This is a genomic window from Haloarcula japonica DSM 6131 (assembly GCF_000336635.1).
GTDB classification, from domain to species: Archaea; Halobacteriota; Halobacteria; order Halobacteriales; family Haloarculaceae; genus Haloarcula; species Haloarcula japonica.
The window spans coordinates 57,672-113,398 of record NZ_AOLY01000035.1; the positions used below are offsets into that span (position 1 = coordinate 57,672).

58 protein-coding genes (2 of these 58 cut by a window edge) are annotated in these 55,727 nt (G+C 63.2%); 34 read left to right on the forward strand and 24 right to left on the reverse strand.

Translation table 11 applies throughout. The features are described from left to right. Together C444_RS10015 and C444_RS10020 are read left to right on the forward strand one after the other, a co-directional pair. Window positions 1-781: the 3' portion of an ATP-dependent helicase gene (locus tag C444_RS10015; RefSeq protein WP_004592655.1), read on the forward strand. The gene continues 1,970 nt to the left of window position 1, outside the view; the window shows 781 of its 2,751 coding nt (coding positions 1,971-2,751); its start codon lies off the left edge, out of view; it ends in the stop codon at window positions 779-781. A gap of 97 nt (window positions 782-878) precedes the next feature. Next, window positions 879-1,520, forward strand: a complete 642-nt coding sequence (locus C444_RS10020) for a beta-class carbonic anhydrase (RefSeq protein WP_004592656.1) — start codon at window positions 879-881, stop codon at window positions 1,518-1,520. 73 nt (window positions 1,521-1,593) lie between these two features. Here C444_RS10020 and C444_RS10025 read toward each other — a convergent pair whose 3' ends face one another. Beyond that, complete coding sequence (locus C444_RS10025; protein WP_004592657.1) at window positions 1,594-2,661, reverse strand: hypothetical protein; 1,068 nt, start codon at window positions 2,659-2,661, stop codon at window positions 1,594-1,596. A 141-nt stretch (window positions 2,662-2,802) separates the two neighbouring features. On the opposite strand from C444_RS10025, the gene C444_RS10030 reads away from it, so the two are divergent. Together C444_RS10030 and C444_RS10035 are read left to right on the forward strand one after the other, a co-directional pair. Beyond that, the gene (locus C444_RS10030; protein WP_004592658.1) at window positions 2,803-3,264 is read left to right on the forward strand and encodes a PH domain-containing protein; all 462 of its coding nucleotides are present in this window, start codon (window positions 2,803-2,805) and stop codon (window positions 3,262-3,264) included. Further along, a complete protein-coding gene (locus C444_RS10035) occupies window positions 3,261-5,030 on the forward strand; it encodes a PH domain-containing protein (protein ID WP_004592659.1) in 1,770 nt (589 codons plus the stop codon). The genes C444_RS10030 and C444_RS10035 overlap by 4 nt, the downstream gene beginning before the upstream one ends. On the opposite strand, the gene C444_RS10040 is transcribed toward C444_RS10035, so the two are convergent. Next, entirely contained in the window at window positions 5,031-7,718 is a 2,688-nt protein-coding gene (locus tag C444_RS10040) for an AAA domain-containing protein (protein ID WP_004592660.1), read from the reverse strand. 69 nt (window positions 7,719-7,787) lie between these two features. Continuing rightward, a complete protein-coding gene (locus C444_RS10045; RefSeq protein ID WP_004592661.1) occupies window positions 7,788-8,183 on the reverse strand; it encodes a DUF2237 family protein in 396 nt (131 codons plus the stop codon). A gap of 160 nt (window positions 8,184-8,343) precedes the next feature. On the opposite strand from C444_RS10045, the gene C444_RS10050 reads away from it, so the two are divergent. Both C444_RS10050 and C444_RS10055 read left to right on the forward strand, forming a co-directional pair. Beyond that, entirely contained in the window at window positions 8,344-8,889 is a 546-nt protein-coding gene (locus tag C444_RS10050) for a hypothetical protein (RefSeq protein ID WP_004518045.1), read from the forward strand. A gap of 40 nt (window positions 8,890-8,929) precedes the next feature. Next, window positions 8,930-9,265, forward strand: coding sequence for a hypothetical protein (locus C444_RS10055; RefSeq protein WP_004592662.1), 336 nt, complete (start codon window positions 8,930-8,932; stop codon window positions 9,263-9,265). Here C444_RS10055 and C444_RS10060 read toward each other — a convergent pair. Beyond that, window positions 9,262-9,489: a ribbon-helix-helix domain-containing protein gene (locus C444_RS10060; RefSeq protein ID WP_004518043.1), complete on the reverse strand. Its 228-nt coding sequence runs from the start codon at window positions 9,487-9,489 to the stop codon at window positions 9,262-9,264. The two genes, C444_RS10055 and C444_RS10060, sit on opposite strands and share 4 nt — an antisense overlap. 74 nt (window positions 9,490-9,563) lie before the next feature. On the opposite strand from C444_RS10060, the gene C444_RS10065 reads away from it, so the two are divergent. From C444_RS10065 to C444_RS10075, 3 genes are all read left to right on the forward strand, one after another. After that, on the forward strand, window positions 9,564-10,913 hold the full coding sequence (locus tag C444_RS10065; protein WP_004592663.1) for an MFS transporter: 1,350 nt from the start codon (window positions 9,564-9,566) through the stop codon (window positions 10,911-10,913). Window positions 10,914-10,983: 70 nt separating this feature from the next. Further along, window positions 10,984-11,670: a glycosyltransferase gene (locus C444_RS10070; protein WP_004592664.1), complete on the forward strand. Its 687-nt coding sequence runs from the start codon at window positions 10,984-10,986 to the stop codon at window positions 11,668-11,670. Between the two features lie 42 nt (window positions 11,671-11,712). Next, complete coding sequence (locus C444_RS10075) at window positions 11,713-13,500, forward strand: ArnT family glycosyltransferase (RefSeq protein ID WP_004592665.1); 1,788 nt, start codon at window positions 11,713-11,715, stop codon at window positions 13,498-13,500. Window positions 13,501-13,536: 36 nt separating this feature from the next. Here C444_RS10075 and C444_RS10080 read toward each other — a convergent pair whose 3' ends face one another. From C444_RS10080 to C444_RS10095, 4 genes are read right to left on the reverse strand one after another with little or no spacing between them, the layout of a single operon-like run. Beyond that, the gene (locus C444_RS10080) at window positions 13,537-14,559 is read right to left on the reverse strand and encodes a lysylphosphatidylglycerol synthase transmembrane domain-containing protein (protein ID WP_004592666.1); all 1,023 of its coding nucleotides are present in this window, start codon (window positions 14,557-14,559) and stop codon (window positions 13,537-13,539) included. Continuing rightward, window positions 14,556-15,413: a polysaccharide deacetylase family protein gene (locus C444_RS10085; protein ID WP_004592667.1), complete on the reverse strand. Its 858-nt coding sequence runs from the start codon at window positions 15,411-15,413 to the stop codon at window positions 14,556-14,558. The genes C444_RS10080 and C444_RS10085 overlap by 4 nt, the downstream gene beginning before the upstream one ends. Next, window positions 15,406-15,792 (reverse strand): DUF2304 domain-containing protein, encoded by a 387-nt coding sequence (locus tag C444_RS10090; protein ID WP_004592668.1) that lies wholly within the window; start codon window positions 15,790-15,792, stop codon window positions 15,406-15,408. Before C444_RS10090 ends, C444_RS10085 begins: the two co-directional genes overlap by 8 nt. A 2-nt stretch (window positions 15,793-15,794) precedes the next feature. Further along, complete coding sequence (locus tag C444_RS10095; RefSeq protein ID WP_004592669.1) at window positions 15,795-16,469, reverse strand: glycosyltransferase family 2 protein; 675 nt, start codon at window positions 16,467-16,469, stop codon at window positions 15,795-15,797. Between the two features lie 261 nt (window positions 16,470-16,730). On the opposite strand from C444_RS10095, the gene C444_RS10100 reads away from it, so the two are divergent. The 3 genes from C444_RS10100 (at window position 16,731) to C444_RS10110 (ending at window position 19,257) form a co-directional block, all read left to right on the forward strand. Next, window positions 16,731-17,153 carry a cobalamin B12-binding domain-containing protein gene (locus C444_RS10100; RefSeq protein ID WP_004592670.1) on the forward strand — a complete coding sequence of 141 codons (423 nt, stop codon included), beginning with the start codon at window positions 16,731-16,733 and terminating at the stop codon, window positions 17,151-17,153. Continuing rightward, the gene (meaB, locus tag C444_RS10105; protein WP_004592671.1) at window positions 17,150-18,208 is read left to right on the forward strand and encodes a methylmalonyl Co-A mutase-associated GTPase MeaB; all 1,059 of its coding nucleotides are present in this window, start codon (window positions 17,150-17,152) and stop codon (window positions 18,206-18,208) included. Before C444_RS10100 ends, meaB begins: the two co-directional genes overlap by 4 nt. Before the next feature lie 107 nt (window positions 18,209-18,315). Further along, complete coding sequence (locus C444_RS10110; protein WP_004592672.1) at window positions 18,316-19,257, forward strand: alpha/beta fold hydrolase; 942 nt, start codon at window positions 18,316-18,318, stop codon at window positions 19,255-19,257. Between the two features lie 3 nt (window positions 19,258-19,260). Here C444_RS10110 and C444_RS10115 read toward each other — a convergent pair whose 3' ends face one another. From C444_RS10115 to C444_RS10135, 5 genes are all read right to left on the reverse strand, one after another. Then, window positions 19,261-19,647: a Zn-ribbon domain-containing OB-fold protein gene (locus C444_RS10115; RefSeq protein WP_004592673.1), complete on the reverse strand. Its 387-nt coding sequence runs from the start codon at window positions 19,645-19,647 to the stop codon at window positions 19,261-19,263. Continuing rightward, window positions 19,644-20,810, reverse strand: a complete 1,167-nt coding sequence (locus tag C444_RS10120; RefSeq protein ID WP_004592675.1) for a thiolase domain-containing protein — start codon at window positions 20,808-20,810, stop codon at window positions 19,644-19,646. The genes C444_RS10115 and C444_RS10120 overlap by 4 nt, the downstream gene beginning before the upstream one ends. Before the next feature lie 155 nt (window positions 20,811-20,965). After that, complete coding sequence (locus tag C444_RS10125; protein WP_004592677.1) at window positions 20,966-21,163, reverse strand: DUF5800 family protein; 198 nt, start codon at window positions 21,161-21,163, stop codon at window positions 20,966-20,968. Between the two features lie 115 nt (window positions 21,164-21,278). Further along, window positions 21,279-21,917: a transcriptional regulator GfcR gene (gene gfcR / locus C444_RS10130; RefSeq protein WP_004592679.1), complete on the reverse strand. Its 639-nt coding sequence runs from the start codon at window positions 21,915-21,917 to the stop codon at window positions 21,279-21,281. Window positions 21,918-22,253: 336 nt separating this feature from the next. After that, window positions 22,254-23,132: a hypothetical protein gene (locus tag C444_RS10135; protein ID WP_049909397.1), complete on the reverse strand. Its 879-nt coding sequence runs from the start codon at window positions 23,130-23,132 to the stop codon at window positions 22,254-22,256. Between the two features lie 59 nt (window positions 23,133-23,191). Between C444_RS10135 and C444_RS10140 the strand changes: the two genes are divergently transcribed. The 13 genes from C444_RS10140 to C444_RS10200 all read left to right on the forward strand — a co-directional run bounded on the left by C444_RS10140 (window position 23,192) and on the right by C444_RS10200 (window position 37,621). Further along, window positions 23,192-24,181, forward strand: coding sequence for an aldo/keto reductase (locus C444_RS10140; RefSeq protein ID WP_004592683.1), 990 nt, complete (start codon window positions 23,192-23,194; stop codon window positions 24,179-24,181). A gap of 60 nt (window positions 24,182-24,241) precedes the next feature. Next, window positions 24,242-25,318: a TrmB family transcriptional regulator gene (locus C444_RS10145; RefSeq protein WP_004592686.1), complete on the forward strand. Its 1,077-nt coding sequence runs from the start codon at window positions 24,242-24,244 to the stop codon at window positions 25,316-25,318. Window positions 25,319-25,550: 232 nt separating this feature from the next. Then, window positions 25,551-27,092: an extracellular solute-binding protein gene (locus C444_RS10150; RefSeq protein ID WP_004592688.1), complete on the forward strand. Its 1,542-nt coding sequence runs from the start codon at window positions 25,551-25,553 to the stop codon at window positions 27,090-27,092. Between the two features lie 78 nt (window positions 27,093-27,170). Then, window positions 27,171-28,151 (forward strand): carbohydrate ABC transporter permease, encoded by a 981-nt coding sequence (locus tag C444_RS10155; RefSeq protein ID WP_049909399.1) that lies wholly within the window; start codon window positions 27,171-27,173, stop codon window positions 28,149-28,151. 1 nt (window position 28,152) lies between these two features. Beyond that, on the forward strand, window positions 28,153-29,154 hold the full coding sequence (locus tag C444_RS10160; protein ID WP_004592693.1) for a carbohydrate ABC transporter permease: 1,002 nt from the start codon (window positions 28,153-28,155) through the stop codon (window positions 29,152-29,154). Between the two features lie 4 nt (window positions 29,155-29,158). Then, window positions 29,159-30,355 carry an ABC transporter ATP-binding protein gene (locus C444_RS10165; RefSeq protein WP_004592695.1) on the forward strand — a complete coding sequence of 399 codons (1,197 nt, stop codon included), beginning with the start codon at window positions 29,159-29,161 and terminating at the stop codon, window positions 30,353-30,355. A gap of 1 nt (window position 30,356) precedes the next feature. Further along, a complete protein-coding gene (locus tag C444_RS10170) occupies window positions 30,357-30,560 on the forward strand; it encodes a hypothetical protein (RefSeq protein WP_004592697.1) in 204 nt (67 codons plus the stop codon). Between the two features lie 29 nt (window positions 30,561-30,589). Beyond that, a complete protein-coding gene (locus C444_RS10175; protein ID WP_004592699.1) occupies window positions 30,590-31,666 on the forward strand; it encodes a Gfo/Idh/MocA family protein in 1,077 nt (358 codons plus the stop codon). A gap of 40 nt (window positions 31,667-31,706) precedes the next feature. Beyond that, window positions 31,707-32,771: a glucose 1-dehydrogenase gene (locus tag C444_RS10180; RefSeq protein ID WP_004592701.1), complete on the forward strand. Its 1,065-nt coding sequence runs from the start codon at window positions 31,707-31,709 to the stop codon at window positions 32,769-32,771. 276 nt (window positions 32,772-33,047) lie between these two features. Then, the gene (locus C444_RS10185; RefSeq protein ID WP_049909401.1) at window positions 33,048-34,418 is read left to right on the forward strand and encodes an ABC transporter substrate-binding protein; all 1,371 of its coding nucleotides are present in this window, start codon (window positions 33,048-33,050) and stop codon (window positions 34,416-34,418) included. 179 nt (window positions 34,419-34,597) lie between these two features. Next, window positions 34,598-35,650, forward strand: coding sequence for an HTH-type sugar sensing transcriptional regulator TrmB (gene trmB / locus C444_RS10190; RefSeq protein WP_004592705.1), 1,053 nt, complete (start codon window positions 34,598-34,600; stop codon window positions 35,648-35,650). 431 nt (window positions 35,651-36,081) lie between these two features. Next, a complete protein-coding gene (locus C444_RS10195; RefSeq protein ID WP_004592706.1) occupies window positions 36,082-36,858 on the forward strand; it encodes a helix-turn-helix transcriptional regulator in 777 nt (258 codons plus the stop codon). Window positions 36,859-36,907: 49 nt separating this feature from the next. Beyond that, complete coding sequence (locus C444_RS10200) at window positions 36,908-37,621, forward strand: dolichyl-phosphate hexose transferase (protein WP_004592707.1); 714 nt, start codon at window positions 36,908-36,910, stop codon at window positions 37,619-37,621. Between the two features lie 31 nt (window positions 37,622-37,652). Here the strand turns inward: C444_RS10200 and C444_RS10205 are convergent, their stop codons facing one another. From C444_RS10205 to C444_RS10230, 6 genes are read right to left on the reverse strand one after another with little or no spacing between them, the layout of a single operon-like run. Beyond that, window positions 37,653-38,237 carry a gluconate 2-dehydrogenase subunit 3 family protein gene (locus tag C444_RS10205; RefSeq protein WP_004592708.1) on the reverse strand — a complete coding sequence of 195 codons (585 nt, stop codon included), beginning with the start codon at window positions 38,235-38,237 and terminating at the stop codon, window positions 37,653-37,655. A 9-nt stretch (window positions 38,238-38,246) separates the two neighbouring features. Further along, complete coding sequence (locus C444_RS10210) at window positions 38,247-40,253, reverse strand: ArnT family glycosyltransferase (protein WP_004592709.1); 2,007 nt, start codon at window positions 40,251-40,253, stop codon at window positions 38,247-38,249. Beyond that, window positions 40,250-41,380, reverse strand: coding sequence for an ABC transporter ATP-binding protein (locus C444_RS10215; RefSeq protein WP_004592710.1), 1,131 nt, complete (start codon window positions 41,378-41,380; stop codon window positions 40,250-40,252). The genes C444_RS10210 and C444_RS10215 overlap by 4 nt, the downstream gene beginning before the upstream one ends. After that, a complete protein-coding gene (locus C444_RS10220) occupies window positions 41,380-43,002 on the reverse strand; it encodes an ABC transporter permease (protein WP_004592711.1) in 1,623 nt (540 codons plus the stop codon). The genes C444_RS10215 and C444_RS10220 overlap by 1 nt, the downstream gene beginning before the upstream one ends. Window position 43,003: 1 nt before the next feature. Then, on the reverse strand, window positions 43,004-44,194 hold the full coding sequence (locus C444_RS10225) for an extracellular solute-binding protein (protein ID WP_004592712.1): 1,191 nt from the start codon (window positions 44,192-44,194) through the stop codon (window positions 43,004-43,006). Between the two features lie 55 nt (window positions 44,195-44,249). Further along, window positions 44,250-45,413 (reverse strand): hypothetical protein, encoded by a 1,164-nt coding sequence (locus C444_RS10230; protein WP_004592713.1) that lies wholly within the window; start codon window positions 45,411-45,413, stop codon window positions 44,250-44,252. A 218-nt stretch (window positions 45,414-45,631) separates the two neighbouring features. Between C444_RS10230 and C444_RS10235 the strand changes: the two genes are divergently transcribed. The 3 genes from C444_RS10235 to C444_RS10245 are packed head-to-tail and all read left to right on the forward strand — an operon-like array spanning window position 45,632 to window position 48,273. After that, window positions 45,632-46,375, forward strand: coding sequence for a beta-ketoacyl-ACP reductase (locus C444_RS10235; RefSeq protein ID WP_004592714.1), 744 nt, complete (start codon window positions 45,632-45,634; stop codon window positions 46,373-46,375). A 1-nt stretch (window position 46,376) separates the two neighbouring features. Beyond that, on the forward strand, window positions 46,377-47,960 hold the full coding sequence (locus C444_RS10240) for an acyl-CoA carboxylase subunit beta (protein WP_004592715.1): 1,584 nt from the start codon (window positions 46,377-46,379) through the stop codon (window positions 47,958-47,960). Between the two features lies 1 nt (window position 47,961). Further along, the gene (locus C444_RS10245; RefSeq protein WP_004592716.1) at window positions 47,962-48,273 is read left to right on the forward strand and encodes a hypothetical protein; all 312 of its coding nucleotides are present in this window, start codon (window positions 47,962-47,964) and stop codon (window positions 48,271-48,273) included. Here the strand turns inward: C444_RS10245 and C444_RS10250 are convergent. Beyond that, entirely contained in the window at window positions 48,270-48,455 is a 186-nt protein-coding gene (locus C444_RS10250) for a DUF7836 family putative zinc-binding protein (protein WP_004592717.1), read from the reverse strand. The two genes, C444_RS10245 and C444_RS10250, sit on opposite strands and share 4 nt — an antisense overlap. Window positions 48,456-48,598: 143 nt before the next feature. On the opposite strand from C444_RS10250, the gene C444_RS10255 reads away from it, so the two are divergent. The 4 genes from C444_RS10255 (at window position 48,599) to C444_RS10270 (ending at window position 52,193) form a co-directional block, all read left to right on the forward strand. After that, window positions 48,599-49,765: an ABC transporter substrate-binding protein gene (locus C444_RS10255; RefSeq protein WP_004592718.1), complete on the forward strand. Its 1,167-nt coding sequence runs from the start codon at window positions 48,599-48,601 to the stop codon at window positions 49,763-49,765. A 7-nt stretch (window positions 49,766-49,772) separates the two neighbouring features. Further along, window positions 49,773-50,600 carry a DUF7551 domain-containing protein gene (locus C444_RS10260; protein WP_004592719.1) on the forward strand — a complete coding sequence of 276 codons (828 nt, stop codon included), beginning with the start codon at window positions 49,773-49,775 and terminating at the stop codon, window positions 50,598-50,600. 64 nt (window positions 50,601-50,664) lie between these two features. Further along, the gene (locus C444_RS10265) at window positions 50,665-51,816 is read left to right on the forward strand and encodes a thiolase family protein (RefSeq protein WP_004592720.1); all 1,152 of its coding nucleotides are present in this window, start codon (window positions 50,665-50,667) and stop codon (window positions 51,814-51,816) included. Next, window positions 51,813-52,193: a Zn-ribbon domain-containing OB-fold protein gene (locus tag C444_RS10270; protein WP_004592721.1), complete on the forward strand. Its 381-nt coding sequence runs from the start codon at window positions 51,813-51,815 to the stop codon at window positions 52,191-52,193. Before C444_RS10265 ends, C444_RS10270 begins: the two co-directional genes overlap by 4 nt. A gap of 107 nt (window positions 52,194-52,300) precedes the next feature. On the opposite strand, the gene C444_RS10275 is transcribed toward C444_RS10270, so the two are convergent. After that, on the reverse strand, window positions 52,301-52,780 hold the full coding sequence (locus C444_RS10275; RefSeq protein WP_004592722.1) for an HTH domain-containing protein: 480 nt from the start codon (window positions 52,778-52,780) through the stop codon (window positions 52,301-52,303). Window positions 52,781-52,859: 79 nt separating this feature from the next. Then, entirely contained in the window at window positions 52,860-53,444 is a 585-nt protein-coding gene (locus C444_RS10280; RefSeq protein WP_004592723.1) for a DUF7547 family protein, read from the reverse strand. A 148-nt stretch (window positions 53,445-53,592) separates the two neighbouring features. Here C444_RS10280 and C444_RS22335 point away from each other — a divergent pair, with 148 nt between their 5' ends. Next, window positions 53,593-53,742: a hypothetical protein gene (locus C444_RS22335; RefSeq protein ID WP_004592724.1), complete on the forward strand. Its 150-nt coding sequence runs from the start codon at window positions 53,593-53,595 to the stop codon at window positions 53,740-53,742. Window positions 53,743-53,885: 143 nt separating this feature from the next. On the opposite strand, the gene dpsA is transcribed toward C444_RS22335, so the two are convergent. After that, window positions 53,886-54,419, reverse strand: a complete 534-nt coding sequence (gene dpsA / locus C444_RS10285) for a DNA starvation/stationary phase protection protein DpsA (RefSeq protein WP_004592725.1) — start codon at window positions 54,417-54,419, stop codon at window positions 53,886-53,888. A gap of 178 nt (window positions 54,420-54,597) precedes the next feature. After that, window positions 54,598-54,987, reverse strand: a complete 390-nt coding sequence (locus C444_RS10290; protein WP_004592726.1) for a hypothetical protein — start codon at window positions 54,985-54,987, stop codon at window positions 54,598-54,600. Window positions 54,988-55,120: 133 nt separating this feature from the next. Here C444_RS10290 and acs point away from each other — a divergent pair, with 133 nt between their 5' ends. Next, a protein-coding gene (acs, locus tag C444_RS10295) for an acetate--CoA ligase alpha subunit (protein ID WP_004592727.1) crosses the window boundary here: on the forward strand, window positions 55,121-55,727 show its beginning. Its footprint extends 1,499 nt past the window's final position; only the first 607 of its 2,106 coding nucleotides appear in the window; it begins with the start codon at window positions 55,121-55,123; the stop codon falls past the right edge of the window.

The following is a 55,727-nucleotide window of genomic DNA, read 5'->3' on the forward strand; positions in this document are numbered from 1 at the left end:
CGACGAGAACAGCGTTCGAGCTATCGCGCGGATGTTCCGCGAACAGGTGGCCTATGCCGGCTCCGATAGCGTCGCCACGACCGACCGCCTCGTCATCGAGGAGACGCTGGATCACGACGAGTACGAGCGCCACTACTACGTCCACTCGAACTACGGCCGGCGGTTCAACGACGGCTTTTCTCGGCTACTGGCGTATCACATCGCCCGGGAAGCAAGCGCGAACGTTCAGGTCGCCGTCGCCGACAACGGCTTCACGCTCTCGATGCCGCTGAACCGCAAGGTCGACATCGCGCGCATCGTCGACGATCTGGACCCGGAAACGGCCCGCGAGGACCTGCGGGCCAGTCTCGACGGGACCGACCTCCTCCAGCGATACTTCCGCATCAACGCTACGCGGTCGCTGATGATTCTCAAACGCTACAAGGGGTACGAGAAGTCCGCCAGCGAGCAGCAGGTCTCCTCGGAGATGCTGCTCGGATTCGCCGAGGACCTCGGCGACTTCGCCGTCGTCGAGGAGACCTACCGCGAGATTCTGGAGGATAAGCTCAACGTCGACGGCATCGAGACGGTCTTGCGTTCGATACGGGACGGCGATGTGGATGTGGTACGAACCCGAGTCGACTCGCCGTCCCCGCGTGCGTTCGGCCTCGCGACACTGATGGCCAGCGACGTGGTGCTCGCCGAGGACGAATCGGCCGTCTTACAGGAGTTCCACCAGCGAGTCCTGAGCGAAATCGAAGACGGGGATGCCGAGGGCAGTGCCGTCGCCACTGACGACTGAGCGGGTGGTACTGTTCGACTCGGATACCTGACTTCCACTCGCCGTACTGCCGGCGAGCAAGCAGTAAAGGCCACGGGGCACAAAGGCGTGTTCTGCAATGCCACATCACACACACGGGAGCGACGAAAGCGCGCACGAACACGACGAACCGGAAGCCGGCCACGTCCACGAATCGGTCGACGACGGCGTCGACGCGAGGGACGACTGGGCGCGTCGACGGCGCAAGGGCATCCCGACCGACAAGCAACTGCTGGTCGTCGCGTGTATGGACGAGCGAATTCCCGTTGAGGACGCTCTGGGCCTCTCACTCGGTGACGCTCAGATATACCGGAACGCCGGCGGCAAAGTAACAGACGACGTGATCCGCTCAGCCGCGCTGACAACACAGTACTTCGATACGACCGAAATTATCGTCGTCAACCACACTGACTGTGGGATGATGAGCGCGTCAGACGAGGACGTGGTCGAAGGGTTCGAGGCCGCGGTCGACGGCGATCTCGACGATATCGATCTGGACCCGGCACTGCCGGAGCTAAATATCGGTGACGCGTCAATCGCGGAGTGGGTCCGGATGACCGACGACATTGACGCGGCCTGTGCGGCACAGGTCGAGTACCTCGACAACCACGAGCTGATTCCCGACGACGTCACGGTGACAGGGTACGTCTACGAAGTCGAGAGCGGCCACCTCCGCCGACCCGGCGAGCGGGTCGCCGATCAGGTCAACGAGCGCGTGTAGTCCGCTACGGTCACCACCGGGTGGCTGAGACAGGACGGAACAGTATCGGGACAACCGTGCTGTCCTTGGCTGCCTACTGCTCGGCGACGACCGGGCAGTTGACCATCGCCGCGCTGGAGGCCAGGATGTCGGCGTCCTGGGCCGATTCGAGGTCCGAAACGCTGTCGAAGTCCGCGTTGTCGAAGATGTTGACCAGCCACAGCGGCGAGTAGCCGTCGTCACCCGGAACTGTCGCGGTGACGTTGTGCGTCTGGTCGCTCCCCTCTTCGGAGAGGAAACCGGACGGCGGGCCCCCGCCGTCCTCGTCGGGGTTCGCGTTGAAGCTCACGTAAATCGGGGAGAGCGGGACGGTACCGTCGGAAGACGATAGCGACGCCTCGCCGAACAGGAAGTACGGGACTACTTCGCCATCGTACCAGCCCTCGACCAAGTCGGCCGAACTGCTATCGGCACTGTGTCGTAGCTCCGCGGTTGACCCGTCGGGAACCACCGGGCAGTTCTTGATCGTCTCCGTCGGCTCGATGTCGTAACCCGCCTCCTGAATATGAGAAACGCTGGTGGCCGTGTTCGCTTCGTAGCCGTCGGGCACTGTCACTTTGTGGACTTGCCAGAAATCGTTGTACCCCTCGTCGCCGGGCACCACGTCGATGATGTTGAGTTGGTCCTCGACCGGGTCACCGTTTTCGTAAAACAGCGCGTAAATCGGGGCCGCCTCGGTCGGCTGGACGTCGAAATCGTAGTATTCGATAACGGTTCCGTCAGGTCCGTACCCCTGTGTCAGGAACTGCTCGTCGAAGTCGATCGGCTCGTCGGCGTCCGGAAGCGCGTCGTTTGCGCTGCGCTGGTGGAGCATCCCCGCGGCGTCGCTGAATCGGTCGACCGACGCCATCGGGGCGTCGCTGGGATCGGTGGGGCCCATATCGCCGTCCATCGATCCTTCGGTCATCTCTTCCCCCTCATCCATTGCGTCGCCGTCCGTCATCTCACTCTCGGTCATCCCACCGTCGGTCATCTCGCCCTCAGTCATTTCACCGTCTGTCCCGCCCCCGCCGTCACCGTCGCTGCCGCTACACCCTGCGAGTGCGAGTACAGTCCCGGTGCTTGCAAGCGTCGTGAGGAATCTGCGTCGAGTATCTGCCATATTCCGTCTGGACACGCGATGGATTACCTAAAGGGACTTTTTCGAACTCCGGATGAACTGTCCCCCGCGTTCGGGTCAAAACAGTTCCAATTTCGACCCGGAGCCAAACCGTTAATCCGCGGCCAGCCCCTCAATCCGGACATGGAGTCGCTTCACCCGCGGGTGAGACTGCTGTGGGTTCTGTCGACAGTTATTCAGGCGTCGGTGCTCGGCGTCATCGCGTATCTCGTCGACAGGTTCGCTGTCTCACTGCCACAAACAGTCATCATCGCCGGTTGGGTAGTGCTCGTGCTTCTGGGTGTCGCACACGCTATCGCTGCCCACCGCATCTGGCGTTTTGACCTGCAGGACGACGCGCTCTTTCTCCTCCGCGGCGTCGTCACTCGGACCGACACGTCCGTCCCGTACGTCCGCGTCCAGCACGTCGACACCACGCGCGGCCCGGTCGAACGCGCTATCGGGCTAGCGAGCGTCGTCGTCTACACCGCCGGGACCCGCGGCGCGGACATCACGATTCCCGGACTGCGTCCCGAGCGGGCCACCGAACTGCGCGAGCGGCTTCGTGACCTCGCGAACGAGAGCGAGGCCACGGACGCGGTATGAGCCGGCTCCACCCGCGGAGCGCCGTCGTACGGATTGCCCGGGCAGCCCTGCAGGGGGGCTTCTTCGGCTTTTTCGGTGGGTCGCTCGGGAGCGGGATGTTCGACTTCCCATGGTTCGCGGTGCCCGGACTCGCGGCCCTCGGTGCGGTCGTTTTCAGCGGGTACGCGCTGGCGCGCTATCTCCGCTTTCAGTACGAACTCGACGGCGACACGCTCACCGTCGAGTCCGGGGTGTTCGCCAGACAGTCCCGACAGATTCCGCTGGGTCGCGTCCAGAACCTCGACGTCGAGCAGAACATCCTCAATCGGCTACTGGGACTCGCAATCGTCCGTTTCGAGACCGCTGGCGGCAGCGCGACGGAGGCGACCCTGGACGCGGTCGACGAGGCGGAGGTCGAACGCCTGCGGAACTACGTACGGACCCACGACCGCGACGAGGCCGCCGGGACGGCGGCAGCCACCTCCGACGCGGTGGCTGGGACTGAAAGCGGTCGGTCGGCCCACGCGGACCTCCCGGGAGCGACCGGCCCGTCATCGGGACACGCCGGCGACGCACAGGCGGACACTGACCGGGGAGCATCGCATACGGACAGCGGCAGAGGGCCGGACGGGTCGCTGCTGTTCGCGTTCGACCAGCGGGAACTCCTGACCTACGCGCTGGTCTCCGTCCGTCCCGCGGCACCGGTCCTGACGCTCGCATCGCTCCCGTTGGGAATGGATGTCGTCTGGGCCGTGCTGCGGTTCAACGCCGGTCTCGTCGGGGCGTCGCTTAATGGCCCGGTGGTACGGTGGCTGCTCGGTTCGCCCGAGACCTCCCGGCTCGCCGTCTTTGCGGCGCTCTCCATCGCCCAGTTCCTCTTGCTCGCGCTGGTCGTCAGCATGGCGCTGACGGTCATCGAGTACCACGGATTCAGGCTCACACAGGCCGACGGCGACCTCCGGTACGAGCGGGGACTGCTGCGCCGCTACAGCGGCAATATCCCGCTGGAGAAGGTCCAGTCGGTCACCATCCGCGAGAACGTGCTGATGCGGCGGTTTGGCTACGCGACGCTGGCCGTCGAAACGGCCGGCTACAGCGGCGGCAACCAACAGTCCACGCAGGGCGTCGCCGTCCCGCTTGCGCCCCGCGAGGAAGTGTACGAACTGGCCCGCGACATCGAGCCGTTTGGCGACCTCGATTTCGACCGGTCACCGAAACGCGCCCGTCGGCGGTACCTCGCGCGCTTCTCCCTGGCCGCGGCCGGGCTCACCGGGGTCGCCTACGCCGTCGACTCGCTGGTGCTTGAAACGGGCTACTGGTGGCTCGCCGCCCTGCTCTTTCTTCCGGTCGCGCCGGCGGCCCACCTCCGCTGGCGACACCGTGGGTACGACCTGAGCGAGTCCGTGCTCGCGACCCGGAGCGGCTTCTGGCGACGGACGACGCGAATCGTCCCGTACTACCGGCTCCAGACGGTGTTCGTCACCCGCTCGCCGTTCCAGCGCCGCCGCGACCTGGCGACTGTGGGGGCCGACACGGCGAGTTCTACGAGCCTCCTCGGCGGCGTCGCCCGAGTGTTCGACATCGACGAGGATACCGCAACGGAACTCAGGAACACGTTGCGGGAGCGGCTGCGAGTCGACATCGCTGCCCGCCGGAGCGGCGAGCGGTCAGTCGAAACCGTTGAACGCGTCGGCGAAACGGATGAGCGGGCCGGAGAAACCGACGAGCCTGCTGGCGGAGCGAACGAGCGAACCGATGAACCGGACGAGTGGTCCGGTGAAGCGTAGTCAGCCTCGCGCCCACTCGACCATCCGGCCGTACACCTCGTCGGTCGCCAGCGCGTCGCCGTCGCCGACGAGGACGAGCGCCTTCTTCGCCCGCGTGAGCGCGACGTTGATCCGCCGGTAATCCTCGAAGATGGGGCTGTCGAGCGTCCCCGTTGCGACGAACGAAATGACGATGACCTCCTTGCTCGACCCCTGGAAGCGGTCGACCGTATCGACGGTCACGTCCGGCAGGCGCTTCGATATCTCTGCGACCTGTGCGCGGTACGGTGCGATGACGCCGATATCGTCGGCCGGCACGCCGGCCGCTCGGTACGACGCCACTATCTCGGCAATCCGGTCGGCCTCGGCGGGGTTTGTGTTGCCGACTTGGCTTCCGTCGGGGTCGACGAACGAGACGCGTTCGCGCAGGTTCGCCGGCAGCGCATCCAGCGAGACGCCGTCGAGGTCGTCGAGGCGCTGTGCGGCCACCTCGCCGGTCGCGGGCCGCAACCCCCCGTCGTAGAACTCTCGCGAGGCGAAGGCCTGGATGTGCTGGGCCATCCGGTACTGCCGGTCCAGCATCACGCCCGCATCGGGATTGTCGTCGATAAGTCGCTCGAACAGCGAGGTCGACAGCGTCTCGTTCTCTGACTGGACCACGGGCGGGAGCTGCTGGTGGTCACCGACCAGCACGAACCGGTCGGCGAGCGTCGTCGCCGCGAGCGTCCCCGGCTCCGTCAGTTGGCCGGCCTCGTCGACGACCGCGACGTCAAACTCCTGGGTCTGGAGCGTGCTCCCGCCGCAGGTGGCCGTCGTCGCCGCGACGACCTGCGCGTTCTGGAGCCGACTCGCACACTCTCCGGGGTCGCCGCTGGTTTCCAGCCGGTACTTCTGCATGTCCTCGCGGACGCCGCTCTCCGTGCCGACACGGACGATATCGGTGTAGCCCTGGTCCTCAAGCGCCTCCAGCAGATTGTCGACGGCGCGGTTGGTAAAGGCCGAGAGCAGGACGCGGTCGCCTCGGTCTACCAGGGCTCTGACCATCCGTGCCAGCGTGTACGTCTTGCCCGTGCCCGGCGGGCCGTGGACGAGCGCGAAGTCCTCGGCACCGACCGCCAGCTGGACGGCCTCGTTCTGGGCGTCGTTGTTGTCGATGAATGTCTCCTCGACGGCGTCAAACGCCGGCTCGCGCCGCCCGAACAGCACGTCCTTCTGCTCGGGTGACTGGAGGAGCACGGCGTCGTGGAGCGCGTTCTGGAGCCGGTCGGTCGTCAGTTCGGACGGATACACGTCCAGCCGGCGGAGGTCCAGCGGCTCGTCTGCCGTAACGACGATTTCCTCGCCGAGGCGTTCAACACGTGCCAGTTCGGCGTTACCGGTCACTGGGTCGCCGTCGCTTGCGAGTACGAGATTCCCTTCGCGGATCTTCGAGACGGCCCCGGTCCCGGTTGCCCGGAGTTCCCACCGGCCGCCGTCGAGTTCCGTTCGCCCCGTCGGTTCGAGGTCGATGAGCGCCCGGTCGTTGTCGGCGCGCTCCCCGGGCGTTTGCTCCCAGAGCTTCGCGTACTCGCGGTGGACGGACCGACGCTCGGCCTCGACGGCCGTGTAGAACCGCTCGAAGTAGTCCAGCTCCTCGTCGGGCACCGCTCGGCCGACCGTTCCAGCCTTGGACTCTTGGTCGAGGCGTCCGGAGACGGCCATGCAGGTGTCCTGTTCGAAGCAGTACTCGCATTTCGCGTTGGCCTCGTAGCCCGTGGGAACGCCGGAATCGTACTCCATCGCCGCAATCGCGTTGCGGGTCCGAACGACGTAGTTCAGCAGGCCGCTCCCGATGGAGAACTCCTTGGCCGGCGAGAGGTCGCCGCTCTCCTCGTTGCGGTCGACGGCGGCGTTTTTGGTGTAAAGCAGCGTGCCTGTGTCCGGGGCCGCGTCGACGGCGCTACCCGCGCCGGCCGCGCGCTCGCCGAGCATCAGCGCGTATGCCGTCGCCTGAATCTTGTCCTGGAACCGCGGCTCCCGCTTGGTGTTCTTGCCGGTCTTGAGTTCGACGGGCATCCCGCGCCGGACGGCGTCGGCCCGCCCTTTCATGCCGAACCGCTCGGAGATGAGCGTCATCTCGGAGCGCCACTGGTCTGTTTCAGTTAGCGTTCCCTGCTGGAGCCACCCCTGAATGGCCGACGCGTGGTCGCGCACGTCCCCAGCCACCTCGTCGGCCTCACGACCGAGCAGCCCGATATCCAGGCCAGCGGCGTCGACCTGTTCCTCGATGGCGGTATCGAGGTCCCGGCCCCGAAGCAGGTCGCCAAAGACCTCGTGGACAACGGTCCCCTTCACCAGCGGATAGGCGTGCTCCGCGCCGTCGAGTTTCCGGAGGTAGTACATCCGCGGGCACTGCACCCACGCCCGGATGTCGGTCACGTCGACGAGGAAGTCCGGCTGGACGACGAGCGTGGCGTCGCCGCCGACGGAGTACTGCTGTTCGCCCTGATACTCCCGCTCGTCGGGATTGTAGACGGCTATTTCCATCCCCGTTTCGATGACTTCGGCGTTCTCAGTCCACTTCCCCCAGAGCGTCACCGTCGTGGGCTCGCCGGCCCCGCGGTCGGGCCGTATCGTCACCTCACAGAGGTCACTCTCGCCGTACTGGGTGTTCACTGTCTTCGGCTCCTCGATGTCGACGACGACGCCGCGAACGCGGTCCGCGCTCATCGCTTGGCCCTCCCCTGTTGCACGATCCAAGCGACGGGGTGGTCCCTCAAAAGTCGTTCGCGCCGGGGCTCATTCGCTGGTCGCATCGACATCGGACTCCGTGTCGGCGGCGTATTCCTGCAGCGTCTCCAGCGACACGTCTTCGAGCACATCCTTGCTCGTCGCGTCGAGATTCACTGGCGGCGCGCGCCCGGCCTCGTGGGCCTCTATCCAGCGCGGGACGCAGACACACCAGTGGTCACCCGGGTCAAGGCCCGGAAAGTTCAGTTCGGGCCGCGGCGTCACGAGGTCGTTGCCCTGGGCCTTGCTGTACTCCAGAAACTCCGCCGTCATCACGGCACAGATCTCGTGTCGGCCCGGATCACGCTGGAGCGGATAGCAGTAGCCGTCGCGCATGAACCCTGTCTCCGGGTCCATCGAGCAGGGAGCCAGCTCCCCGCCGAGGACGTTACGTTCGCTTTCCATACAACTCCTGGCTGTTCCGGAGGGTAAAGCCGTTCGGCTACGTGACTCACGCCGGCTGCCGCGAGAGTGGTTTCGCCCCCGTTCAGCGGCGACCGGTCGGTCGCTGTGCCACTCAGGACCGATGGGTTCATTCTGACCCAGGCCGAACATGAGATTGATAATGCGCGTTCGCGACTGGCAGGACATTCTCGAAGACGTGATGGAGAGCAATGCCAATCCGGGGGACTGGCGTGCCGTCGGGGGCGACCGCGCGAACGGAATCGGTGAGGACATCTACTTCGGTCACCCTGACGCCGGCGTCTACCAGCTCAAGACCTACGCGAAGAACCCCTTCGAGGTACAGGGCGTGGGGTCGCAGGTGGCCCGCCGCATCGACGACGATATCGACCCGCTGTTTCCAAACGACGGGTCAGGTATCTTCGGCGTCCAGCAGGGACCGGAGGACGAGGACGACGCCAAGGAGAAGGCGAAGAACCTCGAAACAGTGCTCGAAACTCACGCGGACGCACCCACGTCGCCGCAAGCGCTGCTTGAAGACATGATGGACGCGATGGACTCCCCGGCGTACGGCCCGATGGAGTTCGATCACCACGACCGGCCCGACCAGATGACCGAGCTCACCGAGACGTTCGAGGAAGCGGAGGAACTACTCGACGCGGAGTTCGAGGACGTCATCGAGGAAGACGTAGAGCGGGGCTTCTACTGATGGCCGAACCGACGCGCGCCACCGGTCTCGGAGGTCGCTGATGGTCGGCCCCTCGATGACGGACGCCGACCGGCGACGCTTCCTCAGATACACGCAGGTCGGGTTCGCGCTCCTTATCGGCGTCTCGATGGGGCTTGTGACGATGTACGGCGGTGCCGACCTGCTGACTGTCGCCGGGATGTTCGTCGGTGGCACCGTCATCGGCGGTGGTCTCGCATGGTACATCATTCCGGAGAGTATTGCGGAAACGCCGTACGAGTCAGTCGACAGAGGTCCGAAACCCGGCGCAAAAATGAAACAACAGCGGCAGGAAAACGACGGCTCCGGACAGCGGGCATCCGAGGACGACGGCCGACTCTCACAAAACCGCGATTAGAGGAAGTCGTCCTGCATCGCGGGGTCCTGCTGTTCGGAGGCCGTCTGGTCGAAAATCTCTTCGTCGAGCGTCTCGGTCTCTTCGGTCGTAGTATTGTAGGCCGAAATACCTCGCTTCAGGAGGTCTTCAACGGCCTGGTCGCGGTTGAGGAACTCGCCCTGTTCGACGAGTCGCTGGATGTCCGAGTCCACCTGGTCCGGAAGTGACACCTTGATCTTGCTCACACTTGCCGCCTATACTGTTCGGACATAAAAACCCACCCCTGCTTTTGGGAGGAATCAAAGAGGCGCATGCGTCGATGCGCGGAACCGTCACACACTTGCCGGCGGCCGACACGAACCACAGTGTGAACGCGAACGACCGAGCGATCACCGCACTGGTCATGCTCGCACACGGACTCGTCCACACCTACGAGATGGCGGTCCCGATATTCGTCGTCATCTGGCTCACCGAGTTCGATATCATCAACCTCGGCATTGCCCAGTTCGACGTGACGACGGCGACCGTCGGCGTCATCGTGACGCTGGGCTATGGCCTGTTCGGGGCCGGTGCGCTCCCGGGTGGCATCGTCGTTGACCGAATCGGCTCTCGGCGGCTCATCACCGGTTGCCTGCTCGGCATGGGCGGCTCGTACATCTTGCTGGGACTGGCTCCGAGTATGGTCGTCATCGCGCTGGCGCTGGTCCTTTGGGGACTCTCAGCCAGCGTGTACCATCCGGCGGGGCTCTCGCTCATCAGCAAAGGTGTCGAACAGCGCGGAACCGGGCTGGCCTACCACGGCGTCGCCGGGAACCTCGGTATCGGCCTCGGCCCGCTCGTCGCCGCGGTTCTCCTGCTGGTCGCCGAGTGGCGGACCGTTGCGCTCGTTTTAGGTATCCCTGCGTTGCTCGCCGCCGTCTACGCCTCGCGGGCCAGTTTCGACGAGACGGCCGCGGTGGCGGCCGCGACCGACGGCGGCTCGAAGGCCAGTAGCGGGATCGACTCGCTTGGCGAGTTCCTCTCGGAGAGCAAGCACTTGCTGACCGGGAGCTTCCTGCTCGTGTTCGTCGTCGTCATGTGCTCCGGGCTGTACTACCGCGGCGTGCTCACCTTCCTCCCGGAGCTCCTGCGTGACCTGCCTGGCTTCGAGCCAATCCCGATTGAGACGCTACTGCCCCCCAGCATCCTGTCGGCGCTCGGTATCGAGGCCGGGACGGGGCAGACCCTCAAGCCACAGGACTACTTCTACGCGGGCCTGCTTCTCATCGGCGTCCTTGGCCAGTACGCCGGCGGCAAACTGAGCGACCGGATTCCCGTCGAGTATGGTATCGCCGGCTCGTTCCTGTTGCTGGCCGCCCTCGCAGTGCTGTTCGTTCCGGTGTCGGCGATGGGCTTCGGGCCGCTGGCAGTGCTGGGTGCGCTTCTTGGCGTCGCGTTGTTCGTCGTCCAGCCGATGTATCAGGCCGCCGTTGCGGAGTACACGCCCGCCGGGACACGGGGTCTGTCGTACGGCTTCACGTATCTGGGCGTGTTCGGTGTCGGCGCGCTCGGTGGCGGTCTCGCCGGGGCGATTCTGGCCTTCGCGAACGCGACGGCGTTGTTCGGGACACTCGCCGGTATCGCACTCGTCGCTGTTCTCGCGGGGACCACCCTCGCACGTCGTTCGTGACTGCCCGCGGGCGGGGGCAGGCCGCCGCATCGCTTGCTATTTCTGTCTGTACGATGTACCTGACGCTCAGATGGACGCCGCAGTTATCGTCCCGGCCTACAACGAGGCGGAGTCGCTGGCCCGCTGTCTGGCTCCCTTCGAGTCACAGCCCGTCGAACTGATCGTCGTGGTCGGCGGCGACGACGGCACGGAACAGGTGGCCCGCGATACCCACTTCGTCGACACCGTCGTTCGGTGCGACGAGGGCGGGGCGGGAATCGCTAGGAACCGCGGAGCCGAGGCCGCGACAGCGCCGGTACTACTGTTTACTGACGCTGACACGGTCGTTCCCGAGGATTGGGTTCGCCTGCATCTCAGGCACTACACAGACGACGACGTGGTGGGGGTTGGCGGCCCCGCGAGACCACTCGAAGACAGCCTCAAACACCGCGTGTTGTTCAAGCTGCTGTCGGACTACTGGTATCGGGTGTCCTGGCCGCTGGGCTTCGTCCAGCAACCGGGCTTCAACTGTAGCTTCCGGGCCGACGCCTTCGAGGCCGCGGGCGGCTTCGACGAGGATATCCCGTTCATGGAGGACACGGAACTCTCCCTGCGGATGAAAGACTACGGCCGAATCGTCTACGACGCTGACTCCTGCGTGGCAACGTCCGCACGTAGAGAGGCCGACGAAGGATATCTCTCGCTGTTTGCCAAGTACGTTCGGGGATACGCCAATCACTACATCTTCCGCCGGGAGTTCGATGCCGACTACTTCTGAGAAGGGCAGCCTTTTCAATGCACACACCGGAGCACTGACACGATGAGTGGCTGGCGGTCACTGCCTCGACGTGCTGTCGAACAGGTACGGGCGGACCTCCAAGACGACCCGTATCTCCGCTACGTGCTCCTGCTGTCGACCGTTATGGTCGGATTCTGGTTCTGGCACCGTATCCCGAACTTCGCGACCCGTGACGAGTACAGTCGCTTGCTTGACGCGATGGTCGTCTACGGTTCGGTCCTTGAAGAGCCGGGTTTCGAGGGGCTCAAGGCCGGTATCGAATGGGGCCGGGCCCCTTTCGGCGCGACGCTATATCTCTATGCGCTGGCCATCCTCCCCGTCGTGCTCGTCGCGGCTTTCACCGGTGAGTTAGGTGCGTTCACGACTATCGCTTTCCCCAACTGGGAGTTCGGCCACTACGAGGTCTGGGCCGCCACGCCTGAGTGGATCTGGACCTGGAGTCTCGTCTCCATTCGGCTGACTAATGTCGTCGCCGCACTCTGTGCGGTGTACCTCACCTACCGCCTCGGCGTCGCTATCGAGGGACGCAACGCCGGCCGGCTGTCGGCCGTCGTGCTCTCGCTGACTTTCGGCTTCCTCACCATCTCGAAGGAAGCCGGCGAGGACATGCCGGCGCTGGCGTTCGTCCTCCTCGCGCTGTACCTGCTGGTCAGGTACGTCCAGACCAACGACGGAACGCTGTTTCTGGCGGCCAGCGCCGCCGGCGGGGTCGCGATTGCGTTCAAACTGACGGCCGCGCCGGTCATCCTGCTTATCGGCGTGGCTTTCCTGCTGCGTGCCCGTGCCACTGACGCGCCGCTGACGGAGACACTCTATCGGCCGAAGCTCCTGCTGAGTGGCGCACTGCTCGGGTTCGTGATGATCGTCCTCGGGTTCCCAACCGCGCTCGTGGCGGGGGCCGAACCGTTCATCGAGCGGGTGTTCGGCGGCTCGACCTCGCGGATGAGTCATCCGACGGGGCCCGACGCCCCGATGTGGTGGTGGTTCCTCCGCGGCTACTTCAGCGCGCTGGGTCTCCCGCTGGCTACCGCGGCCGCCGCAAGCGTCGTGGCAACCGTCGCCACGCTGCGTGACCGCGGTTCCGCCTTCCACGGCACTGTCCTCGTCCTGACGGGACTGGTGGCTTACGTCACGATGTTCTCCCAATGGCACGACTTCCGGGTGCACCACCTCCTGCCGACGTTCCCGCTCATCGCCTTGCTCGTCGGCGGTCGACTGGCTGACCTCCGCGAGCGCTCGTCGTCTCTGGCGCGACCGGTGATGGCTATCCTGTTGGTGACGACGGCCATTTACGCCGGCGTTGGGACGGCCCAGTTCGCGTCGATGCCCCGGGACGAAGCGACAGCGTGGCTCGAAGACAACAGCGAGGAGGGCGACGTGGTGGAGACGTACCGCGTCCACGTTCAGGACACCGCCATCCCGCACTCGCTGACCGCCAGACACGTCGCCGGCCAGGACTCGGAGGCGGAGGAAGCGATGGCGTGCCCGCGATACATCCAGATTGGCTACCGGGATCTGCTGTATCTCAAGGAAGACACCTACTACCGGAACGGCGACGCACAGGCCACCTATCTCCGGACCCTCTTGAACGAGGAGTACAACTACCGAATCGTCGCCGAGTTCGGGGAGCGGCCGCCGGACTTCGTGCCACAGCGACCGACCCCCGGCTCGTTCACCGACCTGCTCCGGCTCGGCGTCGTCCCGCATACGGACCAGTTCGCCGACGAGCAGGAACTCGCAGCGAACCAGTACACTCTCATTCTGGAACGTGACGGCGAATGCGACACGAGCCGTCATCCGCCGTTCTGATTGCTGCCGTCTTCTTGATTTCCTGTCCTCCGCCTACTACTCTGTCGTCAGTGACGCGACGTCAAGTCGAACAGAGGGATACCAGCCCGCAAGCGACGGCAGGTAAATACTGAGGAACCGGTCGACGAAGATAATGGGGATGATGACCTCCGCCGGGATGCCCAGTGCGACGAACACCGCCGTCGCCGTCGCTTCGGTGACGCCGATACCGCCGGGCGTCAGCGGTAGGAGCGTCACGGTGTACGCGACCAGCAGGTACAGCGGCAACGCGACCAGCGGTTCGAACCCGACGCCGAAACTCCCCAGCAGCAAACCGACTCGGACGCCAGGCGCGAGGATGAGGTCGACAGCCCAGCCGACCGCGTAGCGGAGCCACACTGCCGGCTCGCTCGCGAGCGACCGAAACGTCGTGGTCGAACTGTCGGTGAATTTCAGCAGGCCGTCGAGCCGCGACGCGAGTCCCTCACCGACGCGTGGAACCCGGACCGCGACCCCGGACAGCCAGCCGATGAGCCGGTCCAGATAGGAGAGATTGAGGCCCCCGAACAGTATGCCGAGGCCGGCCACGAAGTACAGGCTCGTCGCAAGCGCTAACAGCAGGAGCAGTTCAGGCCGGAGCAGTGGAATCGCCAGCACGAGCCCCGCGGTCGCCGCGACGCCGTAGTACAGCGCGAAGACGCCGGTGTGAAGCGCCGAGGCGGCCGCGGCGTCGCTGTAGGCCATCCCGGTCTGACTCCGGAGGACGAACGGTGCGGCCAGCCGTCCCGAGAGCCGCGACGGGAGCAACTGATTGACGAAGTTCACGATGAGCGTCGTTCCGGCAGCGGTCCGGAATCGGGCGGGCGCGAGCGGGGTCATCACCGCGTGCCAGGTGTAGGCTCGGCCACAGATGCCGAGAACGCTGACGGCGACGACTGCGAGTGCCGTTTCGGTCTCGACGCCGGCGAGCAGGTCGATTGCGCTCCCGATGTCGAACTGCGTGAGCAGCCACGCTAGCGCAACGACGGCGAGTCCGTACTGGGCGACCGTGATCCCCAGATCACGAGCCCGGTTCGTCACGGCGTCTCGCCCCTGTGGAGCCGTGTCGCGGCTGTTTCACCGTCCTCCAGAACGGCCCGTACGGTCGTGAACTCGAAGTCCTGCTGTAGAATCCGTTCGACGGCCCGTCGCATCCAGTCGCCGGTCCTGACGTACACCCGTGTCGGCACCCCCTCGACGGCCGGCAGGTCGACCAGTTCCCACGGATGGACGTACAGCATTGGCGTGATGCCCCGACGGGCCAGCAACTTCATGCCCAGAATCGTGTACCGCGGGCCGAAAAACCGGAGCCAGGTCCCGGTGAGGGGCAACTGCAGGCCGGGCATGACGCTCGCGGGGAACTCGGTAATGCTGTCCGGTGCGTCCGGGCGGACCTCCGTCGCCGGGACAGGTTCATGAAGGTCGTACTCACCGCCGTACCATCCTGGAATCGACCGGCTGGACACAACGCTGGAGTCGTACGTGTAGCCGATATCGGCAAGCAGGTCGAAGTGGTCGTCGGTGATGTCGAAGGCGGGCGCGCGGAACCCGGAGACCCGCTCGTCTGTGACTCGTTCCAGCACGTCCTTGGACTGGGATAACTCCGCCCGTCGCTCCTCGCTGTCGAGATCGGAGAGTAACTGGTGTGTGTGCGTGTGCGAGGCGATTTCTATGCCCTCGTCAGCGAGCGCCCGCACGGCGTCGGGATGAGACTGAGCGACTGATGACACCACGAATGCGGTCGAAGTCGCATCGTGCTTTGCGAGCGTGTCTCTGAAAAACCGGCCGCCATCGAGGCCGACGCCGTCGCGGTCGGTCGTCCCCGACGCGCTCCGGTACGCTGGCGTCTGGGTGAACAGCTCGAAGTCTATCGACAGCACCGCGCGGTTACTCATCCTGCTCGTCCTCGGTCTGTAGCTGGTGTTCCTCCAATTCGCTCCGGAGGAGACTCAGCTCCTCGTTCAGCCGCGACAGTCGGTCATACATATGGCCGATGCGGTTGAGTAGGTACGTCACCGCCACGAACAGCGTCAGGTTCGAGATGACGAGGATGGCCCGGGCTTTCCATTCCAGACCTAGCAGTCGCGCCACGACCTCGAACACGTTGGGGACGATGGCGACGACGATGAGTCCCGTGCCCAGCAGCAGCGACATCACGAACAGCTCTAACGATTCGCGTTCGCTTCGGACGATGATGTAGCCGTTCGCGAGGAAGGCCAGGCCGACGACCAGCGACAGGAGGTTCACCAGTGAGTAGTCGAATCCAAAGACCATGATTAGCGAAAGAGGAGGACGCGAAACACCGTGTCAGTCATGCGGAGCGGGTAGAGCACGAGCGTGTCGAGGCTGAACTGTGACTCGCCCTCGTCCCGGATCGGCATCTCTATCGATACCTCTTCGATCCGCTGGCCGCGCTGGGCCGCATCGAGCGTCTGCTCGACTGCCCAGTGGTTGTCCGAGCGGTGGAGGATGTCCTGTAGCGTAGACACGCGGTAGACGCGGAAGCCGCTCGTCACGTCGGTGATGTCGATGCCACCGAGCTTCCGCACGACGGTCGTAAAGAAGGTGATTCCCAGCCGCCTGATGAGCGGGTAGTCGTCGATGCTCTCGTTCAGGTAGCGGCTGCCGATGACCATGTCCGCGTCTTCGGCGTGGTCCAGCAGGGTCGGAATCTTCTCCGGGTCGTGCTGGCCGTCGGCGTCGACCTGCACGACGAAGTCGTAGTCGTGGCGGATAGCGTACTGGTACCCTGTCCTGACGGCCCCGCCGACGCCGGTGTTGAACACGTGCGTGACGACGTGTGCGCCGTGCTCGCGGGCGATGGCCGCGGTGTCGTCCGACGAGCCGTCGTCGACGACGACCACCTCGTCGACGTAGCGGCTCGTTCCGTCGATCACCGACCCGATGGTGGACGACTCGTTGTACGCGGGGATGACGGCGACTGTTCGCACTGGTGGAAACGCCGCGAGCAGCGAACTTAGAATTGTCGTTCTCTGGAATAGTTCCTCGTGGTCTGTGGGCCTGCCGTTGGCCACTCAGATCGCGTTAAGCGGTCTCTATGGGTTGCAGCCAATATGAGCCGGGACGCCCTCGCGCCTCACAGACGGGGCCAAATGAACACCCATAATCTTCGTTCCCCGAGGGGGCCCTAATCGACATTAGTCATGATGAATAGGGCAAGAATGAAAACACAAGGCGCGGTACGTACTGGCATGAGTGTCGAGCAGGAGCAGACGGAACGGACCATCAGGTGTCTGGTGGCGAAAGTCGGACTCGACGGTCACGACCGGGGTGCACATGTCATCGCGCGGGCGCTCCGTGACGCGGGCTTCGAGGTGATTTACTCGGGGCTCCATCGAGCGCCCGACGAAGTCGTGCAGGCCGCCGTGCAGGAGGACGTGGATGTCGTCGGTATCTCTATCCTCTCCGGGGCCCACAACACACTGGTTCCGAAGATTCTCGACGGGCTAAAGGAGTACGACGCGTTCGACGACCGACTCATACTCGTCGGCGGCATCGTCCCGGATGACGATCAAGAGGAACTCCGCGGGCAAGGTGTCGACGAGATATTCGGCCCGGGCGCGTCGATGGAGGAGATGATCGACTACATCCACGAGAACGCACCCGAGCGATGAGCGATCTCGTCGCTGACCTGCTCGCGGGCAAGCACAGCGCCCTCGCCAGAGTCATTACGAAGATAGAGAACCGCTCACCGGGGTATCGGGAGGTAATCTCCGACCTCCATCAGCACACTGGCACGGCCGATGTCATCGGCGTCACCGGCAGTCCCGGCGCGGGGAAGTCAACACTAGTCGATAAGGTCGCAGCGACCTACCGTGAGCGAGGGCTGACCGTCGGCGTCATCGCTATCGATCCGTCGTCGCCGTTCTCTGGCGGTGCGGTGCTGGGCGACCGGATACGGATGGCCTCGAACGCGGGCGACATGGACATGTTCTTCCGGTCGATGTCCGCGCGCGGGTCGCTGGGCGGGCTGTCGACAGCGACGACCGACGCCGTGACCGCACTGGACGCCTTCGGCAAGGACAAGATCATCGTCGAGACGGTCGGCGCAGGCCAAAACGAGGTCGACATCGTCCGCACGGCCGACACAGTCGCCGTACTCGTGCCGCCGGGGAGCGGCGACGACGTCCAGATGCTCAAAGCCGGTATCCTCGAAATCGGCGACGTGTTCGTGGTCAACAAGGCCGATCTCGACGGGGCCGACCGGACCGTCCAGCAGCTCCGAGAGATGCTGCAGGGACAGAGCGGACGGCCGAACTCCGGCCACCACGGCGCGACCGAACTCGCCGGTGACCACGGCGACGCGTCCACCGACGACGCCGATGCTGTGGACGACGAGCCGGAGACGTGGGACCCCCCTATCGTAGAGACAGTCGCCAATCGGGGTGACGGTGTCGAGGACTTCCTGAACGCGCTGGCAACCCACGGGGAGTATCTGGACCGAACCGGCCGCCGAGAGGGCCAAGCGCGGGAGCGATTCGCCGCCGAAATTCGAACCCTCCTTCGGGAGGACGCCAACGAACTACTGGTCGACGAACTCGACCGCCGCGGCGGCATCGAGCAGTACGTCGACGCCGTCATCGAGCGCCACACCGACCCGTACACTGTCGTCGACGAGGTCCTCTCGCCGCTCCGGGAGTGTCTCGATGATCCTGGCGACGGGAGCTAACTTCGGGACTGTCGCGTTTACGGAACCACGTCTGCCCGGGCCAATAGCGACAGCTATCTGACGATCTTCCAGCATGTATAACACACTCCGGGCCCCAAGACACCAGTATGAAGCTCCGCAAGGCGCTCGGTGCGGTCGTCGGTGCGGTCGGCGCGACAGTCGCTGCCAACCGCGTGTTGCAGTCGCGGGCCGGCGCGTTCGAACCGATGCTCGACGGGGAACAGGGGACGTACCGCTGGCGCGGGTTCGATATCGCGTACACCGAGGCCGGGGACCCCTCGAACCCGGACCTCGTGTTGTTCCACGGCATCAACGCCGCCGCCAGCAGCCACGAGTTCCATACGGTGTTCGATACGCTGGCCGAAGACTACCACGTCATCGCGCCGGACCTGCCGGGCTTCGGGCATACGGACCGGCCGCCGCTGCTGTACTCGGCGTCGCTGTACACGGCCTTCGTACGCGACTTTATCGAGGACAATACCACCGACGCGACCGTCGTGGCGTCATCGCTGACCGGGGCCTACGCCGCAGAGGCGGCACAGGAGGTCGACCTCAAAGAACTCGTCCTCGTCTGCCCGACGGACAGTTCGATGGGGAGCCGCAACGTCGGACTCCGCTCGCTGCTTCGTGCGCCGGTCGTCGGCGAGGCCATCTACAACCTCACCGTCTCGAAGCCCTCGATCCGCCACTTCCACGCTGACCACGGTTACTACGACATGGACAACCTCACCGACGAGGTCGTCGACTACGAGTGGCAGAGCGGCCACCAGCCCGGTGCGCGGTTCGCGCCGGCGTCGTTCGTCACCGGCTTCCTCGACCCCGAGAGAGACTTGGGCGAGATACTTGCGAGCCTCGACGTGCCCGTGACGCTGGTGTGGGGCGAGGACGCCGACATCTCGCCGCTGTCCGAGGGCCGCGAACTGGCCGAACAGGCGGACGCGATGCTCGTCGTGTTCGGCGATTCACTGCTTCTGCCCCACGTCGAACACCCCGGTGAGTTCGTCGACGTGGTCCGCGACAGAGTGACCTCGGTAACAGTCGAAAACTGAGTTTTAGCGCGGCCGGAACACGACGGCTCTGTCGCCGGTCGTCACGCGCTCGCCGACATCGATCCCGACTACGTCGCCGATGGTAACGTCGTCCGGGTCCACGTCGCGGACGAGTCCCGTAACCGACACCGGTCCGAAGTCGGCGATAGCGGTAACGTACGGCGCGTCGTCCTCAAACTGCGGCGTCGGGACCGTGATCGTCGTATGGCTCGCGATTTCGCCGGACTCCGGCAGGTCGACCGCTGAGAGGTCCTGGTCGTGACAGCGCGGACACACCCGTCGAGGCGGGAGCCAGCCGTGGCCGTTCGAACATTCGAGGTAGTAGCCATCGTCAGATTCGATACTGTCGAGCCACGCGTCGTACTCGCCGTCTTGTGCGGATTCAGTCATTCTCGCACCTCCATGACGTGGACGGTCGTAGACGCGACTGTCCCGCCCGCGTTGTGTGCGACGCCGACGGTGCTGTCCGGGACGGCGTCGGCCCGCGGATGCGACCCGTCGAGGAGCCAGGCAACGGTCGCCAACTGGGCGACGCCGGTCGCACCGACCGGGTGGCCCTTGGCTTTCAGCCCGCCCGAGAGGTTTATCGGGCGGTCGCCGTCGCGTGTCGTCTCGCCGTTGCGCGCCGCAGAGATGCCTTCGCCGCGCTCGTAGAAGCCAAGCGATTCGATTGCGAACACCTCAGCGATAGTGAAACAGTCGTGGACCTCGGCGAAATCGACGTCGTCAGGACCGACGCCGGCGTCACCGTAGGCTTCGTCAGCGGCCTTGTCGGCGGCCGGCGTCTGGGCCAGATGTGGCCGGTCCTGTAACGCGAGATTGTCGCCACCCTGGCCAGTTCCGGTGATGGCGACCGGGGCGTCTAGATCGTGTTCCTCGGCGTAGGACTCCGTCGTCAGGACGGCGGCCGCAGCGCCATCCGTGATCGGACAGGAATCGTACAGACCGAGCGGGGACGCAATCGTCGGGGCCTCCATCGCGTCCTCGACCGTGATCTCCTTCTGAATCTGGGCGTGTTCGTTGACCAGCGCGTGTTCGTGGTTCTTGACGGCGACGTGGGCGAGGTCCTCGTGGGAACCGCCGTACTGGTCGAAGTACGACCGGGCCATCAGCGCGTAGGCCCCGGGGAAGGTCATCCCGGCGCGGACTTCGTAGAGATCGTCGGCGGCGATGGCGAGCGCGTCCGTCGCCGCCGCCGTCCCGATGTTGGTCATCCGCTCCGCGCCACCGACAACGACGACCTCCGCTTCGCCGTTCCGGATCGTCTTGACGGCTTCACGAACGGCTGTCCCGGCGGATGCACAGGCCGCTTCGACGCGAGTGGCCGGAACGTCCAGTCCGATAGCCTCGGCCATTAGCGGGCCCTGATGGCCCTGATGTTCCGCGAGTTCTCCCATGAAGTTGCCGTAATAGAGCGCCTCAGCGTCATCTGGGTCGATTCCGGCCTCCGACAGCGCTTCGAGTCCGGCCTCTGCGAACAGGTCTCGGCCGGTTCGCTCGGGGTGTTTCCCGAACTGTGTCACGCTGGCCCCGGCGATACGTGGGTCTGACATTATCTCCCAGTGTGCGCTGACGGCTTAAATGCCTACTGCTCGGCTGCTTAATTAGCGCATATTCGCCGATTTAAACGTCTACAAACGGGATATAGGTTCTCGCCCAGACTTAATTTCTCACGACGGTTATATCCCTCAAAGGAATTGGTTCCGCGTCAGTTCACGATTTCGGCGATACGCTGTGGCTCTCCAGACAGCGCTGGCTCCGGCTCAACCATCTGCAGCACTTCGTGATCAGTCACGTTCGGATACGACTTCTGGACGGCGTCTTCGATAAGGGCCTTTTCGAGACGGAACTCCGTCCCCTCGTAGACGACATCTACGCCCTGTTCGTCAAACGACAGTACAGTCATGCAGCGGATTACGCACGGCACGAATAAAAGGATAGTCTCTCGCACGGACACACCGATTCAGGTGTTTCGATGACCGTTCGACGCAATACGGGATCCGGCCACTCCGTCAGGATCGTTACGAGTCGCCGTCGCTGCCGACTCGGATGACCTGTAGCAGGGAGTACACCGGGACGCCGCGGATATCGCCGATACCACGCTTGTCAGCCAGCACGACGCAGGCCACGGGGTTGCCGCCCTGTTCGTGGATCGCGTCGATGGTTTCCCCCATCGTCTTGCCGCTCGTGATAGTGTCGTCGACGACGTAACAGTCGCGGTCCCGAATTTGCGCGAAGTTCCGGGAGAACGAGCCGTCGGTGGTCTCGCTCTCGTCGTCGTCCCACTGGTGTTTGGTCGGGGCGTACGTCCCGAGGTCCGTTTCCAGTTCCCGGGCAACGGTCGTCGCAAGCGGTGCGCCGGCCTTCTCGATGCCGATGGTGAGGTCCACGTCGTCGCCTTTCTTCGAGAGCAGGTCAGCCATCGCCGCTCCCGCGTGGTACAGCCGGTTGCTGTCCCGACCGACGGCAGACCAGTCGACGTGGATGTCGTGGGGACCGCCGTCATCGCTCGTGTCCGGTTCAGTGCCGGTGCCGCTGCGTTCGACAAGCCAACTCGCCGTCTCCCGGGAGACGTTGAGTTCATCAGCGATCTCGCCCTTAGAGAGGCCACGCTGTGCCAGGTCGGACGCGCTGTCGACGAGGTCGTCGATATTCTTCATACCATCATCTCCGTGTGCGAGGATTTAATAGGCAGTGTTCTTCACCCACCAAAATCTATTTACAACAGTCATTGTACTAATCTATTGGCTGGGTACACTCTCCCTGCTATCCGGGGCCAGGTGGCGATCCCGTCAGGTCACCAGCATCCCCATCCCCCCAACCCGGCCGACGCCAACCGGCTGTCACACAGCATGGTTGTCCACGGGACCGCACGCACCAGCGGTCAGGCGGGGACTCTCCCGCCGTTCCCGTCCGTCGTCTCTCCCCGAACAGGTCCGGGATAGCGTCTCGAACACCGGCTCTGATACGGACTCGGCCGTTCCGTGTAACTCGTTTCAGCTATCGCTCAGTTCAAAGGTATAGAGTCGCTGCTCGCAGGTCGGACAGACGAGCGTCTCGTCGGGGTTCTGACGGGGGCCCAGATGGCCGCCACAGCACGACACCGACGACGACTCGACCAGTTCGGAGCCACAGACCGGGCACCTGTCGAGAAACATCCGGAAGGCTTCCGCGCCAGCGACTCTGAGTCGCTCGTCGTCGAGACGCTCACCGAGGACCTCGTACGCTGCGAGTTCGGCGACGACGACCGGACGAGGCAGGAGTTGTTTGTGCTCGGAACCGAGCACGACCCACTCCGTGTCCTCCCTGGCGTACGGCTCCGCATTGTCGACCTGCTCCAGCGATGCCTGCAGCGCCGTCGAAAGCGAGTCGAGCGAGCGGTCGGCCAGTTCGTCCATTCGCTCGTGCCACGCCGTGTCTACGGCCGCCGTGAGAAACAGTTGCTCTCCCTCGACCTCGATAACGCCGGCCGCCGAGAGCTCTCGGAAGACGGTTTCGCCGTCTATCTCCACATCGTCAGCGAGCGACTCGTTTTCCTGTCGAGTCACGCCTTCCTGGGATGTCTCTCCATGTGCTGGCTCCCCGTGGAACCACTCGTCCGGGACTGGTGACGCCGCCACCAGCCGCGGAGCAAATTCGGGCGTGTACGGAACCAGATATCCCCGAAGGTAGACCACCGCGACACCGACAACGGCGACCCAGAGACTCGCCATCGAGCGCTCGCGTGCGCGCAAGAATAGGGCAATCAGCCCGACGATCCCCAGGTTCAGGACCGTACACGGCCAGCACCTGTTCGCCCCGGTGTAGGACTCGTCGCTGAGGGCGTCGAGCGCTCCCATCAGTGCAGCTTCGCGCGGTGGGGATGAACGGCTCATGTCGGAACATCGTGGGGGAGTCCCAAAATTCTTTAACAACAGCTGTGGTACGAGGTGTCATGAGCGATTCGCCGGTGACATACACTACGCTTGGGTCGACAGGGCTCGACGTGTCCGAACTCTGTCTCGGAACGATGAACTTCGGGAGCGCAGAGCCGTGGATGCTAGACGACGAGGCCGAGAGCCGTCGGATACTCGAACGGGCGCTCGATCTCGGTATCAACTTCTTCGATACCGCAAACGCCTACTCGAACGGGGAAAGTGAGCGTATCCTTGGCGAGGCCGTCGACTCCGCCCGCCGCGACGAACTGGTCCTTGCCTCGAAGGTGTACTTCGACATGCACGACGGGCCGAACGGCAGCGGCCTCTCGAAGAAACACATCATCGACCAGTGTCACGCCACGCTGGACCGCCTCGGCGTCGACTATCTCGACCTCTATCAGATCCACCGCTGGGACGACGACACGCCCATCGAGGAGACGCTGGACGCGCTGACGTATCTCGTCGACGAGGGGCTGGTTCGCTACATCGGCGCGAGCACGATGGCGAACTGGAAGTTCCAGAAGGCGCTGTACACCGCGGACATCGAGGGATACGAGCGGTTCGTCTCGATGCAGCCGGAGTACAACGCCGTCGACCGCCACGAGGAGGCGAACCTCCTGCCAGTGTGTGAGATGGAGGGCGTCGGCGTCATCCCGTGGTCGCCCCTGGCCGGCGGCTTCCTCGCCGGGAAGTACGAGCGCGACGACGACCTTTCCGAAGGGCGGGCGAGTACGGACGAGTACACCGCAAACCGGTTCAGCGACGAGAACTGGGCCGTACTCGACGAGGTGCAGGCGATCGCCGAGGCGAAGGACGCAACGCCGGCACAGGTCAGCCTGGCGTGGCTCTGCCATCAGGACGTCGTCGACGCGCCGATCATCGGGCCCCGGACGATGGACCACTTGGAGGAGAACGTCGAAGCGCTGGCCGTCGACCTCACCGACGAGGAGTGTGCCCGAATCGAGGCCCCGAAACAGCCGCAGTGGCCCGTCGAGGGCAAGGACTGACCGGTGATATCGATGGATAACCATGCACGTTAACTGCGTACTCAGTTTCCCTGTACACACATGGACGACAGCGAACTAACCGATGTCCTCGAAGATGCCGGTCTCTCTCCGTATCAGGCGGAGGCCTATGTGGCGTTGTTGGGGCTGGGGACCGCATCGGCGACCGACATCGCTGATTCCTGTGACGTTCCGGACCCGCGGATCTACGACGTGCTCCGGGACTTGGAAACGAAGGGATATATCGAGACGTTCCAGCAGGACAGCCTGACTGCCCGCGCCCGCAACCCAGATGTGGTCCTTGAAGACCTTCGGTCCCGGTCGAGCAAGTACCTCGACGCGGCAGAGACAATCGAAGAGCGCTGGAATCAGCCCGAGATATCGGACCACGAGGTCAGTATCGTCAAGCGGTTCGAAACGGTCGTCAGCCGGGCCCGGGAACTCATCGAAACGGCCGAAAACCAGATTCAGGTCGGTGTGGACCCGGAGCAGTTCTACGCGGTTCGAGAGGAACTCATTGCCGCCCACGACCGCGGCGTAAACATCAAACTCAGCATCTGTACGGGCCCTGGTGAGGAAGTACCGCCGATTTCTGACATCGAAGGGACCTGTACGGAGGCTCGGAACCGTGAGATTCCGGCCCCGTTTTTCGTGCTGGTCGACCGGACCTGGACGTGCTTTGCGCCCCACCACGACTCAGTCAACGAGTACGGCGTGCTCGTCAAGGATCGGACCCACACCTACGTCTTCCACTGGTTCTTCCTGACCTGTCTCTGGGAGATATGGGACACACTGTACACTGAGCGGACGCCGGAAACCCCGACGACGTACGTCGACCTCCGCCACGCCGTCCGAGATATCGAACCGCTGTTGAACGAGGAGGCGATTATCGAGGCCGTCATTGTGGGGTACGACACAGAAACAAAAGAGTCGGTTGAGCTGACAGGGCGGGTCACCGACATCGACTACACCGGGAGTAGTATCGGTCGGAAAGACCCCGTCCCACTGGCACAACTAGCCGGTCGAATCAGTGCGACGCTGGTCACCGACGACGGGACGTACGAAGTCGGTGGCTGGGGGGCCGTCATCGAGGAAGTCGAAGCTACTGAGATTACGATTACGAACGTTCAGTACGAGTAACGGGACGCTGCCTTCTCAGGGCGGGTAAACTCTCCCTCAGTTTGTGCGTTTGAGCTTCTCTGTGTGGCAAACAACTGTTTGACCTATCCGTGTGTATATATACTGAAAGATTTATACGAGATTGAATAATCAATAATATAACATGGCTGGCGGGCCGAGGCCGACAATTAACAACACCTGTGGTTAATTATGGACAACCTTTAAGGTGTGTCCGGGATAGCTCAGAATAGATATGTCGGACAATGGCACAAGCGGCGAGCGGAACTCAACAGGCGTCTCCCGGCGACGGTTCGTCCGTGCCGCCGGCGCAGCAGGTGTCGTCGGTGGACTAGCGGGCTGTGCTGACTTCGTCGGTGGTGGTGGTGACGGTGGCAACGGTGGTAGCGGCGACGGTAGCGACGGCGGCTCGACCGGCGACGGAAGCGGCGGGGAGACGACGACTGTGCAGTGGGGCTTCGACCCGGTGGCCGTCCAGAACAACGGCGACGCAATCAAGCAGGCACTCCACGACAACGGCCTGTCGGACTCCATCGAGATAGAGTTCGTCCCGCGTGACCAGGACACCGGTGCGGCCCGGTCGAACTACAACCGACTGCTCTCGGCCGGCGAGACGAACCCGGATATGTTCCTGATGGACAACGGCTGGACGAACATCTTCATCCAGCGGGGACAGCTCCAGAACCTCTCGCAGGCGCTGCCGGAGGAACTGCTCACGGACGTGTCGGACAACTACTTCTCAGCGTTTACGGACACAGCCCGGAATCCGAGCAACGGTGACCTGTTCGGCGTCCCGGTGTTCCCGGACTTCCCGACGATGCAGTACCGCAAGGACCTCGTCGAGGACGCCGGTTACAGCCCCGAGAGCAACAACTGGGCGACCGAGCCGATGACGTGGGAGGAGTGGTCGAACATCGCCGCAGACACATACGACAACGCTGACGTCGATTACGGCTTTACGACCCAGTGGGACATCTACGAGGGGACCTCCTGCTGTACGTTCAACGAGGTCATGTCCTCGTGGGGCGGCGCGTACTTCGGCGGCCGCGACAATCTCTTCGGGCCGATTGGCGAACGGCCGATCACGGTCAACAACGAAGAGGTCGTCAACTCCCTCAACATGATGCGGAAGTTCGTCCACGACGAGGACTTCGGCGGCCAGTTCGAGGGCTACGGTGGTGGCTTCACCCCGACCGAAATCCTCGGTTGGAAGGAGGAGGACGCTCGCGCACCGTTCGTCAACGGCAACGCCGTCTTCCACCGGAACTGGCCCTATTCGCTGGCGCTTGGCGGCCGCAACCCGGAGGAAACCGAGGATCCAGCGCTCGGCGAGAACCTCGGTGCGATGCCGATTCCGTACGCTGTATCCGAGAGCGAGGCCGCACAGCCCGGTACGGGTGGCTCCACGGCCGCCCTCGGTGGCTGGCACATGACGGTCAACCCCAACAGCGAGCAGTTAGACGCCGTGACGCAGGTCATTCGCTCCGCCATGCAGCCGGACTTCCAGCTCACACTGCTGTCTGTCCAGGGATGGCTGCCGCCGCGACCTGAACTGTTCAATTCCAGTGAGGCCCAGAACGTGCCCGTCGTTGGCCGGTACATGGACACGCTGCAGGTCGCCGGTAACAACACGATGCCACGCCCGGTGACGGGTGTCTGGAGCGACCAGTCCAGCAAGATCGCACAGCAGGCGAACCGCGCAGTCGGTCAGGAAGCCTCTTCGGCCGACGCGATGGCGACGCTTGAGTCCGCGCTGGCAGAGACCGAGCAGACCTGAAGCCACAGGAAACCGTTACAAAACCACCCCTGTGATTATTTACCATGACACATTCAAACGACGGACGGAGGTAACCGAATGAGCACAGAAACTGGCCGTGAATCCAGACGCTCGGGGGTACTCGTCAGCGTAATGCGGTGGATGGAGAACCTCAGCGACACGCAGTACGCGTATCTGCTGTTGGTTCCCGTGTTCGTACTTCTGGGTATCGTCGCGCTGTACCCGCTGTTGCGGACCTTCGAGCTGTCGCTGTTCGCGCTCTCGGCGGACTTTTCGAGCACTAACTTCGTCGGCGCTGGGAACTACGTTGGGCTGTTCACCGGCGAGAAGAATCGGTTCCTCCCGGGTGGAACGACGTTCCTCCCCGAAGGATTTGGCACGGGTGCATTGCTGAACAGCGCACTGGTCGTCACGATAATCTTCGCCGTCGTGAGTGTGCTGTTCGAAACGCTCATCGGCCTCGGACAGGCGCTCATCCTCGACCAGGACTTCTACGGTCGGCGGTGGATTCGCGCGGCCATCATCATCCCGTGGGCCGTCCCCATCGTCATTCAGGGGATGATCTTCTTCCTGATGTTCAACTCGAACGTCGGGTTCCTGACGCCACCGCTTGCAGACCTGGGACTGCTCGCGCCGACGAACACGCTCAACGACACGGCAAGTGCGACGTTTATCATCATCGTCGCCGACATCTGGAAGACGTCGGCGTTCATGGCCCTGCTCATTCTGGCGGGGCTGCAGAGCATCGACCGTGGCCTGTACGACGTGGCGAAGGTCGCCGGCGCGACGAAATGGCAGCAGTTCAAGCTCATCACGTTCCCGCTCATCCTGCCGACTATCGGCGTTGCCGTGCTGTTCCGGTCGGTGCAGGCGATGCGGGTATACGGCATTATCGATACCGTGTCGAGCTGTACCGTCGTCCCGTCGCTGTCGTGTATGGTCGTCGCGACGTTCACCACCCGTGAGGGGACGTCTGCGGCCATCGCGTTCGTGACGGCCGCCATTATCGGGACGGTCGTAATGGGACTCATCGTCTGGCAAGGGGAGGACGCGATCTAACATGGCTACGCCAACCGACACCCAGGAGCAGTCGAGCGACGGACCGCTACAGCGCTGGACACAGAGCGCCATCCAGAACCCGGACAAAGTGTACCGGGCGCTGTTTTACGCGGCGATGGTGTTTTTCCTGGTGACGACGCTGTTTCCCTTCTACTGGCTCATCGTGCTGGCGGTGACCCCCGAAGGGAACCTGCTCTCGGGCAGTTTCCTCCCGACCGTGAACCTCTTCGGCGTCAGCGGGACGTTCCCGCTGCCGGTTCCGAAGGGCTTCAATCCGGGCGCGTTCGTCACGGTCTTCGAACAGGTGCCGTTCCACCTGTACATGCTGAACAGCTTCGCGCTGGCGGTCACGACGACGGTCATCGTGCTGTTCGTCGCCAGCCTCGCCGGCTACGTGTTCGGCCGACTTCGGTTCCCCGGCCGCGCACTGCTGATGCTCGGTATTCTGGCGATCAGCTACTTCCCGCCGGCCGCGTTCGTCATCCCGCTGTTTCAGGCGTTCGCCGGCAACGCCCCGATCACGATACCGTTCACGTCCATCCCGCTGTTTACCCCGCCGCGGATGCTGAACACCCCGGGATCGATGGTGTTGCCGTTCAGCGCGCTGTTCATGCCGCTGTCCATCTTCATCCTGACGACGTTCTACGGCCAGATTCCGGATGGGCTGGAGGACGCTGCACGGGTCGAAGGAACGACGCGACTGGGCGCGCTGTTCCGGGTCATCATGCCGCTGTCCGCGCCGGGCGTGGCGACCGCGGCCGTGCTGACGTTCATCGCCGTCTACAACGAGTACTTCTTCAGCTCGATCATGGCGACCTCGCCGGAGGCGGCCAAGTGGTCGCCTATCGTCGGTGGGATTCTCAGCTACCAGACCCAGTACACGACGCAGTTCAACCTCATGGCGGCTGCGAGCATCGTCGGGGTCCTCCCCGTCGTCATCCTCGTCATCGTCGCACAGGAACGCATCGTCAGCGGACTGACCTCAGGCGCACTCAAGGAGTAACATAATGGCAAGAGTACGACTCGAACACGTAACGAAACGCTACGACGACCAGGGTGACGTGGTTACCGCGGTCGACGATATGAACCTCGACATCGACCACGGCGAGTTCATCTGCTTCGTCGGCCCGTCCGGCTGTGGGAAGTCGACGACGATGGAGACTATCGCCGGGCTCACCATCCCAACTGAGGGTGAGATATACATCGGCGACCGCGAGGTGACGAACCTCCCGCCGAAGGACCGCGGCATCGCGATGGTGTTCCAGAACATCGCGCTGTTCCCGCACATGGACGTGTACGACAACATCTCCTTCGGGCTGCGGCTCCGGGACTACCCGCAGGACGAGATCGACCGCCGGGTCGAGCGGGCCGCGGACATCGTCCAGCTAGAGGGGATGCTCAATCGGATGCCAGAGGAGATGTCCGGCGGACAGCGCCAGCGCGTCGCCATCGCCCGCGCTATCGTGCGCGAGCCCGACGTGTTTCTGATGGACGAGCCGCTGGCCAACCTGGACGCGAAGCTCAAGGTCCACATGCGGACGGAGCTCCAGCGCCTGCACAAGGAACTGGACACGACGATTATCTACGTGACCCACGACCAGGAGGAGGCGATGACGCTGTCGGACCGCATCGCCGTCCTGGACTCGGGGCAGCTCCAGCAGATCGATCCGCCACTGACCTGTTACAACGAGCCCGATAACCTCTTTGTCGCTGGGTTCATCGGCTCACCGTCGATGAACTTCATCGAGGGGACCGTCACCGACACCGCCCTGGAGACGCCGAACTTCTCGCTCGAGTTCAACCCCACGTCCGTCGAAGGCGTCAGCGCCGGGGACGACGTGACGCTGGGAATCCGCCCGGAAGACATCTATCCTGGGGAGCTCAAGTCGGAAGTTCCCGATCCGTCGGGGCTGATAACGGCGACGACCGATATCCTCGAACCGATGGGCGACGAGATATTTGCCTACCTGCTGCTGGGCGACGGTGAGACGTCGATGTCCCAGGAGCTGGCGACGAACGACCAGCTGCTGATGAGCATCGATCCCGACTCGGACCTCGAGGAGGACGAGGAGATCGGGGTCGTCATCGACCGGCGGAACGTCCACCTGTTTGATTCGGCTACCGGCGAGGCGATCGTCCACGACCTCATCCCGTACGAGGCGGACAGCACGACCTCCGGAAGCGAAGTGGAATCCGACGACTGATATGAGCAGCCACCTCGCGATGCTGTACTGGAGCGGGATGCTCGTGCTGTTTTTCTTCTGGGCCTACGGGATCGCATCGTTCATCCTGGACCTGAAGAACAAGATCGTCCCCGGCATAATCCAGTACCGGCGCGGCCGACGCCGTGAGAAGGCAAAACAGGAGCAAGACGAGGAACGCGACGAGCGCGAAAAGCAGTTGTATTAACCCGACTCCGGGTGCAGCCTTCGACACACATGACTGAGACGGTACAGATAGGGATCATCGGCCTGGGGAACATCGCAGAGATCCACTGTAACAACCTCAAACAGCTCGACCAGCCGGTTTCGATAACGGCAGGCGTCGATGTCGATGCCGATGCCCGCCAGCGGTTCGCCGAGACGTATGACGTACCGGTGTACGAAGAGGCAGCGGCGATGTTCGAGGCGGTCGATGCTGTGTTGGTCACCACGCCGAACCGGTTCCACGAGCAGTACGTCGTCGCAGCGCTCGAAGCGGGCCTCGACGTGCTCGTCGAGAAGCCGCTTGCGCACACACTCGAAAGCGCCGAACGGATCGCCGCGGCCGCCGAGGCGGCCGACGGGTTCTGTATGGTCGGCTTCCACAAGCGGTTCGCCGACCCGGTCGAGACGCTGGTGGGCTACCGCGACGCGGGTGATATTGGGGAGGTGTCTCATATCGAAGCGAACTACATCAGGCGTCGCGGTGTCCCCGGCCGGGGGTCGTGGTTCACGCGTAGCGACGTGGCGGGTGGGGGCTCGCTCATCGACATCGGGGCCCACGCCATCGACCTGGCGCTGCACGTCGCCGACCACCCGGAGGTCGTCGAGGTGTCGGGGGACACGCGCGCCCAGTTCGGCGTCGACGAAGAGTACGCCTACGTCCAGATGTGGGGTGAAGACCAGGGTGCGGCCGAGTTCAGCGTCGACGATTCGGCGAGCGCCTTCATCCGCTGTGGGGACGGTACGACGATCTCCCTCGAGGTCGCGTGGGCGACGAACCGGCCGGACAGCCAGGAGTACTACGTCCGCGGGACGGAGGCCGGCGCGAAACTCGACCTCGCTGACCAGTCCCTGACGCTGTTCGAGACGGCCGACACCGGCGGAATGCACCACCGGACGACCGACATCGAGACGCGGCGCTCGGACCCCCAGCGCAAGGAGCAGGCGCGGTTCGTCTCGTCGGTCAGGTCCGGGACGCCGCCATCGACGAACACCGTGGAGCAGGCGCTGCGGGTCCAACGCGTGATGGACGCGATCTACCGCTCCAGCGAAACCGGCACGGCCGTCAGCATCAGCGAGACAGAGACCTGAAGAAAGACTTAATCCCCAGTGTTCTCACTCTCTGCCTGGCATGAAAGTGATTGGTGTTACGCGGGATGACGACGGCCCACAGCTCCTAGAACGGGAGCGACCGTCGCCTGACCCGGGCGAGGCACTCGTCCGGACGCTCCGCGTTGGTGTTGACGGCACAGACCACGAAGTCCTGAACGGGTCCCACGGCGGGTTCCCCGACGGGGCGGATCACATGGTTCTCGGACACGAGGCGGTCGGCGTCGTCGAAGAGCCCAATGGCACGGGGCTCGAGGCGGGGCAGGTCGTCGCGCCGACCGTCCGACGGAAACCGGACGGCGAGACGAACGAGTACTTCCGCCGGGGCGAGCCCGACATGGCCCCGGACGGCGAGTACACGGAACGGGGCATCGTCGGCGACCACGGGTTCATGGCGGAGTATTTCACCTCGCCGGCGGATTTCCTCGTACCCGTCCCCGAGTCGGTCGCGGAGTACGGCTTCCTCGTCGAGCCGCTCTCGATCACCGAGAAGGCCAACGAGCACGCGTACGCGACGCGGGAGCCGTTCGACTGGCGACCGGAATCCGCCTGCGTGCTGGGCAACGGCTCGCTCGGCCTGCTGACGCTGTGGATGCTCGAACAGGAGTACGACCGGACCTACTGTGTCGGCCGACGGGACCGGCCCGACCCCACGGTCGACATCATCGACGAGATCGGTGGCACGTACGTCGATTCCAGGGAGACACCGGTGGACGAACTCCCGGAGGCCCACGAGGCGATGGACTACATCTACGAGGCGACCGGATTCGCCCCGCACGCGTTCCAGACCGTCAAGGCGCTCGACCAGAACGGGGTCGGCGTGTTGCTGGGCATCCCGGAGCCGTGGGAGTTCGAGGTCGACGGCGGCTCGCTCCACAACGAAATCGTTCTGCACAACAAATGTCTCATCGGCACGGTCAACTCACATGTCTCCCATTTCGAGGATGCTGTGGAGACTTTGCAGGAACTTCCGGACTGGTTGCTCGATGATCTGGTGACGACGGTCACCGATCCGGAACACGTCGAGGCAGCCTTCGAGGATGGGGACGACCAGATAAAAGCAGTTGTCGAGTTCGATTCGCTGTAAGTCCTCGGGCCGAACCGCGCCCGAGCTTTTTGATGGAAATATGGCCTGAATACACCCCATCTAGGCGGGGGTATATCGGGTATGTGTAAGATATCAGATGTAAAATTGTAAGGTATTTACTCACATACGATTAATTTCTTTCGACACTAAAACCCGAAAAACCGGCGGATATAGATGATATACCGGGATCAACCTGAATGTCAAATGGCGATTTTCGCTATACAGAAGTATTAAGTACGAATCTTCAATAAGGAATTATGAGGTATTGGTGCAACCATGGCTGATGACAATTCAAACAGACGGTTGACGCGACGTAACGCTCTTCGGATTGCTGGTGCAGCGGGTGCGGCCTCGCTGGCTGGCTGCGGTGGAAGTGACGGCGGTGACGGCGGTGACGGCAGCAGCGGCGATGGTAGTGACGGCAGCAGCGGTGACGGCAGCAGCGACGGCGGCAGTACTGACAGCGGTACACAGTACAGCACACTGGAAGTCGCCCACTGGTGGGGTGAGGGCGATGGACTGGAAGCAATTCAGTCCGTGATGGATGCGTTCAAGGAGCAACACCCGGACGTCCCGTTCGACGAGAACCTCATCGCTGGCGGTGCGGGTGAGAACCTGCAGGCGAACATCCGGACACGGGTGCAGAACGGCAACCACCCGAGTACGTGGCAAGCCTGGCCCGGAAACAATCTGCTCCCCTTCACCGATGCGAACCTGCTGAAGGACATCGGTGACTCCGTGTGGTCAGAGAACAGCATGGAGGACGCCTACCTTCAGGGCGTCAAGGACGCGGCCCAGCCCGCTGGGAACTACGTGACGGTGCCGCTCAACATCCACCGGATCAACAACCTCTTCTACAACGTCGAGGTCGTCGAGGACGCCGGCGTCGATCCGGCCTCCCTCGAAACGCCGTCTGACCTCGTCGATGCGATGGCGACGGTCGACGATGCCGGCTACACCGGAATGGCACACCAGACCGGGTCGCCGTGGTCCAGCTTCCAGATGTTCGCGACTGTCCTCCTCGGCGAAACGAACGCCGAGACCTACAGCGCTATCTTCGTCGACGGTGAAGTCGACGCCAACAGCGACGCGCTTGAATCGGCAGTCGAGACCACGCAGTCCTATCTCGACTACATCCCGAGCGATGCCGGTTCGATTTCCTGGACGGAAGCAAACAATCAGGTCATCAACGGCGAAGCTGCGTTCCTCCACCAGGGTGACTGGGCGGCTGGAACGTACATCACGAACGACCTCACGTACGGCGAAGAGTGGGATCACGTCCCATTCCCGGGCACTGAGGGGGACTACGCCCTCAACATGGACTCGTTCCCGTATCCGGTCAACAACCCGTCCCCGGATGCGACTACGCTGTGGTGCCAGTTCGTCGGGACGACGGAGGCACAGGAGATCTTCAACCCCAAGAAGGGGTCGATTCCGCCGCGGACTGACGTGAACACCGACCCGTTCAACGACTTCTCCAAGGACCAGATAGAGGACTTCCAGAACAGCGAAGCCCAGCCGCCGTCCGTCGCACACGGCCTGGCCGCACCGCCAGCAGTCAAGTCCTCGCTCGAATCCGCTATCTCATCGCTGAACTCCGGTGCTGCGCCCGCGGATGTCGTCTCCCAGATCTCCAACGCCTACTAATACCGCAACGACAGCACGCAGTTTTTTCGCGTATCGCCTCAAGCACTCGGAGTCCGCAGAGACAGGCAGCCGCTGTGACGCGACAACGAACAGTAGCGAATCCTCATCTGACTGGTCCTGAAATTGTCTGCTGAAGAGAGTGCCGAAGTTCTTAGTACTCGACTCGCAAACGCCCCACTATGTCTAGTGACGACTTGGAAGCATCGCTCGAACAGGTAATTGCGCGGTTCAATCTCGGCGAGTACGAGATTTCAGCCTACCTGGCCGTGCTACAACACGGTGAGCTGACAGCGTCGGAGATCTCGGAGAACACGGACATTCCACAGCCGCGGGTGTACGATACGGTTCGGAGCCTCAGCGATGTCGGGCTCGTCGAACTCAAGGAGTCCCGGCCGATGAAGGTCCTGGCTATCGACCCTCGGGAAGCCTTCGAGGGGATTCAGGACTCGCTCGATGACCTCGTCGACGACCTGTCCTCGCGCTACACGGCACCCGCGCGGGAGCCCGAAGCTGTTTCGCTCGTCAAATCCCGGCCGACGATACTTCGGTATCTCGAAGATATCATCGAGACGGCCGAGTACGAGCTGACGCTATCACTGACTCCAGCCCTGCTAGAGCGGTTCGAAGACAGACTCGCAAACCGGAAACAGTCCGGCATCGCTATCGAGATCCTCATTTCGCCGGGCGTCGATGCTCCCGACCCGATGCGGTTCGATTACGAATCCATCGCGACCACGGTGAAGGCCCGCCGCGGTATCACGACGCCGGTCGTCGCCGTCGCGGACGGGAACTACTCGATGTACGCCACCCGCGAGAGTGTCCGCGGCGACACGGACCGATACGGCGTCATCTTCAACCGGTCGGAACTCGGGTTTCTGGTGTCCGGGTTCCTCAACACGGTGCTGTGGACGACCGCCGAAACGATTGCCAGTGACGGAGATGGACTGCCGTTCCCGCGCCGCTATGGGACGATACGACGCTGTATCTCTGATCTGGTGACGCTGGACGGGGAGTTCTACGCGACTATTGAGGGCCGGGACGTGGAGACGGGCGACCACCGGGTCGTCGAAGGCAAAGTGGACCAGGCGTCGTTCAGTTCGAACCGCGAGGTCGCGACGCTGGTCGTCGAAACGGCCGATGGGCCGGTTGAGGTGGGTGGACAAGTCGCTGCGTTCGAAGATATCGAGGCGTACGAGATCCGAATCGGGACGGACGAACCGCCCGAGAACTGATTATACCGTCGGCCGCTGCTGTTTCTCACGATGGCTGCCCGATTGCGGACGGCCGATACAGAAGCGAGAGACAGTAGTCAATAACAAACGAGTGCGGCTGGACGAGTCGACAGCGGAGACAATGAGCACCGTGGGCGGGCAACCCACGGTGATTGCATGACCCTTCGGGCTGGCGAAGTATGTCAGAGGCACGATATCGCCGGGCCCGAACGTGGCAATTCCACGAGACCAACGTGATCCATTGCGTTCAGCGGGGACGTGGTCGTACGTGGACAGCAACAGTGTCTGTGTCGTGAGCGATAAAAAAGATGGACACATTGGCTGCAATAATATCCAGTGCCCGAGAGAATAGTGTCCCAGTCGAAAAAGATTCCATTACAAATGGAAACTGATATGTACGAAAAATATGAGCTACAGTATATGGGGACAGTATGGGCGTAGAATCGCTTATCCAGTACGTCCGAACGTCGTCCGTCCGGACGGACATCATCGGCTCGCTGTGTCCCGGAGCCATGGCTACCAACGAACTCCTGTCGGCAGTCGCTGCAAGCGAGTCGGCGATCTACGATGCGCTGTCGAATCTTGAGGGCCGCGGTCTGGTCACGTCGATGGATGACGGCTGGCGACTTACCGGCACCGGCCGGCTCGTCGCGGATACGATTCACCGCCAGCAACGGCTTGAGGAACTCTTCGCTGTCGACCTCCAGTACTGGGAGTCCCACGATACGTCAGAGCTGCCACAGCCGTTCCGGTGTCGCCTGCCTGAACTCGACGACTACACGGTCATCCGTGGCACACAGACCGATATCAACCGACCGGTCCGCGAAGTCGTCACCCGCGTCGAGAGCGCCTCCAGTTGCGATGTCGTCTCCCCCGTCTACCACCCAGAGTACGAGGCGGCGATGCCGGACAACGCCGATTCGAGGCTGATTGTCAGCTGTGCTGTCATCGACGAAATGCTCGGTAAGGAGTCAGTTTCGCTCGATATGAACCGATACGAGGAGACGACCGTTCGTGTCACGCCGGTCCCGTACGCACTCGCCGTCGCCGACGACTGGATGATCCTGACGCTCCCAGAACTCGACGGAGCCTGGCCGTCGGCGAAGATTGTCTCCGAAACGGACGGAGCTATTTCGTGGGCAAGAGACCTGTTTACGCATCTCTGGGAAGATGCCACCCCGATAGAGACGTATCTCGCCGACCACTGATTTTGGTAAACCTAAACATTCAAGAACCGTGGGTTCTGACGGACGAGCAATGGCTATTCAGGGCTCGCGGGCCGAAGAACCGGGCGGCTACACGTTCGACGACCTCGCGGTCGTTATGGGGACGTACAACGAAGAAGAAGCGATCAGCACCGTTCTCGACGATATCGCGACAGTGACCGACGGGCGCGCAGAGGTCGTCTGTGTCGACGGGTCCAGCGACCGGACACCGGAGATCGCCCGCGACCACGGTGCCACGGTCATCGAACAGGAGCCGCAGGGGTACGGCGTGGCGGTCCGCGAAGCCGTGCTGACACCGGACCGACCGGTCGTCGTCACGACGGACTGTGACGACACGTATCCGATGGAGAGCCTGCCTGACTTCCTCAATGAGATTAACGACGGGGCCGACGTCGTCAGCGGCGACCGGCTATACTACGGGGCCGAACAGATGCCGGCGATGAACAAGCTAGGGAACGAACTGTTCGCCTTACTGGCAAGCGTGCTCATGGGCAAGCGCGTCCACGACACGACCACTGGAATGCGTGCTTACCGCCGTGAGATTCTCCAGAAGACCGTCTGGACCGAGAACACCGGGCTCTCGGCCGAACTGCTCATGCGGCCGCTGATGCGTGGCTACGACGTGCGTGAGCGGCCAATCGAATACGACGAGCGGAAAGGCGAGACGAAACTCGACCCGTTCTCCGGCGGGGCCGCCATCGCAAAGTCTATCGTTCGGGTTGCGCTCGAAGAACGGTTCCGATAGCACCGCGGAAAAATCGGCGGCGGGAGCCGGCTTACCGGTCGTTCGGTGGCTGCTGATAGCTACTCGTTCCGCCGGGGTAGCCCTGCGGATTCTCGATACCGACAAGCTCACCACCGGTCGGTGAACTGTACAGCGCGAACAGGAGGTCGTTGACGAGGTAGTAGCGCACGCGGTGCCTTGGGTCGCCGTGCGGGTTCGGATCGGCCACCTTGACGCCCATTCCCCGGAGCGTCTCTTCTTGCGTCGCGGCATCTACCGCCACGAAGTTGCTGTCTTCCCACTCTCGTGTGTACGCATCCAGATCTGCGACGGCTGCCGCCATATCCTCTGCTCGCTCAGGGTCTGCCTCGACGCGTCCAGCGACGTAGCTGTCGACAAACTCCTCTATGCCCGCTACCTCGCTCGGATAGACGATAGCAGCGATGGCCCGATACGTTTCCCGCTCGTGGTCTCCGAACTCTGATTCGGAACTGGTAGCGTTGTCTTCGGATGCCTCGGTGGCGTCGTTCTCTCCCGACTCGTCCCAGGCGAGCGCGGCCGCGCCGCCGGCAACGGTGACACCCGCCGCGCCGAGCGCTTTCAGTGCATCACGTCTCGTGAGTTCGTAGTCAGTCATCGATTGGTTTCACGTATTTTTCGCTGTCGTGGTCGCGTTCATGCTGATGCCGTCGCGGTGCGCGCCCGGAACGTACGCCGCCTCGCCGCCGCAACGGCGCTGATCCTTACAGACTTCGAGCCGCGGCGTCAGCGTCCGGACGCCGTCGTCCGTCCGGTCGACCGGTAGCTCCGCCCGGTACTCGAACCCCGCGCCGGTACCGTAGTCGACGAACATGACGAGCGTGACCGTCCCGTCTTCCGGCGTCGGTACGCTGACCTGATCCTCAACGCCATCGCCGGTGAGCCGCGTCCGGTCCCGGTCGGTTGAGAGCTGCAAATCCAGCCTGTCGGCTCCAGTGACGGTCGCGTAGTCGTTGGTGCCCTTGCTGGTGAGCCGTATCGAGACCAGCGCGGCCTGCTCCGGAACTGCCGCCGACACATCTGTCCGGACTGTCTCGCCCTCCGTCACAGACACCGGTTGGAGCCGCGGCTCGACAGGCAGCCCGAGATACGGGACCCACTCGCCGCGGAACACGTAGCGGTAGTAGTTCCGGTCCGGGTAGGCGTCGACCACGTCGAACTGGCGGTGTTGCATCGCGTAGACAGTGTCGCCGTCGAAGCCGGGGTCGTTGCGGACCGACTGGAGCGGATGATTGAGCCAGTTGCCGTACGGCGTCGGGAGCAAGACCAGGCTGTTGTCGAGGCCACGCTGCTCGAAAGGCTCGTAGGCCTGTTCTAACTGCTGGGTCACCTGATAGTTGTCCGATACCGGCTCGGCCGCCGTCGCGACGGCCGCGCCGCTGCCAATCGCCGCGCCACACAGCGCCAGCGCGAGCAGGACTGGACGGACGTGGTCGGCGCTGACCCGGTCGGTGACGAGTTGGCGTGTCCGTCGGGCGACGGTAACGACACCGACAGCACCGAAAGCCGTCAGCGGGACGAGCATATCGACGTGGTAGAACGGCCCCAGAAAGGCGACCAGCCCGTCGGTCGGGTCTGAGAGGTCCCCGAGCATGTTCACGGTCCCCCAGAAGTAGCCGTTGCCGAGCGGGACCGTCAGCAGCACGCCGGCCAGCGCCGCCTGTCGGCCGTCTATCCCACGGCGTGCGATGGCCCCGAGTCCGACGGCTGCAGCGAGCGTCCCCAGCGGCCCGGCGACGACCCACTGAGTGACGAGTTTCCAGAGGAGTTCGGCGTTCGCGTCCAGCGACATCGCTGGCGTGAACTCCCGTGAGTAGCCCAGAATCTCACGGTAGCCAAAACCCGGCCCGTCCTGCGGGGCGAACACCTCGTACGGGAACAACAGGGCGGAGCCGGTGACGACGCGGTTGTAGACAAGCGTCGCGGCGACGCCAGTAAGCCCGCCGACGGCAGTCAGTGACAGACGCTTGAATCGCGCCGGGTCGCGCGTCCGGAGCGACCACAGCGCGTGGGTGATGAACGGCGTCGCAAACAGCACCGCGGTGTACGGCCGCGCGAAGAAGGCGATTCCGATCGAGAGCCCGGCACAGGCCGCCGTCCGCGGGCTCCCCGTCCGGTCGGCGTGGAGATACGCCGCCGCGAAACCGAGGTTCCAGAGCGTCGTTGGGACGTACGAGAGAAACACCGAGGCGTCGATGAGAAAGAGCGGCGATCCGAGCATGAGGAGTGTCGCTATTACACCCGTTCGGGCGTCGAACGCCTCGCGGACGGTGTGGTAGGTTAGCGCCAGCACGCCGGTCGAAATCAGTCCGAGCGCGACGCGGTACCCGCCGAGCAGTTTCCCGACAGCGAACATCGCCGCCGGGACCGGCGCGTACTTCGGATACAGTCGCCCGGCGTCGGCCACGAAGAACCACGGCCGGAACGCCTCCTCGACTGGCGGGTACATGAACAGTTGCCCCTCCAGCAGCATCGCGGCCTGCTGGAGGTAGACGCCCTCGTCGTGGTTCGTGGTGTGGTGCGGAAAGACGATGTGGGCGAGCGCGAAGACGGCGAGCCCGCCAAACAGTGCCACCAGCCCCGCCTGCACCCCCGGCCGGCGCAGTCGCGTCATTCCGTCGGATACCAGGCCAGGTCGTGGTCGGCGACCAGGTCAACCTCGACGGGCTGGCCCGGCTCGAACGTCTCGACGTGGTTGTGCATGCAGTGGACGACGTCGCCGCTATGGAGCTCGACCCGATAGACGAACGAGGGACCGTTGTACTGGCGGTGGACGACGTAGCCGTCGGCTTTGGACTCGTTCGTCGGCATCGCCTGCAGGTCGTCGGGTCGAACGAGCACGTCGACCATCGCGCCGTTGTACGCCTCGACCGGCCCGTTCAGCAACTCCACGTCGAACGAGCCGAGTCCGGTTTCGATGACGTCGCTGGTGACCCGGGCCGAGAGGAAGCTCGCTTGCCCGAGGAAGCTCGCCACGAAGCGGCTCTCGGGGTTTTCGAACACTTCAGCGGGGTCGCCGACCTGGGCGATGGTCCCGTCGTTCATGATGGCGACGCGGTCGCTTATCGACAGCGCTTCCTCCTGATCGTGGGTCACGGAGATGGCGGTGACGCCGGCCCGCTTGAGGATCTTGCGGACCTCCTCGCGCATCTCGACGCGCAGGCGCACGTCCAGATTCGAGAACGGCTCGTCCAGCAGGAGGACGTCTGGCTCTGGTGCCAGCGAGCGCGCGAGCGCGACGCGTTGTTGCTGGCCGCCGGAAAGCTGGCTCGGCATCTTGTCGTGATGGGTCGAGAGGTCGACCAGTTCGAGCAGTTCGTCGACCCGTTCCGCGACGGCCTCTTCTTCCATCTCGGTCAGACCGAAAGCGATGTTCTCGGCGACGGTAAGATGCGGGAACAGGGCGTAGTCCTGAAAGACGATGCCGACGTTTCGCTCCTCCGGCTTTCGGAACGAGGAGCCGTCAGCGATGACCTCGTCAGCGATGGAGATCTGTCCGTCAGAAGGGCGTTCCAGTCCGGCGATCATCCGGAGCGTCGTCGTCTTCCCACACCCCGAGGGACCGAGTAGCGTCAGCAGTTCGCCGTCTTTCACGTCGAGCGAGAGGTTCTCGACGGCGACCTCGTGGCCGTAGTCCTTGGACACGTCGTCCAGTCGCAGGACAGTCCGGTCCGGGTTCGCTACCGCTGCGTCCACGTCGTCGAAGTCCGATGTTTGCTGTGTGCGTGTTTGTCGAGACATTAGCTTGTGTCCTCCCGTCGAAGAATGACCAGCATGGAGAGCCCTGAAAGGCCAACGAGCACGAGGGCCGGGACCGCCGCCTGTCCGTAGTAGCCGGCACCCTGGACGAGCCAGATGTACGTGACGAACGTTTCGAAGCCCGTCGGGCGTAACATCAGCGTTGCCGGCAATTCCTTCATCGTCGTCAGGAACACTAGCGCGGCCCCGGCGGCGATACCCGGGGCAACAAGCGGCAAGACGACTTTCCGAAACGCCGAGAGCGGGTGATACCCCAGCGACCGCGCCGCCTCGATGTAGCTCGGGTCAACCTGGAGAATCGACGATTCGGTCGTCCCGACGGCCTGCGGGAGGAACCGAATCACGTAGGCAAACACCAGCAGGATGACGCTCTGGTACAGGAAGGGGACGTACCGGAGCCCCAGGTACACCAGCGCCAGGCCGAGTACGACACCGGGGACGGCGTAGCCGACGTACGTGGCCCGCTCCGGAAGCGACGAGATGCCCGAACTGCCGCGCGCGGAGAGGTACGCGATGGGGAGCGCCGCTACGACGCAGATAGCGGCCGCGGCGGCCGCGAGGCCAACAGAGTTCCAGGCGTAGGAGGCCTCGAACGCGAAGCCGCCGCCGCTGTAGCCCGTGCCGGACCGGAGGAGCCACTGGAGCAGGATACCTATCGGCAATACCAGACACAGCGACGCGATAGCACCGCAAAACAGCAGTGCCGGGGCCTTCCAGTACCCGAGCCTGATGAGACCGGGCCGGCGCGAACCGCTGCTGACGTAGGCACCGTCCCGGCCCGCGCTGAGCCGGGATTCAACGGCAAGGATGCCGAGCGCCATCACGAGCAACAGCATCGAGAGCACGGAGGCGTAGTCAAGCCGGCGCGCGCCGAACTCGTTGTAGATCATCCGCGTGAACACGTCGTACTGCATAATCGCCGGTGTTCCGAAGTCAGAGAGCGCGTACAGCGCTACCAGCAGCGCGCCGGCGGCGATACCGGGTGCGATCTGTGGCAACGTGACGCGGCGGAACGCCTCCCAGCGAGTGTGGTTCAGTGTCCGGGCAGCCTCGACGACGGTTCCGTCGAACGACAGCAGCGACGCGCGCGTCGTCAAAAACACGTAGGGGTACGTAAACAGCGTCAACACGAGTATCGCGCCGTGCAGGCCGTATATGGTCGGGATTTGTTCGATACCGAGCGGCGCAAGCAGGTCCGCGAGGACGCCACGGGGGCCGAACGCCGAAACGAACGCGAAGGCCCCGATGTAACTCGGGACGACCAGCGGTAGCGCGGACGTAATCGTCCAGAACCGTTTGAACGGCAGGTCCGTCTGTGCGGTGAGAATTGCCAGTGGGACCCCGATAAGAATCGACGCGAGGGTGACACCAGTCACCAGCGCCAGCGTGTTCAGCGTCACCGAAACGGTCGTGTCGCTCGTCAGTAGTTCTACCGCACGCGCGAACTCGATTTCGCCCGCCCGCAGAAACACCCACACCAGTGGTGCCAGTAACAACAGCGAGATCGCCAGCGAGACCACTGCGAGCAGCGTATGCGGCGACGAGTCTCGTTCCGACGTCGTCGCCTGCTCCCGAAGCCGCTCGTACCGGTCTTTTGTGCCCATATTAGAGGACGCCAGCGTCCCGAAGTAAGTCAACGGTTCCGGCCACGTCGGCCAGTTCGGTCAGGTTGATGTCCGGCGGGTTCAGTTCGTCGATGCGTGGCAGGTCGCCAACCGGTTCGACGCCCGGAATCATCGGATACGCGAACGTCCGGGTGGCGAAGAACTCCTGGGCCTCCGCCGAGAGGACGTGCCGAACGAAGTTCGACGCCAGGTCCGCGTTGTCGGTTCCGTTGATGATTTCCAGGCCCGAGACGTTGACGAGCGCGCCGGCATCGCCCTCAGTGAACGCGAGGCCGATGGGCGAGCTTTCGCGGGCCGACTGGACCCGAAGCGTGTAGTAGTGGTTGGCGAAGCCGGCGGCCAGTTCCCCGTCAGCACAGGAATTGGAGACGCGGAACTCGTCGTCGTAGGTACTGATACCGTGGTCCTGCATCGCCTGGAGCCACGACATCGTCTCGTCGTCGCCGCGAATGAGTCGCATCGCGGTGACGAACGACTGGAACGCGCCGTAGCTCGGTGCCCAGCCCATGCTGTTTTCGAGGGCGGCTGCCTCGGGGAAATCCTGCACCGACGACGGGATGTCGGAGTCGGAAATCTGGTTCGTATTGTACGGGATCGCCCGGGCGCGCCCGGCGATGCCCACCCAGCGTCCCTCGCTGTCCTGATAGGCTTCGGGGACCGTCGAAAGGACCTCATCGGGGAGGCTTGCTGTCGCGCCGGCGTTGGCCACGGCACCGAGCGAACCGGCGTCGATGGACATGAACACGTCGGCGGGGCTCGCGTCGGCCGCGTTCTCCTCGATAATCCTGTTTGCGAGGTCACTGGAGGGTTGCCGTCTGTGGTTCGCCGTGAAATCCGGATACAGCTGCTCGAACAGTTCGATGAGGTCGAGATACAGGCCACCCTCCCCGCCGCCGAGATACAGCGTCAGTTCGCCGCTGAGGTCCGGTAGCTCCTCGATGGAGGTGCCGCCCGGGGCGTCCCGCTGTGCTACCAGGGGGCCGGAGCCGCGGAAGTCCGAGAGGGAGAGCTGGCCGGCTCCTGTTCCCGTACCGGTCCCGCCGTCGCTTCCCCCGTCACCGCCGTCGCCACCGCTGAGAAGGCCGGAACAGCCGGCAAGGGCTGTCGCGGCAGTCGCGCCGCCAAGAGCAAGGAAGCGCCGTCGAGACTGCGTCGCGTTACGTCCCGTCATATCGCTAGAATCACTCATTGTTTGATTTAGGGTTGCCTAAACAACTTAGGCCTTTCTAGTCGTCGGCGGTTGCGGGGACCTGTCCCGTCGCGGCGGCGTCCAGTTCGTCGAGACATTCCAGCCAGTCGAGCATGAATTCGCCGCAGTAGTTAAGGAAGGCACCGTTTTCCCAGTCACTGAAATCGCCGTCGGCCATCGCCGTGGCGATCGCGTCGAACACCTCGGCGTAGGAGTCGGCATCCGAGCCGGCCTCGTCGACGATCTCCCAGACGTGCTCGTTGAGTTCGAGCCCGTGGACCTCGTTAGTCAGGTCTGAGAACGTCGAACGGGGCGCTTTGTTGTGTTCACACAGCGGGTCGCCGTTGTAGATCTGCTTGCCCAGTACGTCACAGGCTCGCTTGAGGAACACGCCCGACCAGATGTCGTCGAAGCGACCGACATCCCATTCGTTGTCGTCCATCGGGAGCTGGTAGAACGCCGGGATGACTTCGCGGCGGAACGCGAGGTTCATCGAGCAGACGGTGAGATACTGCCCTTCGGCGGCGACGAAGTCGTCGCCGAAGTCCGCCCCGCTGGTACGCGTCTGGGCCTGTCCCTGCAGATCGCCGTCCATCAGGATGCGAACGGCGTCGAGGTCCGGGACGTTCGTCCAGAGGCCCTGCGAGGCGACCACGTCGTCGACCCGAGTCTGCTCAGTCGACACCGTCTCGTCCATCGCGGCGTAGGGGTAGCCACGCGGGTAGAGGCCGTGTTCGTCCTCGTTCTGGTAGAGAACGTTGACCCACTGCTCGTCGGAACTGACCGTCTCGATTTCGCCCTCGAAGGCCAGGTTCGACATGTGTGTCCCGAAGAAGTCCGCGTCCTCGTGTGGCAGCGTGTCGTCGTCGATGAACACACCGTACTCGTAGTCGTTGGCCCACATGTAGAGGAGACCAAACGACGTCTGGGCGTGGCTCGCTTCGGGAATGAGGTGTGAATACTCGCTCGCGCCGTGGGTCTCGAACCACGCTTCGCGTCCGGTCCCGTCGTAGACGGCCCCGTCGACGCCCTCCTCGTCGAGCATCTGTTCCATCGCGTCAGTGTCACAGAAGTCCTCAGTGATGAGGACGACGAACAGTCGGTCCAGGTCGAACCCGTGGTCTCGGGCGTTCTGGAAGTACGACCGCATACATTCGTGGTTTCGTATGGTCGGCACCATCACGCAGATGTCGGCTGTCATGTACTGGCTCTACGTCTTTAGGCTATCCTAAAAGACTTGACGTTCTCATTTTACTGCCCTCGTGAGTTTGTATTTCAGCCGTCATTTCTCCTGTAATGGAATCATCATTATATTCTGGCTCCGTCGACCAATGTTGTATAAGGCGAACTATTATTTGGCTGTGCTTTGCCAGATTAGGTGATGAGCGTACGAAGCAACAGGGCTCCCATTAACCACAAATGAACCTGGAAAATCAAACCTGTGTCGTCACTGGGTCCTCGCGCGGTATCGGCCGCGGAATCGCCAAAGACCTCGGTGCCCACGGGGCCAATGTTGTTGTTAATTACCGATCCTCAGAGGCGGAAGCCCGTGCCGTCGTCGAGGATATTCGCGAAAGCGGCGGCACTGCTATCGCGGCGCAGGCCGACGTGGCGAAACTCGATGAGGTCCGGGCGATGCGTGAGAGGGTGGCCGACGAGTTCGGGCCCGCGGACGTACTCGTCAACAACGCCGGTATCACCATCGACAAGAAGTTCGAAAACATGACCCGTGACGACTGGGAGACGGTTATCGATGTCAATCTTGGCGGTGTGTTCAACGGGACGAAAGCTTTCTACGACGACATTCGCGACGCCGAGCATGGCCGACTGATAAATATCTCTAGCGTCGTCGGCCAGCAGGGCAACATCGGACAGGCCAACTACGCGACGACGAAATCCGGGTTGTTTGGGTTTACACGGACGCTCGCGCTCGAACTGGCACACACGGGCTCGACCGCGAACTGCGTCGCGCCGGGCTTTGTCAAGACCGACATGCTAGAGGAGGTGCCCGAGCGCGTTCAGGAGAAGATTCTGCGGGAGATTCCGCTCGACCGGTTCGCACGCGTCGAAGATATCGCCGGTATCGTCAGGTTCGTCGCCAGCGAGGAATCGAGCTACATGACAGGACAGGTACTTGGTGTCAACGGCGGGATGGAGTGGTAGGATGAGTCAACAGGAAGAACCAGACGACGAGACCGGGACCCCTGCCGACGCGGTCGAAGAGTTGCGACAGAAACGAGCCGAAGCCGAGCTCGGGGGCGGTGAAGCCCGCATCGAATCCCAGCACGAGAAGGGCAAGATGACCGCCCGCGAGCGTATCGACTTCCTCGTCGACGACGGCACGTTCAACGAGGTCGATCCGTTCGTCGAGCACCGGTCGACGAACTTCGGCATGGAGGAGAAGCGCTTTGCCGGGGACGCGGTCGTCACCGGCTACGGCGAGGTCGACGGGCGGAAGGTGTTCCTGTTCGCCCACGACTTCACCGTGCTGGGTGGCTCAGTTGGCGAGGTCGTCGCCGATAAGATCTGCAAGGTGATGGACCGGGCCATCGAGAACGGCGTCCCGGTCATCGGCCTCAACGACTCAGGTGGCGCCCGCATTCAGGAAGGCGTCGACTCGCTGGTCGGCTTCGCCAAGATATTCGAGCGCAACACCAAGGCCAGTGGACTCATCCCCCAGATATCCGCGATCATGGGGCCATGCGCGGGCGGGGCCACCTACAGCCCGGCGCTGACCGATTTCACCTTCATGGTGCAGGACACCAGCCACATGTTCATCACCGGGCCGGACGTCATCGAGACAGTGACCGGCGAGCAGGTGTCGAAAGAGGAACTCGGCGGTGCGAGCTCACACTCCACGAAGTCCGGCGTCGCCCATTTCTCGTACCCCTCCGAGGAGGAGGCCCTGGAGAACATCCGCCGTCTCCTGTCGTACCTGCCGGCGAACAACATGGAAGATCCGCCGCGAGTCAAGCCCTGGGACGACCCTGACCGGGAAATCCCCGGTGTGACCGATATCGTCCCGTCGGCACCGCGCAAGCCCTACGACATGACGAAGGTAATCGACGCCATCGTCGACGAGGACTCCTTCTTCGAGGTCCACGGCAACTGGGCGCGCAACGTCGTCGTTGGCTTCTCGCGGATGGACGGCCAGTCGGTCGGCGTCGTCGCCAATCAGCCACGCGTGAGCGCAGGAACGTTGGACATAGATGCGGCGGAGAAAGCAGCCCGGTTCGTCCGCTTCTGTGACTCGTTCAACATCCCCATCCTCACGCTCGTCGACGTCCCCGGGTTCATGCCCGGCACGGATCAGGAGCACAACGGCATCATCCGGCGGGGTGCGAAGCTCATTTACGCCTACGCCGAGGCGACGGTCCCGCTGCTGTCGGTCGTCGTGCGGAAGGCCTACGGCGGCGCGTACATCGTCATGTCCTCGAAGTTCCTGGGCAGCGACGTGAACTACGCCTGGCCCGGTTCAGAGATGGCCGTGCTCGGCCCGCGAGGAGCCGTCAACATCCTCTACCGGAACGAGATCGCGGAGGCTGACAACCCGGACGCTAGGCGTCAGGAACTGATGGACGAGTTCCGCGACGAGTTCGCCAATCCGTACGGGCCGGCGAAGCGGGGCTACCTCGACGACGTTATCGAACCGAAAGAGACGCGCAAGCGACTCATTCAGGACCTCGACCTCCTGCAGCGCAAGCGCGAGGATACGCCGCCGAAAGACCACGGCAACATCCCGCTGTAACATGGCGACTCAGGACACACCACAGTCGGACACGGTGGCGGCACTGCCCACTGACAGCGCGGACCCGGACGACCTGTCGCTGTCGATACCAGCGGATGCATCACAGGCAGAAGCAGCGGCTATCACCGCTGCGATCAGCGCTCACCTGACCGACCGCCAGCGCGCTGCTAAAGCGTCATTGCAGCGTTCGCCTGTCGAGCATGTTGACAAATGGACACTGGCCGGACGGCTGGCGAACGTGGGCAAACGCCGTCCTCCGAACAGGGTCAAGCGCGGCGAGGAGTGGAAGGCGGCGGCGCGAGCGCGGTACTAAGAGTCGGTAAACTCCTGCAGTACTTCGAGGTCGCGAGTGGTCCGCATGAACTCCGACAGCGACCGCTCGGCCCCACAGTCGTCACACGTGAACTGCGTCTCCGGGGCCGGGAGGTCGGACACTTGCTCTTCCCAGGCGACTGAACACGCCGGACACTGGAGTTGAAGCCAGGCTTCCTGCATATTTCGTGTGTGGTTAGCACGCACGGATATACTTTGTGTGGATTCTCACTGCCGGGGGCTGTGGTGCTGTTTGTCGATTCATGGGGTTTTTGGACTGCCTAAATATGGGAAGATTTAAGCCATTTAGGCAAGCCTAAAAAGATATGAACCGACGAGAGTACATCGTTGCGGCCGGTGTCGGGCTGGCAGGTACCGTTGCCGGCTGTTCGGGTCAGTCCGAGACCGGGAACGGTGGTGACGGCGCGACTGACGATTCGACGGAATCCGGGACGACGGCCGCGGAGTCGACTGCGACAGCGAACACCGAATCGACGGGTTCGGGTTACTCAGTCTCGATGGAGCCAGTCGGCGAGGTCACCTTCGAGTCAGCCCCGGAGGTCTGGGTCGCGAACAACGGCAGCTGGGCAGATATGGGGATCGCGCTCGGTCTCGACGCACCGGAGGGAGTCTGGCTACCATCGCGATATCATACCCAGTACTACGACGAGATTCCGGGCGTCAGCGTCGACGGAAGGTCGATCCAGAAGTTGTGGGGGGACAGCGGTGTCGGGAAAGAGCAGTTCTACGAAATAGACGCCGACATCCACGTCATGGATCCGAACTTCCTGCAGAGCCGCGGGTCCTGGGAGCAGTCGGATATCGATGAAATCGAGTCCCAGATTGCCCCCTTCTTCGGGAACAGTATCTTCTCGACGGGCTACGAGTGGCACGATTACACCTACTACACGCTGTACGAAGCCTTCGAGAAGCTCTCCCAGGCGTTCCAAAGAACCACCCGGTTCGAGGCGTTCCAGTCCCTCCACGAGGAGTTCCGGGCGAGTCTGGACGATATCGTTCCGGACTCGAACCCCGACCGACCGGAAGTGGCCATCATGTGGGCCGGGGGCGACGAGCCGACAAGCTTCTCACCGTACCTCATCGAGGACGGGACCAGCTTCAAACAGTGGCGGGACCTGCACGTGCGCGATGCGTTCGCAAAAACCGATGTCAGGGACTTCCACGCCGACCGGAGTAAGGTCGACTTCGAGACGCTGCTGGAGATCGACCCCGAGTACTTGCTCCTACGGGGGCAGGAGAACAAGACGCGTTCGGAGTTCGAAGATTCAGTCGTCAGTTTCCTCGAATCGGACCGGACCGGGAGCGAACTGACGGCGGTACAGAACGGGAACGTGTACCGCGGCGGACCGCTGTACCAGGGGCCGATAACGAATCTGGTCCTCACTGAACGGGTCGCGTCGCAGGTGTACGACGTAGACCGGGAGCTGTTCGACCGCCAGCGCGTCGCCGATATCGTCGCTGGGGATCTGTAGGGGAACCATGGTCGGACGAACGCTCGCGGATATCCGTGACAGGCTCTCGGAGCTCAATGTGGCTGTCGGGCCGTATCGCGTCGTCAGCGCCAGGACGGGCACGCCGCCGTTCCCAGTGTCCGGGATGCAGTTCCCGGACCGCGAAACAGCCGTCGAAGCGGCCAGCGTCGCGACTGCCTACCGAAGCGCCCTCCGCCGCTACGACCCACGTGTCACCGTTCACGGCCTCATCGTCTGTGAAGCGCCGTGGGGGACCAACGCCGTCAGGACTGGCCCGTCGTCGCTCCCGGAGTACTGTCACACGGTCGCCGGGTCGCTGTTCGAAGTGCTGTCGGGCCGTCATCGCTCCGTCGAGCAGGCAGTCATCGACAGCTATCTGGAAGCGGCTGAGGAAACCGAGAACCGCGAGCGACTCTGTCTGGCGATGCTCGAAAGCATGGCCACGGCACTGGAAGAACACCTCGACCCGGAGAGACAGGCGGACACCCTCCGCGAAGCCGCCGGACAGCTACCGAGAAAGCCAAGCGGGCCAGAGCCAGTTCGGGACGCCATCGCCGACCTCGAAACAGCAGGGCTGGTCGACGAGGCAGCAATCGAACCCGCGGCCGCCGGTCCCGGCCGCTGTTCCAGATATATTACATTACAGAACTATCGCCCGACGCTGTCGGACCTCCGCTGCCCAGTGTTGCCGATTGCCGTCGAACTGCTGCGCCGGACGAGTATCACGCCACAGATGGCCCAAGCGGAGCGAACTGCGGACGGCTGGCGGTTGCTCGTCTCACTAGCCGGTGACCAACCCGCCGAAGGGCTGTCGGTCGTTAGGACGACTGCGTGAACATTCCACTCGTTCTATAGGTCAGACCGTAATACATACACGAGACCCCTGTGACGGCACAGGTATGGGAGTCGCAGTAATCGGCGCGTCAATGACGAAGTTCGGGCAACGTGACGCCTGGATCCGTGAGTTGCTCTCGCAGGCAGGCGAGGAGTGCCTCACCGACGCCGGCGTCGCGCCCGACGACGTAGAGCACCTGTACGTCTCGAACATGGCCAGCGGCGAGTTCGAAGGGCAGACGGGAATCATGAACCTGCTGGCCCACGACTTGGGGGTACTTCCGGCCTATAGCGAACGGGTCGACCAAACCTCGTCCTCGGGCGGGGCCGGAATCTACGAGGCCTGGCAGTCAGTCGCCAGTGGGGCCAGCGAGATGACGCTCCTGGTCGGCGGGGAGAAGATGACCCACAAGACGACGGGACAGGCGACCGACATCATCGCCTCGATCACCCACCCCGACGAGTACAAACACGGCGTGACGCTCCCGTCCTTCGCCGGGATGACCGCTCGACACTACTTGGAGCGGTTCGACGCGCCCCGTGAGTCACTGGCCCGCGTGGCGGTCAAGAACCACAGGAACGGCGTGGACAACCCGAAAGCGCAGTTCCAGAAGGAGATCACGATGGAGAAAGCGCTGGAGTCACCCATCATCGCGGACCCGTTGCGGCTGTACGACTTCTGTCCGATTACGGACGGCAGCGCCGGGCTCATGTTCACGACGGAGGAACGGGCCAAAGAGATCACTGACGAGTATGCGCTGGTCTCCGGCATCGGCGGGGCGACCGATACCCACGTCGTCCACGAGCGCGACGACCCGACGGTCATGGGCGGGGTCGTCGAGTCGAGCGAGCAGGCCTACGAGATGGCCGGTCTCGGGCCTGACGACCTCGACGTGGCCGAACTGCACGATATGTTCACCATTCTGGAGTTCCTCCAGCTGGAGGGCATCGGTGTCGCCGACCAGGGAACGGCCTGGGAGATGGCGATGGATGGGGCCACTGCCAAGGACGGCGAGTTGCCAATCAACACCTCTGGCGGGCTCAAATCGAAGGGCCATCCGCTGGGGGCAAGCGGTGTCGCGCAGGGCGTCGAAATCTACGAGCAGCTCGTCGGCGAGGCCGGGCCACGACAGGTCGAGGCTGACACCGCACTGGCGTGTAACGTCGGCGGATTCGGGAACTGTGTCATCACCACCATCATGGAGGCCGCAGAATGACGCTGGAAGCAGGTATGTGTTCGAACGGTCACGTCTCGTACCCCACGCATCCGCTGTGTCCTGAGTGTGGCGAACCGCAGGAAGAAACCTTTGACCTTGCGGACCGGACCGGCGAAGTCGTCACCTGGACCCATTCGACAGCGACGCCACCGGGCGTCCGCGAGCCTAACACGCTGGCTATCGTAGAATTCGACGTAACGGACATCGATGACGCGAGCGACGAGTTCGTGCGCGCACTCGGGCAGGTGACCACGGACGAGGTCGAAACAGGTGATACGGTCGAACCCGTCTACGTCGAGGAACTCCGCAACCCCGACGCGGGTATCAAGGTGCCCGAGAGTCAGGACTGGGACGGCTACCGCTGGGACCCGGTCTGATCGCTCTCCACATACTGCCGGATAATGCGACCCTTTTCGACCGCCGCTGAGTAGACTGTCGCTGACGCCGCCGGAGACGGCATAGAAGCCGAACAGGAAACGCGGACCTATACGGTCGAGACTGTTGTCGAGTAGGTATCCGGGAGGGTCCCAGTTTCGCCGAGTTCTGTAATGCACTCCTCGACGGATTCCGTTCGGCCCGCGTCAGCAAAGGGGGCTACCTGCACCAGGTCGCCGTCCTCGTAGACCGCGAGACAGACGGCCGGCATGACGAGTTCGCGGCGCCTCTCGCCCGTCGTCGAACTGTAACAGAGCCGGGTGTCGAAAAACGGTGCGAGGCAGACTCCGGCCTCGCGGGCCCAGTCCGCAAACTCGTTGTACAGGCCCCGTTCGGTTCCGTTACCGGGGCCCTGCAGCGGCACGCGTTTCTCCCATTCGACCGTTTCGATGTCGTCGAGTACGCCACGGCACACCAGCTCCTGTAGCTCACGTTCGATAGCGGTACAGCGTTTCTGTGACGGCGAAGGGAGGTCAGACCGGACGAACAGGGTCGCCCGGTGACCACTCGGAGCGGTAGAGCTGGACATCGGTATTCATACCTATACTTGTACAATAATAAATCATTATGTTTGATAAAACATAACTTTCATACCGCACTGGATTCCGTTACTCCTCGTCGCTTCCATCTCCGTTTTCGCTACCGCCGTTGTCCCTGTCCGGACCATCGATATCGTCTTTTATCGACCGTAATTCGGCATCTACGTCCACTGGGACGTCAGTGACCTGATCGGGGTCGACCTCCTCACTCATCCCTGGTTCATCGGCTAGTCTATCCTGGATCTGGTCACGCAACTGTTGGGCTTCCTGAATGAGCTCGCGGGTGTCTTCATCTTCCGGCCTCCCTTCCACAGCCTGCTGGAGGTCCGTCAGTGCACCGTCGAGTCGGGAGAGCGTGGCCCGACTCAGGTCACTCGCACGCTGTCGCACTTCATCCGAGGCGGACCCGGTCGATGTCGGCCGCCCTTCGGCCATCCGGAGGGCTCGACGGAGAAGTTTCAGCGCCTCGATATTGGTCTTCAAGACGAGAATGACTGCGGGGATAGTCACATCGCTGGTGAACCGCAGGAGTTCACCCGGCGTCGGGGGCCGCGGCAGGCCGCTGTCGGTCGTAGGCTCGACCTCCGTCTCTAACTCCTGTAGCGTCGTAACGAGGTCCGTAACCAGGGCGGTAAGGTCGTCGTCCGAACTCATACCTTTCTCTTGTCGCCTCGGGTACTAAAGGTCGCGCCGTGTCAGCGGCCGGCTTCTGGTTGCCGCTGCCGTCGATGCAGGGAGTGGCGCCCATAGACAATTAGGTCAACCAAAATCCTTTTAGCTTTAGGGGTGCCTAACTCAGGTAATGCCATCACAGACGGACGATGTCGAGGTCTCCGAGGACCGCCCGGACGTTGCAGCACTGGACAGCGGTGCTGACAGAACCGTATTTACCGAAGACGGGAACAGAGACGGCTGGATTTCGACCGACGTAACTGTCGACCTTCGACGATAGTCCGTTCGTCTCCCCGCTCGCGTTTCTTTTTCCTCCGAGTCTCGAACTGCGTTCTACCGGACCGGTTCACATCCTGCGACACAGTCTGAGCTATGTGGCGACTATCCAGCGGAAGAAACTGAGAGAGAAAGCCGTGTGCCGTTTTAGTCTAGGACGAGCGTGTCGTCTTCGAGGTAGTGCTCGATGTGGTGAGCGTCTTCCTCGGTCTGGACGATGATTTCCCGGAGGATCTGCGCCGTGGCGTGATCGCCGAGGTTCTCCGCGAGGTCGATGTGGTCACGGAGCGACTCGATGACGTCGCCGTACATCTCGAGGTCGTTTTCGAGGGATGTCCGGATGTCGTACACGTCCTGTCCTTCCGGTTCAACCGACGCGTGCTCCTCCTGTGCCTTCCCGCCGGCGATGGGCGTGCCGCCGAGGGCCTGCGCTCGCTCCGCGAGTTCGTCGGCCGCTTCTTCGGCATGTCCCGCGGCGTCGCCGAGGAACAGGTGGAGGTCACGGAACTCGGCACCTTCGACGTTCCAGTGGTGCTTCTTGACCTGATGGTACAGCGTGTACGTGTCGGCCAGGTCCTGGTTCAGCGCGTTGATTACCTGCTCGGACTTCTCCTTGTCGAGGCGGAGTTCGTTCTCTTCGACTTCCCCGAACTCGCGTCGGACGTGCTCTTGTGTTGCCATAGTCATCTTATCGTACATGTGGAGGCCACTTAAAGATTGTTTTGTGAAAATTTGTTTTCGGGAACCCAAAAATTATATTCTCAGATAGAATGGCTGGTTACCTGAACTGAAATATTATCCGATAATCACAACCGTCTCTCTAGCCCAGGCTGGGAACCTGATAGGAAAAGGAACGCACCTACTGCGACGACGGCCGGGAAACAACGAGCGCGACGGCGCTTTCGCCGATAGCGCTGCTGTCGACGGCTGTTTCACGAAGAACGTGTTCCTGATGGACTGCAACGACCGCGGCGAGCAGGTAGTCGTCGAGTCCGAGATGCGTGCCGTACTCTTCCCAGACGCTTTCTCTAACAGCCATGAAGAACGTCTCGGGCGTGCGGTGCAGCACTGCATCGTCGAACCGCTTTCGCCACTCGTAGACGAGATCCTCGACACCTGGGTTCTCACGCATCGTTCGCTGGTGGTCAGCGAGCGCGGACCGCAATTGCTCTTCATCGACGCTGTTTGTCCCCGCGACTCCACGGACCACGTCGTCGTCAAATGGTGCCAGGAGTGCTGTGTCAGTCATCGGACACCGCTACGGGGGTGACGAACAAAAACACCGTCACACCGAAATCGCGGTAATGAATCGTCTAGATTCCCGCTTACTGGGAGTTCCCCACACCTATATTCGGGCCCCACTGTAACCACCGAGTAGAGGCATGGGACGATTATCGACGTTGTTTGCGCCGGACCGTGTCGCAGTGGTCGGGGCGACCGATTCGGAGGGATCCGTCGGTCACGCGGTCACCACGAACCTGCTCGATTCGTTTGCAGGGGAGGTCGTGGCCGTGAACCCGAACAAAGAGACAGTACTTGGATTGCCGTGTTACGACAATCTCGCCGGCCTGGAAGACCCGGGGTCGGTCGACGTTGCCGTCGTCGTCGTGCCGCCGACGGTGGCAGTCGACGTCATCGAGAACGCTGGGCAAGCGGGTATCGAAAACGTCGTGGTCATCACTGCCGGCTTCGGTGAGACCGGCAGTGATGGGGCCGAACGCGAACGTCGACTCCGCGAGGTGGCCCGCGAATACGACCTGAACCTGGTCGGGCCGAATAGCCTCGGTGTGATGTCGACCCCCGTCGGGCTCAACGCTACCTTCGGGAACGAGATGGCGAGCGACGGCGACATCTCCTTTATGAGCCAGTCGGGCGCGTTCATCACCGCTGTCCTCGACTGGGCCGCCGAGCGCGATGTCGGCTTCAAGGATATCGTCTCGCTCGGGAACAAGGCAGTACTCGACGAGAGCGACTTCGTCGCTGAGTGGG

Bases quoted from the DNA above. Each gene is read 5' to 3' on its own strand.
- C444_RS10020 (WP_004592656.1), top strand. From the start codon at position 879: ATGCCACATCACACACACGGGAGCGACGAAAGCGCGCACGAACACGAC.
- C444_RS10025 (WP_004592657.1), bottom strand. From the start codon at position 2,661: ATGGCAGATACTCGACGCAGATTCCTCACGACGCTTGCAAGCACCGGG.
- C444_RS10030 (WP_004592658.1), top strand. From the start codon at position 2,803: ATGGAGTCGCTTCACCCGCGGGTGAGACTGCTGTGGGTTCTGTCGACA.
- C444_RS10035 (WP_004592659.1), top strand. From the start codon at position 3,261: ATGAGCCGGCTCCACCCGCGGAGCGCCGTCGTACGGATTGCCCGGGCA.
- C444_RS10040 (WP_004592660.1), bottom strand. From the start codon at position 7,718: ATGAGCGCGGACCGCGTTCGCGGCGTCGTCGTCGACATCGAGGAGCCG.
- C444_RS10045 (WP_004592661.1), bottom strand. From the start codon at position 8,183: ATGGAAAGCGAACGTAACGTCCTCGGCGGGGAGCTGGCTCCCTGCTCG.
- C444_RS10050 (WP_004518045.1), top strand. From the start codon at position 8,344: ATGCGCGTTCGCGACTGGCAGGACATTCTCGAAGACGTGATGGAGAGC.
- C444_RS10055 (WP_004592662.1), top strand. From the start codon at position 8,930: ATGGTCGGCCCCTCGATGACGGACGCCGACCGGCGACGCTTCCTCAGA.
- C444_RS10065 (WP_004592663.1), top strand. From the start codon at position 9,564: ATGCGCGGAACCGTCACACACTTGCCGGCGGCCGACACGAACCACAGT.
- C444_RS10070 (WP_004592664.1), top strand. From the start codon at position 10,984: ATGGACGCCGCAGTTATCGTCCCGGCCTACAACGAGGCGGAGTCGCTG.
- C444_RS10075 (WP_004592665.1), top strand. From the start codon at position 11,713: ATGAGTGGCTGGCGGTCACTGCCTCGACGTGCTGTCGAACAGGTACGG.
- C444_RS10085 (WP_004592667.1), bottom strand. From the start codon at position 15,413: ATGAGTAACCGCGCGGTGCTGTCGATAGACTTCGAGCTGTTCACCCAG.
- C444_RS10090 (WP_004592668.1), bottom strand. From the start codon at position 15,792: ATGGTCTTTGGATTCGACTACTCACTGGTGAACCTCCTGTCGCTGGTC.
- C444_RS10100 (WP_004592670.1), top strand. From the start codon at position 16,731: ATGAGTGTCGAGCAGGAGCAGACGGAACGGACCATCAGGTGTCTGGTG.
- meaB (WP_004592671.1), top strand. From the start codon at position 17,150: ATGAGCGATCTCGTCGCTGACCTGCTCGCGGGCAAGCACAGCGCCCTC.
- C444_RS10110 (WP_004592672.1), top strand. From the start codon at position 18,316: ATGAAGCTCCGCAAGGCGCTCGGTGCGGTCGTCGGTGCGGTCGGCGCG.
- C444_RS10115 (WP_004592673.1), bottom strand. From the start codon at position 19,647: ATGACTGAATCCGCACAAGACGGCGAGTACGACGCGTGGCTCGACAGT.
- C444_RS10120 (WP_004592675.1), bottom strand. From the start codon at position 20,810: ATGTCAGACCCACGTATCGCCGGGGCCAGCGTGACACAGTTCGGGAAA.
- C444_RS10125 (WP_004592677.1), bottom strand. From the start codon at position 21,163: ATGACTGTACTGTCGTTTGACGAACAGGGCGTAGATGTCGTCTACGAG.
- gfcR (WP_004592679.1), bottom strand. From the start codon at position 21,917: ATGAAGAATATCGACGACCTCGTCGACAGCGCGTCCGACCTGGCACAG.
- C444_RS10135 (WP_049909397.1), bottom strand. From the start codon at position 23,132: ATGAGCCGTTCATCCCCACCGCGCGAAGCTGCACTGATGGGAGCGCTC.
- C444_RS10140 (WP_004592683.1), top strand. From the start codon at position 23,192: ATGAGCGATTCGCCGGTGACATACACTACGCTTGGGTCGACAGGGCTC.
- C444_RS10145 (WP_004592686.1), top strand. From the start codon at position 24,242: ATGGACGACAGCGAACTAACCGATGTCCTCGAAGATGCCGGTCTCTCT.
- C444_RS10150 (WP_004592688.1), top strand. From the start codon at position 25,551: ATGTCGGACAATGGCACAAGCGGCGAGCGGAACTCAACAGGCGTCTCC.
- C444_RS10155 (WP_049909399.1), top strand. From the start codon at position 27,171: ATGAGCACAGAAACTGGCCGTGAATCCAGACGCTCGGGGGTACTCGTC.
- C444_RS10160 (WP_004592693.1), top strand. From the start codon at position 28,153: ATGGCTACGCCAACCGACACCCAGGAGCAGTCGAGCGACGGACCGCTA.
- C444_RS10165 (WP_004592695.1), top strand. From the start codon at position 29,159: ATGGCAAGAGTACGACTCGAACACGTAACGAAACGCTACGACGACCAG.
- C444_RS10170 (WP_004592697.1), top strand. From the start codon at position 30,357: ATGAGCAGCCACCTCGCGATGCTGTACTGGAGCGGGATGCTCGTGCTG.
- C444_RS10175 (WP_004592699.1), top strand. From the start codon at position 30,590: ATGACTGAGACGGTACAGATAGGGATCATCGGCCTGGGGAACATCGCA.
- C444_RS10180 (WP_004592701.1), top strand. From the start codon at position 31,707: ATGAAAGTGATTGGTGTTACGCGGGATGACGACGGCCCACAGCTCCTA.
- C444_RS10185 (WP_049909401.1), top strand. From the start codon at position 33,048: ATGGCTGATGACAATTCAAACAGACGGTTGACGCGACGTAACGCTCTT.
- trmB (WP_004592705.1), top strand. From the start codon at position 34,598: ATGTCTAGTGACGACTTGGAAGCATCGCTCGAACAGGTAATTGCGCGG.
- C444_RS10195 (WP_004592706.1), top strand. From the start codon at position 36,082: ATGGGCGTAGAATCGCTTATCCAGTACGTCCGAACGTCGTCCGTCCGG.
- C444_RS10200 (WP_004592707.1), top strand. From the start codon at position 36,908: ATGGCTATTCAGGGCTCGCGGGCCGAAGAACCGGGCGGCTACACGTTC.
- C444_RS10205 (WP_004592708.1), bottom strand. From the start codon at position 38,237: ATGACTGACTACGAACTCACGAGACGTGATGCACTGAAAGCGCTCGGC.
- C444_RS10210 (WP_004592709.1), bottom strand. From the start codon at position 40,253: ATGACGCGACTGCGCCGGCCGGGGGTGCAGGCGGGGCTGGTGGCACTG.
- C444_RS10215 (WP_004592710.1), bottom strand. From the start codon at position 41,380: ATGTCTCGACAAACACGCACACAGCAAACATCGGACTTCGACGACGTG.
- C444_RS10220 (WP_004592711.1), bottom strand. From the start codon at position 43,002: ATGGGCACAAAAGACCGGTACGAGCGGCTTCGGGAGCAGGCGACGACG.
- C444_RS10225 (WP_004592712.1), bottom strand. From the start codon at position 44,194: ATGACGGGACGTAACGCGACGCAGTCTCGACGGCGCTTCCTTGCTCTT.
- C444_RS10230 (WP_004592713.1), bottom strand. From the start codon at position 45,413: ATGACAGCCGACATCTGCGTGATGGTGCCGACCATACGAAACCACGAA.
- C444_RS10235 (WP_004592714.1), top strand. From the start codon at position 45,632: ATGAACCTGGAAAATCAAACCTGTGTCGTCACTGGGTCCTCGCGCGGT.
- C444_RS10240 (WP_004592715.1), top strand. From the start codon at position 46,377: ATGAGTCAACAGGAAGAACCAGACGACGAGACCGGGACCCCTGCCGAC.
- C444_RS10245 (WP_004592716.1), top strand. From the start codon at position 47,962: ATGGCGACTCAGGACACACCACAGTCGGACACGGTGGCGGCACTGCCC.
- C444_RS10250 (WP_004592717.1), bottom strand. From the start codon at position 48,455: ATGCAGGAAGCCTGGCTTCAACTCCAGTGTCCGGCGTGTTCAGTCGCC.
- C444_RS10255 (WP_004592718.1), top strand. From the start codon at position 48,599: ATGAACCGACGAGAGTACATCGTTGCGGCCGGTGTCGGGCTGGCAGGT.
- C444_RS10260 (WP_004592719.1), top strand. From the start codon at position 49,773: ATGGTCGGACGAACGCTCGCGGATATCCGTGACAGGCTCTCGGAGCTC.
- C444_RS10265 (WP_004592720.1), top strand. From the start codon at position 50,665: ATGGGAGTCGCAGTAATCGGCGCGTCAATGACGAAGTTCGGGCAACGT.
- C444_RS10270 (WP_004592721.1), top strand. From the start codon at position 51,813: ATGACGCTGGAAGCAGGTATGTGTTCGAACGGTCACGTCTCGTACCCC.
- C444_RS10275 (WP_004592722.1), bottom strand. From the start codon at position 52,780: ATGTCCAGCTCTACCGCTCCGAGTGGTCACCGGGCGACCCTGTTCGTC.
- C444_RS10280 (WP_004592723.1), bottom strand. From the start codon at position 53,444: ATGAGTTCGGACGACGACCTTACCGCCCTGGTTACGGACCTCGTTACG.
- C444_RS22335 (WP_004592724.1), top strand. From the start codon at position 53,593: ATGCCATCACAGACGGACGATGTCGAGGTCTCCGAGGACCGCCCGGAC.
- dpsA (WP_004592725.1), bottom strand. From the start codon at position 54,419: ATGGCAACACAAGAGCACGTCCGACGCGAGTTCGGGGAAGTCGAAGAG.
- C444_RS10290 (WP_004592726.1), bottom strand. From the start codon at position 54,987: ATGACTGACACAGCACTCCTGGCACCATTTGACGACGACGTGGTCCGT.